Source organism: Labrys sp. WJW, assembly GCF_001676615.1.
Taxonomy (GTDB): domain Bacteria; phylum Pseudomonadota; class Alphaproteobacteria; order Rhizobiales; family Labraceae; genus Labrys; species Labrys sedimenti.
The window spans coordinates 1-57671 of record NZ_LYXZ01000009.1 but is presented as its reverse complement, the minus strand read 5'-3'; the positions used below and the strand labels follow the sequence as shown (position 1 = coordinate 57671).

Here is a 57671-nt window from a genome sequence, read left to right as displayed (position 1 = left end):
CTCCAGGTCACGGGTTTCGGTCGCGGGAACGGTCTGGGGGGTAGCGGCTGTTTCGGCCATGTGGCTGAACTCCTGACTTGATCTTCTGGCTTGATCTACTGGCGGGAGTCGCCGTCAGTTCTCTTCAGGCTTGGCCTGCTCGCTATTGTCCTTGAGCAGCCGCATGAGTTCGGGGTCCTTCAACAGGGCCTTGATCTGATCCTCGGCCGCAACCTTGCCGTCCATGTAGCGCTGCAGATTGGCGAGCTGCTCGCGCGCCTTCAACAGCTTGGCCAGCGCCGGTATGTTGCGGACGACCTGGGCCGGGTTGAAGTCACTCATCTTTTCGAAGCTGAGCTTGACCGACATCTTCTCGTCGCCCTTGGCGTCACCGAGCCGGTTGGTCACCTTGAAGCTGGTACCGGGCTTGATGGCCTTCATGCGGTCGTCGAAATTGTCCATGTCGATGTCGAGATATTTGCGCTCGGCGATCGGCGCCTTCTGGACCTCCGATGCATTGCCGGACAGGTCCGACATCACCGCCATGACAAAGGGAATCTCGACGAGTTTTTCCGCATTGTAGGGGTCTTCATACTGGATCTGGACGCGCGGCGGGCGGTTGCGCTTGATGAACTTCTGTCCGCTGTCACCCATGACTTTGCCTCTTTCCTCGACACTGCGCTGGGAGTTCCCGCCCGCCGAAGGAGACCGGCAGAAGAGGTCCAACCATCGCACTTGAATTCATTGAGGTTGGTGAGCGCCGGCCCAGCGGGCGGTGTCATCCCCCTTGCGAAACCAATCTTGCGCCAAACCCCCTCCCCCGTAATCCCCTATTTGGGGGGCCGGCACCGAGCCCCCTCCGTCGAATACTGTGATCGATGGCACATACCGGCTCTCTCAAGGTAAAACCGGCCATGCTGCGGGAATTTCGGGTAACGAGACTGGCCCAATTGTCAGTCTAGACAGGCCAAGTGATTCCGGCGTGACACCGTGCAGGGAACACACCTGCAAGAGGCCTCGATCCACCCGGCACCGGCCCGATGCAATCGCGAGCCGGCAATCTTGTGACGAAGACTTCCCCCTGCTCGCCTCCTTGTGAATGTTACGACGATCAGAGAAGCGTGCGGCGATGACTGAGCCTGTTGGGAACGTATCTTCTCTTAACTCAGTATAGAACGCAAGATTGATTCCAAGCCCAAGATGAGCTCTAAAAAGGAGTATGCAATCGGGTCGATATACGGAAGAAAAGTCCGACAAGTGTGCGCCGCCCCAGGGCCGCCGCTTCCAGGCGTTCTCCCCGCGCGAAGAAGGTTTCGATATCCTCGAGCTTCGGGCCGTTCCGCCGGATTTTTGGCGCGCTTTAGCGCGGCATGTTGATGACACCCATGCTCGAGGCTTCAAAGACGGCTTCGGCACGCGAGTTCACTTCGAGCTTCTGGTAGATGTTCTTGACATAGGTCGCCACGGTGCTGCGGCCAATCTTGAGTATGTCGCCGATCTCTACGAAGGTGAAACCGCGCGCCAGGAGCTTGAGCACTTCGAGCTCGCGCTTCGACAGCAATTCGAGGCCCTTCTTGTCCGCCTCCTGCTCGCGCGGCTGGAACTCCTTGAGCAATTGACGGGCAATGACCGGGCTGATCGGTGAACCACCGCGCCGTACCTCGCGGATACTCTCGGCAAAGCTGTCGAAACGCTCATCCTTCAAAAGATAGCCGCGAGCGCCGGCCTTGATGCTCTCCAACACCTTGTCCTGGTCAGCAAAAATCGTGATGACCATGATATCGACATCGGCATATTTCTGGGCCGCATAGCGGATGAGGCCGATGCCGGAGCCATCCGGCAGCCCGAGATCGCACAGCAACACGTCGAACCCGCCCTTGTCGATCAGGGTTTTGCCGGTGGCGGTGTTCGGCGCGCTGGCCGTGACCAAGATATCCGGCGCCGCTTCCAGCGCCGTGGTGATGCGTTCGAGGGCCGCCGGATCGTCCTCGACGACGGCAACCCGGACGATGGGTTGGGGTGCTTGCGCGGAGGGTGCATCCGTCATGGTGTGAGATCCTCCAGTTCGGCGTTGTCTTCGCGACAGAACGGCGATCAACGCTACAAGGCGCACTCGCAACCCGCCCGCCCGATGCTGCCGGAACCGTTTGTTTGCCTGATCCTCGCGAGCTTGCCAATCCCTGCCCTTGGCGTCAATCGCGCCGTCACGGGCCGCCCGATCCGGCGCGCATTGGATAGACCGGCCGCAGCGGCCGAAACGAGACCCCACCTCCTCGCCAGAGCTCCCCGCCCCGACCCCCTGTTTGAAGGATGTGCCATGAACCGCCTCGGCCTATGATCGGCCTGCACGATTGCCGCGGCGTGACAAAACCGCTGCAGTCGGACAGAGTACGCAACCAGCTCGCGCGTTCGCTCCTCATTGACGCGGAACAGGAAGTGGCTGATGGGACAACCTGCTTCACGTCTGGGCGACATGCATGTCTGCCCGCTGGTGAATGTGCTGGTGCCACATGTCGGTGGTCCAATCGTGATGGCGTCGATGAACGTCTTCACCGGCGGCCAGCCACAAGCACGGGTCGGTGATCTCTGCATCTGTGTCGGCCCACCCGACGTGATCGCGCTGGGTTCGACCACCGTGCTGGTCAACGGCCAGTTGGCGGCGCGCATCGGCGACCTCACCGCTCATGGCGGCACGATTGTGGGCATGTGGCCGACAGTGCTCATCGGCGGGTAGCCATCTCGCCCCCGGGCGTTCCCCGCATCCACTTCACGGCTGTTTGCCAAGGCAATTAAGGCCACACTCGAGGTCGGCCCGACGGCGACACCCGGTCTGCCCGGCAATCGCCCGAAATGCCGCTATACGCCGGGGCTGACCGGCAACATCGTTAATTGGGACTATGTCTGGGAGCCGCTCAAACCGCGCAGCGTCGCCAAGGGTCCAAATTAGATTGCCTGGAAGGATTGCGGGCCGGATCCGCGCAATGATTGCAACGCCTTGGCCCCGATCATCCATCATGGACGGCTACAGGAAACGCAACAGATGAATATTCTTGGCGCGCACCCAACGGATCATGCCGAAATTCACATAGGTCCCGAGACTGAAATAATTGCCCGTGGGTGAAACTTGCCCAAATACCTTTTCCGCCCATTCGTCCACGGGAAAAACCATGGCTGCTTTCGCATGGAAGGGACTCCATGGATCGAGATCTACCACCTTGATGGTGTTCTCGTTCGCGGTTTTATCCTCCAGAAGCGGAACCTGGACGGCTTGCCGGCCGTTCATATTGTACCAGTAGATCTGGCTTGGTGGATCAAGGACGACAAAATCAACATTGGTATTGGCCGGCAATTCGACACTCGTCTCAACCACATCGTCAAAGCCGCCAAGAATACTGAACTCCACCTGTTGGAATTTCGCCTTGTTGGAATCGCCAAGGAAGAATCGCCCTACCGCAACAGGTCTAAAGGGGCACTTGGCGGCGGTGATGACGGATTTCTGAAGCGGCGCAATCCAGACTTCCTGCGAAAAGGCGCGTTCACTTGGCCCGACGCCCCGCGATAGTGTCGGCACGCTCAATGCATCGCGCAGCGCTTCGTCGCGAGTGGTTCCTTTTCCCCAGGCCAAGTGATCGAACACAGCGCCCGGCTTGATGAGGCTCTCATCGGAAACCTGATACTGACTATAGTAAAACAACAGCAGGATACCCATCCGCGGATTCGAGGCGCGTTCGCCGGCTATGGTTTGCCGGACCTGGTCCAGTGCTTGCGTGACCTTCTCCTTCTGGATGTAGTCGTTGACCAGGTTGAGGACGAAATTGACCCCTTCGAAGGCCAACTGGATCCCCGCTATCGTTGCCATGCCCTTCGGGGATGGTCCTACGAATTCCGGGACGGTATTGTCAGCTATCCCGATCGAATAACTGCCGCCGGAGCCTCCCCCCGATCCTCCCGACGGCGGCACCGGCTTGCCGTCGGCGCCAATGGTGCGTGGATTCAGTCCGAGTAATTTCCGGCCTACAGCCACGTCCTCAACGCCGCTGCGGTCGCCAATGCTGCACTCCGGCGCCAGTCTGACACCGAGAGCGGGTGCAGCATTCTGCACCTTCCTATCGAAGGTCCACAAACGCGCGTTGACGGCCTTGGCCTGTGCCACGACGAACACGTCGCCCGGCTTCGTGGTATCGTCCTTGCGTGAGAAATCCTTCAGCTGCGGCCGATTGGGAGCAGGAGCATATTGGATGTTGTCGGCATAGACGTCGCCCCGGTCCTTGATGCTGCCTGACGGAGCGATGGTGATCCGTGCATCCTTGAGCAGCCAATCATACTCACCGCCTTGTTTTTGAGTTTGTGCCCGTGTCACCAACTCGTCATAAGCAGCGCGTGAAATATAGACTGGCGTGCCGGCGTTTAGGTATTTCTTCAAACCCTCAGCAGCCGGCTGATTATTTCTTGCGATCGATGTAAGTACGTTCTTATCCAGCATGATGGGATCGGCCATAAGGGCTCCAATTTGCTTTCAACGTTACTTAATTTTACAATATTTTTAACACTTCGATGTCGCCGCGTGCCGGATCCAAATATTTTCGGAAAAGAAAATATTATGAATAAGCATCATCAGTAATTCGACCGATTCTTTTTATCGACTCAAGGAGCGTAGGTAAGTGCTCAAAAGCACTTTTCAGAACATTTCGCTGAAACGCGTACCGCGTTTCGAAAAAAGACACGACAACAATGATTTTTGGCGTCAAGTTCGATATTGTGAGCGAACACGATGCGACAGAAAGATCGGTATCCTCTTTAGAAAAGTGAAACATGCCGGGCTTTTACATGCAAAAGCATCACGTCTCTTCTCAGGAGATGCTGTAGAGCTTCTTAGCTGCCGCTGTCTCCGGAGAAGAAGGGGCGCGCGCCCCAGGATATGCCCGTCAATCTGCTTTTTGTGCGCCGTCACTGGTCGCGCAGCTTGAGATAGCCCACCGCCGTGGTGACGTCGCGGGCATTGGCGATCTCCTTGAGGAAAGGCGCGATGAAATCATCTGCCGCAAAGTCGGACTGGGCATTGATGCTGATCAGCGGTCGCGACGAGGCCACCGCGAACACCAGCATGGGGAAGAAGGCCGGCCGAGCCTCATCCTCAACCTTGGCCGGCGCAAACAGGCTGAGCTCGGCCTTGATTTCCCCAGCCGTCATGGTGATTAATTCGGGATACTGGCGACTGATGTTCTGGATCCCGCCCTTATGGTCCATCACGAACAGATAGATGTTACGTTCGCCCGCCCCAGTGACGGTAACTGTGAGTAAATCGCCTAAAGCTTCCGTTTTCGGGTCGCCGCCCCGAATTTCCGCTTTGCTCAACACCATCTTCAACGGCGGTGCGCCCGCAACCGACATCCGGCGCAGCGCCCCCACGAAGCCGCATTGCTGATCGGAGACCGCATCGAGTTTCACCGTCGGCGCAAACCCGGCCTTGAGCTTGAAGGCATCGGCGAAGCTCTGGTCCGTCGCAGCCGTGCCGAGGGCCGTGACGGTTGCGGAACTGGCCGTTACATCGTCCGCCGTCGCAGAAAAGCAGCTATCCGCCCCAAAGCCGGAGACGAAATCCCTGAGCGCTGCCGGCGTCGGTGATGTAACCGCCGCCAATTTGGTGCCTTCTATCGCGGCTTTCGCCTTTGCAGCCAGATCATCCGGACAATCAGCGCCGCATTGATCGAGGAACCGCTTGAGTGCGGTGGCATTCTTGCCGGCAGCCGTGAGCTGCGCCGTGAGGCGGTCATGCTGCACGGCCAATTCTTTCGCGGCATCGATACGGGTGCGGGCCTGCTGGGCGAGATCGCCGGGGCAGTCCGCACCGCACTGGTCGAGGAAACTCTGCAGGGCGGTTCTGTCCTGCCCGGCATTTGCAAGCTGGTTTGCCAAGTCCGTACGGCGCTTGGCCTGCACCTCCTGGGCGTTGATGCTGGCCCTCGCCTGGCGGGCGAGATCATCGGGGCAATCCGCGCCGCACTGATCGAGGAAGCTCTTCAGCCCCGCCACGTCCTGGCCAGCGCTCGCAAGCTGGTTTGCCAGGTCCGTACGGCGCTTGGCCTGCACCTCCTGGGCGTTGATGCTGCCCCTCGCCTGGCGGGCGAGATCATCGGGGCAGTCCACGCCGCACTGCTCGAGGAAGCTCTTCAGCGCCGCCGCGTCCTGGCCGGCACTCGCAAGCTGATTTGCCAAGTCCGTACGGTGCTTGGCCTGTGCCTCCTGGGCGTTGATGCTGTCTCTCGCCTGGCGGGCGAGATCGTCGGGGCAGTCCGCCCCGCACTGGTCGAGGAAACTCTTCAGTGCGGCCACGTCCTGGCCGGCACCCGCAAGTTGCTTGCTCAGGCGCTCACGGCGCTCGGCCGCCTGTCTGGCCAGGGTCTCCTGGCTGTTACCGTCCGGCGGCTTGTTATCGGGCTGCCTGTCCACGGGCACGTTGCTGCCCGAGAACAGGCTGCCATTCGTGTAGATCCAGCCCCCCGCCACACCAAGACCGATAACTGCGACGGCAGTGACGGCAAAAGCCGCATTGCGCAGCACGTGCGAGGGTTTTTGCGAGGAAGCTTCCGACGATCTGGCGGCAATGGCCTTGGGCTTTTCGGCTTTCGGCTTCTCGGTCTTCGCCTTGGGTGCCGCCGGACCGTCCGGCCAGTCGCGAATGGCCGCCATGTCCTCCGGCCGCCCCGCCGGATCGGGTGCCAGCATCGCCGCGAGCACGGCGTGAAACTGCCGGGGGACACTGTCGAGATCGGGCAGGACGCGGCGCTTCTCGATAATGTCGAGCTGGGAGCCGGTCATGTCGAGCGGCCGGCCGCGCATGGCGGCGACCATCACCAGGGCCAGGCTGTAGATGTCCGATTTGGGCGTGACCTCGCCGCCATAAAGGCCGAGCTGCTCGGGGGAGACGAAGTTGTATTTTCCGGCAAAACTGCCGCCCAGCAGGGTTTCGCCGCCGACATTGGCAGACCGCGCAATGCCGAAATCAATGATCTTGGCATTCTGGACCAGGCCGCCAGGCAGGATGACGTTGTCGGGCGACATGTCGCGGTGAATGACGCCGGCCAAATGCGCCCGATGCAAGCCGTCCGCCAGCCGGCGCAGCAAGGGCATGAATTCGGCAGCAGTGAGCGGCGCGTTCTTCACATGGGCCGCGAGCGAAGGACCATCCACATATTCCATCGCCAGATAGGGCCGCGACAGCACCGGATCGATCGAGAACACGTAATAGCGGACGATGGCCTCATGATAGAGATGGTTGAGGATGCGCGCTTCCTTGCGGAACAGGCCGAGGATGGTCTCGTCCTCGGCATATTCCGGCAGCACGATCTTGATCGCTACCGGATCGCCGGTCTGGATGTTGTGGCCCTTATAAACCTCTCCCATGCCGCCGACGCCAAGAAGGGCATCGATGCGATAGGTCTGATTGAGTTCGGCGCCGATGCTCACGGCCGAGCCGCGGATCGCGATCCGGGTTCGCTCATCGTTCAAGGACGGTTCCATCGGCGCCATTATCGCATCACAAGCGTTGTCGCGCCTCTGTCGACGACATTGACGATGACAACAGAGATGTTGTCCTTGCCGCCGCGCGCCAAGGCAAGTTTGAGAAGTTCGTGGCTCGCCTGGGTCGCGCTCAACCTGCTGCTCACGGCAAGGATTTCCTCATCCTTGACGTGTCCAGTCAGGCCGTCGCTGCACAGGACGAAACGGTCTCCTGACTTTATCACACCGGTGGCCTGTTCGAGTTCGAAATCATCGATGGCGCCGACAGCGCGGGTCACCACGTTGCGGCGTGGCCAGCTCGCCGCCTCTTCCTGGCTGATGATGCCGCGGTCCACCAGGTCCTGCACTTCGGTATGGTCATGCGAGAGCTGCTCGATGCGCCCATCGCGCACCAGATAGCAGCGGGAGTCACCAGCCCACAGGCAGCAGTAATTGCCGTCGTGAGTCAACAGCGCCACGACCGTTGAGCCGACGATGCGATCGGGGTGGCCCTGCGAACGGGACAGCAGTTCGGCATTGACGGCGTCGATGCCGCGCCGGAACGCAAAGGACAGCTCCGTCAGCGACGCTGCCTTGCCCACATCCCGCGCGGCATCGGTGATCATCGCGCTGGCAAGATTACCGTCGCGATGGCCACCCATCCCATCCGCCACCACCCAGACGCCACGCTCGCCATCACCGAAGATGCTGTCCTCGTTGAAGCGGCGTACATGGCCAGGGTGAGTCAGCGCAGCCGTTTCAAATTTCAGATGGTGACCGGATGCCCAAGGGTCCATCAAACAGCCTCCCCCGTCATCAGGAATGAAAAGAACTGGGCGCCGGGCTTGCCCTCGGCTACCAGGAGCCTGGCTGGGTGCCCTCCTTGGCCGCCATGCGTCCACCAATAGCTGCGGCCGCCGTTGCGTGCATCTCCATCCGTCATGTCGAGCGAGCGGAAGGCGTCGGCAATCGGCAGATCCTCGCCGGGCCAGAACAGCAGACCACCGTCGCGCTGCGGCGGCGGCAGGCGCGATGCCAGGGGTGGAAACGGGATTTGCGCCAGCAGATGCGATGGCTCGCGTTCGAACTGATCGTCGAGCATATGGAGCAGGAACTGCTCACAGCCCTCATGCCACTGGTCGAGCCCGCGGGAGGGTGGGGGTTCCAGATAGGCATCGGCCGACTCGCAGGCGCATATCGTCAGCGGGAAATAGCGCCCTACCCCGTCGACGGAGGCCATCAGCGCACCGGTGACCGGCGTGCCGAAGACCCGCCTGCCGCACCAGAAGCGCCAGATCGGAAAGCTGAGATAGATCTCCTGCCAGCGCTCGGCGAGCGCATGCCGGCTGGCGGCGACGGCGGCCTGCAGCCACTCCTCCCACTGGTCGAGGAAGGGACGCGGCATGTTGTAGGACACGAAATCGCGCTTGGAGGGCAATTTCCCGAACATGCCGCACATTGTCATCATGACGACAGCCCCAAAATCGTTTTCCAGAGGAGTTGGCAGACTTTCGACTAGGAAAACGCATCAAAACAAAGAGTTAGAGATCCGACGGACAGGCGAATTTGAGTTGCGACAGGATGGTGAAGGGGTTGTCGAGCGTGTCGAAGGTCAATTGATAGGTGACCTCGCGGCCGCCGACCACGAAACGGGCCGTCGCCTTGTTGCCGGATTGGCGCATATCACCCTTCTGCAGCAGGCGATACAGCGCCCAGCCGCCGGTGAAGCGCAGCGCGGGCGAGGTGCCGTCGCTCTCGGGCATGGTGATCGAGGCGGTACCGTCGGGAGAGCGGCCCGGCCATTCGAAGTCCCCGCGCGAGACCACGCCGAACGGACTGTCGAGCTTGGTGCCGTTGACCTCGAAGCTCACCGAGGCCGTCTTCTGGCTCATCGACTGCGTCACCAATGCGAATTTCACATTGGGCGAGGTCCCGCGCCCGCTGAAGAAGGCTTCCTTGATACGCGCCGCATTCTGGAACTGGCGCAGCGTCTCGGGCGAAAGCGCCTGGCTGAACTTCGAGTTCTGCTTCCAGCCCCAGCTTGCGCCGGAAGTATCCACCAGTCCAGCCAGCTTTTCGCGGAAGAAGGTGTCGAACACCCCGTTCGGCCCGAACAGGCGGCCGAATTCGCCGATCGGCACCTCCTGCTTGCTGCCGGGCGAGAAGGGATATTTGTTGCCGACGATGTTGAGGCATTCGCGGGTCACCGAGCCCTTCAGGGCATCCTTGAGGTTATCGACCTTGTCGCCGATGATCTTCTGCTCGAATTCCGCCATGGCGTCGCGGAACACGATGTCGAAGGGGGTCTCCAGCCGCGACGAGCTGGTGGCGATGGAGCCGAGAAAGGTCTGCATGTTCTGCCGCGCCTGCGCGGCGCGTTCGAAGTCCTGCTCGTCGATCAGGCTCTGGTAGAGGCCCTTGAGTTGCTCGACGAGGAGGTCGATCTGGCTCTTGTCGCCGTTCTTGCGGACAAGATCGTGGTAACGGCGGAAATGTTCCTGGATGATGGCGCCCGGCACGAAGGGCGCCTCGACATTGCCGCCTCGGCCGGCGGCCTTCTTGGCGGCGTCGAGGCCGATCGCCGCCATGTCGTCGAGCTTGCTGCCGGCAGCTCTGGTGACAGCCTTGGTGGCGGCCTTCACCGCAGCATCCTTGAGCTTGCCGCCGACATCGCCTTCGGCTCCCTGCCGTGCTTCCGTCAGCCTGGTCTGCGCCGAAATCGACTCAAACAGGAGCTTGATCGGCGAAGCGGCGCCAGTGGCGGCCCGCAACGTGGCATAGCTTGGCTTGTCGGCAGCGAAGCTGTTGAGCTTGAGCTTCCCGAGCGCGGCCGTCCACGCCTTGATGAACTCCTGATCGTAGATGCGATAGAGATCGGGGCCCAGATTGGCATATTGCTCGTCGATGGCCTGCGTGCTGCCCGCCTCGCCCAGGACCCAGCGCTCGTTCTGCAAAAGCGTGATCACCGACTTCATCTTGTCGAGGAACAGGGCGTAGAAGCCGTCATAGGTGAACAGCGACTGGACGCCGACGCTCTCAATGGGCGAACCGTCATTGGTGCCGAAGACAACGGCAGCATCGGGTCCGGCATTGCCCGCCACAGTCCAATCCCTGACGCTCTGGTCATGGGCGGTCGACTTGATGATGGCGAAGGCGCGTTCGGCCAGCGACAGCCGCGTCAAGGCCACCTGGCTCGCCTTGACGAGATCGCCATTGAGGGCGATCGGACGCGGCGTGCCCTCGATGTTGAGCATGGCATCGAGATGCTGGCTGAGGCTGTCGCGCACCGCCTTGTTGGGCTCGCCCGGATAGAGGCTCTCCCAATCGCCCCGCATCCAGCCCTCGATCAGGGCGGTGTCCACCGGAATGGCGGGATCGCCGCCCAGCATCATATAGACCTTGAGCGGTTCGTAGAGCTGCTCGGGCTGGTCCTGCAGGTCGGCCAGCCGCTTTTCGAGATGGAAGAGGATGCGCGGACGCAAAAGCCGGTCCAGTCCATCGCGATAGGCCGCGACGCTTGCGGTGCCGATGCGCTTGTGCTGGCCCAGCCCCAGTGTGTCCTTGATCTGCGGTTCGCTGTCGAGCCGATCATAGCCCCAGGGAAAGTCGCGCAGCTTGTCGAGCGGGCCGGCGATCTTGAGGAAATCGGCATCGTTGACCGGATCCTCCTTGAGCAAGCCCGCCGTGTCGTTCGTATAGGCGGCGGTGGCGGCATCCGTGCGGTCGATCAGGGCCTTGTTGCCATAATAGCTGGTCAGCCAACCGCCGAGCGCAGCCAGCGTCACGCCGGCGACGAGCACATAGCCCGAGGTCTGCAGCAGGATCTTTCGGCGCACTGCGGCGGCATTGGTGGAAACCCAGCCCGCTTCGCCGAAGACGACCTTGGTGAGCAGGTGCTCGAGGAAGAAGCTCTTGGCTTTTCCCGAATAAGCGAAGCTGGCACCGGCCTGCAGGCCGAGATCGCGCGACAGCGAACCCAGCAACTGGTCGATCGGCGTGCCTTCCTGGGTGCCGGAGGTGAAATAGAAGCCACGCAGCGCGGCGCTGGTCTGGTAGCGCGTCGGCTCGAAGATCTGGTTGAGGAAGCGGGTTACGGTTGGCTTGAGCGCCGCAAGCTGGGACGGCAGGCCGGTAAGCCTCACGCGCGAAATCGGGTCCGGCTCCTCCTGCAGGCGATCGGGCAGTTCGGAGCTCAACCGCGACACCAGAAGATCGATCTCTGGCCCGACGTCGCCGACCCGGTTCTCCTTCTTGTTTTTGGTCTGGAAGGTCGCGCCCCAGACCGCCTTGCGTTCCTCGGGGTCGAGATTGCCGAAATACTCCATGAAGCCGGCGATGAGGTCGGCCTTGGTGAAGACGACATAGACCGGAAAATCGACCTGCAGGCGGTTGTTGAGTTCGGCCAGGCGCTTGCGGATGGCGACGGCATGGGCGCCGAGTTCGGCCTCCTTCATCGACAGGAGATCGCCGATCGAGATGGCCACGAGCACGCCGTTGATGGGCTGGCGCTCGCGATGGCGCTTCAAGAGGTCGAGGAAGGAGAGCCAGCTCTTGCGGTCGGCTTCGGTGTCGGAATCCTGCGTGGTGTAGCGCCCGGCGGTGTCGATGAAGACCGCCTCTTCGGTGAACCACCAATCGCAATAGCGCGTGCCGCCGCTGCCCGCGATCGGGCCGGTATGGGCGGCCAGCGGGAATTTCAGGCCGCAATTCATCAGGGCCGTGGTCTTGCCGGCACCGGGGGGCCCAACAATGAGATACCAGGGCAGTTCGTAGAGGAAGTCGCCCTTGGTGCGGCGCGAGCCCTTGAGCGTGAGCAGGGCGTCCCGCATCTTCTCGGCCAGCACGCCGGCATCGGAACCGTCATCCTCCGGCTCCTGCACCGCGATGTTCTCGGCGAGCGCCCGGGCCGATTGTCCGTGCTTGTAGATGCGGTAGGCCAGCCAGCAGAAGTAAACGGCCAGCAACAGGCCGATCAGCGCCAGCCGCAGCCAGGGACTGTCGAAGGGCTCGATGCCGCCGACGGCAACCAGCGGCAACACGAGCCAGATTACCGCGCACAGCGCGATGACGGCCAGGAAGCTGACGATGAAGATGATCCAGCGCTTCATCACATATCCTCGCGCGGGATGAACACTTCGACGCGCCGGTTCTTTGACCGGCCCTCGGCCGTATTGCTGAGATCGATCGGCGCTGTATCAGCTTGCCCCGACGTCGTCAGGCGCTTGGGATCGGCGATGCCGCCGACCAAGATCTTCTCGACCGCCTGTGCCCGCTGCTCGGAAAGCTGCTGGTTGTCCTTGTAGCGCAGGGTAGCGCGTACCGGCGTGTTATCCGTATGCCCGACGATGCGGATCTGGCCGGGCTCCTTGTCGAGTGCCGCGGCGATATGGCCGATGACGGGCACGGCATCCGGGCGCAGGGTAGTGCTGCCCTTGTCGAACAGGGAATCGTTGAGGAGGCGTACCACGATGTCCTTGCCGGAATAGTCAGCCGAGGCCTTCTTGGCGGCGATGTCGTCCTTCAGGCGCTCGCGGATGCGCTCGAGCTGGGTGGTGACCTTGATCGGCGGAGGCGGGGGCGGCGGCGCCGGAACGGTACGATAGATATGGATGTCGCCATTCGGATGCAGGGCCAGCAGGCCGGCACTCGCCGTATCGGACATGCCGCCGAGCAGCCAGCGGAACACCAGGAAGCTGAGAAGGAGCAGGCCGGCTGCGACGGAGGTGATCGCCCACAAGGGCACGGTCCGGCGCACATAGGCGGCGGCAATGTCCTGCCCCCGCCAATGCGGCGAGATATGGTCCGTCACCCGCGCCTCGCGGGCGCGCAGGGTTTCGTAGAGGTCGCGTCGGATCTGCTGATGCGGAACGTCACCGCCGGCGACCCGGTATTTGCCTTCGAAGCCGAGCGACATGCAGGCATGCATCAGGCCGAGCAGGTTGTGATTGATTTGCGGGTGCTGACGCAGCTTGGCCAGCTCGTCGAAAAAGCCGACGCCGCTGTCGCGTACCTGGAAATAGCGGCTCAGCATGCTGTATTGCGTCCACAGATTGCGGTCCGAGCTCGGCAGGTTCTGCACGATGTCGTCGGCGGTGGCGCAGACCGCATATTTGGCGGTGCGCACCTGGGGCTCCGGAATGCCGCGCGCATTGAGTTCGGCCTCGAAGGTCTCGATACCCTGCGCCACCGTGCTCATCATCGGCGCGACCTGGGGAACCTGCCGGGCGATGCGGATATTGGCGAGCACCAGCAGCAGGGGCATGGCGGCTTCGAGGATGGGATTGGACCCGCCGGTCCTGTCGCTGACGCCGAGCGCTTCGAGGTCCACCGTGGCCGGGCCGAGCGGCAGGGCCGGCTGAGCCCGCGGCGTCTCGGCTAGGGATTGGTAGGGTTGCCCCTGAGAGGGCTGCGGCGTTGCGGCCCCTGCCGCCACGCGGGGCCCACCCCAGATATCCTGCGCTGCCGCAGGGGTCCCGCTGGGATAAGGCACACCCTGGCCGTCACGCCGGCCGCCCGGATTGGGCTTGATCACCGTCTTTTCGGAGTCGGGGTTAGACCCGAACGGGCCCTTGCCGTTCGTCATGTGCCCACATCCTATTTCACGTCTTCCTTGACGACCCACAGATTGAGCTCAAGCCCAGGCCAGTCGCCGGAAAAATGCATGCCGATGCCGCTCGCCGTGCTGAATTCCGGCCAGAGCGGCGACATGCGGTCGAGCGCGAAATAGACGTGGCTGGTGATCGCCCGGATCTGCGCCGGCGGCGTCGGCAGATGAATGAGCCCGATGCCGGGAAGGTGGGCGTGCACGATCTCGTTCATCCGCGTATTGGGACCGACCTTGAACAGAGCCGGGAACTGCGTCTGCAACTCGGTGAGCGAACGCTGCGCCGCCACTTCGAGCACGAAGGTCGAGGCCCGGAACAGATTGCGGTCGGTCACGGTCGCCAGGAAGGCGTTGGTGGCCTTCTCCACGATCTCGAGCCGGATGGCGCGGCTGATGTCGACGCTGAGGAAACGCTGAATGTCGGCCAGCACCGGCGCGAAGGTGGTGCCGGGATTGTCATGGTCATAGGCCGGATAGTCGTTGGCGCGCCGCTCGCGCGTAGAATAGGTCGCCAACTCCCCGGCCAGACGCAGCAATTCCACATAGAGCCGCTCGGGATGGGTATATTTCGAGCGGCGCATGTGCCGAAGCGCCGGAATCTCGCGGTTGAGCATCTGCAGCACGAAATAGTCGACGCTCTGCATGCCACCGCTGGAGCGCGGGTCCGAGGCAAAGCGCGCCAGTTCGTCGAGCTTGGTCTCGACCCAGCCGATCACGCGGTCGAGCCAGCCAGTAACCGCGGCATGAGCCGCGACCACCAGCACGGGCGGGGCAAAGCGCTCGTCGAAGACGATGGTCTTGTCGTTGACCTCGATGATCCGGGCACAGAGCATGCAGACGAAGCCCGGCTTCGGCGTCCGGCGGATCTCATAGCTGAAGCGCGGCACGGCGACGTCGATCTCTTCCTCGATCTGCAGGGCGGAGGAGGCGTCGATCAGCGTCTCCGATTGCACGACATAGCGGCTGCCGCTTTCGCTCTCCGGCTCGTCGACCTCGCGACTGTTGGGCTGGGCCATGGGCATGCATAGCCAGACGAACAGCCCGGCGGCATTTTCGGGCACCATGGCGGGCGGCGGCGGCGGGCAGTCGCCGGGGAAGCGAAACGGCGTGCCGTCCGACAGGATGCCTGCAGCACGGCGCAGGCCGAACTTGCTTTGCTGCGCCAGGTCGCGATCGATCTCGATTTCGCTGAAGCCCCAGGGATAGGGCGTGATCTGGCTGGTGCGGCCCTCGAGCAGATGTTCGAGATAGCGATCGCCCTGCTGCAAGTGATGCGGCCGGAGGAACAGACCTTCCGACCAAGCGACTTTGCTATACCAGGACATCGATCAGCCGCCCGAAGGATTTGGTTGTGTGATTGTCAGGCTCGGCAATGCTGTCGCAAGGCCTCGCCAAAAAACGTTCGGCCGTTGCGCGAGCAAATTCTCTCGGCTTCTTGCGAACTGTGCCATATGACCTGAGGAAGTCAAGCGATCCACCGGCTTACATCGACCCTACCACTGTAGTCTAGAACAAGCGCCCGGCTCTCGCCTCCCCCATTGTGAGGTAGACAGAAAGAGGTGCGGCAGATACGAAATTTGTATTCGCGTGCTACAATCGATCGGTGCTCTCGAAGCTGTTCCCTCAATGTCTGCGGATGCGAAGGCTGAGGCGTTTTGCGATGTATTGGAAATACCAAGCATCGCCAGGACGCCTCGAAACAAGAAATCAGAGAAAAAGGGCGTTTTGGCCAGAACGCGCTTCGCCCTGGGCTTTGCCACGGTGCCGTTTGGCTTGGCTCTGGGCCATGTCGACCAGGCCGAAGCGGCTTTTCGAGTGTGCAACCAGTCGGTCACTCTGTACAATGTCGCGATCGGCGCCGAAATAGACAAGAAATTCGCCACCGAAGGCTGGTGGACATTACCAGGCAATACTTGCGTCACGCCGATCAAGGAAGATCTGTCCGACCTCAAGCTGAGATATGTTTATATCTACGCGACGACCGCGACAGGCGACAGCGCATTCGAGGGAAACTGGGACATGTGCGTCGACACCAAGCGCTTCAAGATCGAAAAGGTACAGGACCAGCCCTGGGACTGCTGGGTGCGTGGTTTCGTACAGGCCAAGTTCAAGGAGGTCGACACCGGCGATACCGGCTCGTGGACGGTCTTCATCCGCCCCGACGACAAACCCTGAGCGTGGCACGCCCCCGCCATGGACGACAAGACAGTCATAGCCGGGCAAGCATCCTCCGATCCAGCGGATCCCTCCCGGCCGGCCGCGGCGACGCCGCAGACCGAACCGGCCGGGGAAGATACCAATGCCACCATCATCGTGCCGGCCAAACCTGCCGCACGGAGCGCGAAGAAGGCTGCCAAGCCTGCCGCCGGCAACGCTGGCCCTGCCGGTAGCGCACCCAAGGTCACGGATACCGCCAAGTCAGGTCCATCTGCCGCCCGCCCCGCGGGCGTGCTGGTTTATCTCACCATGACCGCCGCCCTCCTGTTTCTCGGCCTCGGCTCGGCCGTGACCACCATCTATCTGCTTGCTCCCGACCAAGCCCGCCAACAGGTCACGGTGACGGACAGCGATCTACAGGCCAGCCTGGTTCCAGTGCAAGGCGAGGACAATGAAGCCGAAGACGAAGCCCTGATCCGGGCGGCAATCAAGCCGCGCATCATCGATCTCAGCGGAGATCCGGTGATCGTGCCCCAACTCGCCGACGCTCCACGCCAGTTGATCAAGCTGGCGAGCGATACGCAGCGCAAGGCGGCTGGTAGCCTCGGCATCAAGAACGAGGTGTTCCGGCTCAAGGACGTGCTGGACCTGCCCACCCCGCAATCGCAAGTCGCGGTGCTGGGTTCGCAGGAGGACATCGCCATCGCCCAGGAGGCGCCCGCCAGTAGCGGCGCGGCGGACAGCGAAGCCGGCGCCGATGCCAGCACCGGTTCCTCCTCGATTGCGGCTTCGAGCACGAGCACGGGCGACCGTGTCGCGGATTTTGCTCAAAAGGCCAAGACTCGGATCCGCCTCGCCGACGCGCTCAACAATCTCGGCCTGGATACCCAGCGGGCCGGTGCGGCCGGCGATGCCTTCAACACCTTCTATAACCGCCCCATGCTCGAGGCCGACGACCGCTATGTGGTGCGCGCGGTTGCCCTGGACGGCGATCCCAACCGCATGCAGCCGGTGCAGGTGTCAGTCTATGCCAAGACCGAGCTCGTCGGCTCCATCGCCCTCAACGATGTCGGCACCTATGTGCGTTCCGAAGATCCCTGGTATCGGCGCGATCCCTTCGCGGCGCCGCTGGCGCCGGTGCAGGTCGATCCGGAGAACCAGCCGCGTCTGCTCGATGCGATCTATCTCACGGCGCTACGCAACCGGCTGCCGTCGCCGGTGATCGGCGAAGCGATCATGCTGCTGTCGCGAGCCCAGGACCTGGAACAGAAGGTGCAGCCGGGCGATACGATTTCGCTGATCTACTCGCCTGCCCCCCGGGATTCCAAGCAGGGCCTCGGTCGCATCGTCTTCGTCAGCATCGGACGCACCACCGGCAATCTCGATTGCTATGTGATGCAACCGCAAGTCGGCGCCCCCTTCGAATGCGTGTCGTCGGCGGGGCAAGGCAGCCTGCCCGACGGCGGCGGCATGGTCACACCGGTCAACGGCGTGATCGTCGCCAGGTTCGGCCCGCAGGGCTCCGACAATTCGGCCGCGTCCATGAATTACGGCGTCGATTGGACGGCCCCGGTGGGTTCGCCCGTGGTCGCCGCCTATCCGGGCAAAGTCACCGCAATCGGCGAGGAAAGCGGCTTCGGCACGGTGGTGCGTCTCTCCCATGACGACGGCAAGACTTCGATGTATGGCTATCTCGCGCGAGCGGCGACCGGGCTTGCCGTCGGCGCCAGCGTCCAGGCCGGCGAGGCCATCGGCTATGTCGGCACACCGGCCTCCAGCCGCGAGCCGCGCCTGCATTTCGAGGTTCGCAACAATGGCGTACCGGTCGATCCGGTCGCCGACAGCCAGGTGAGCGCCGCCACCACCGCCAGCGCCACCGTTGCCACCAGCACCGCCGGTGGCGCCAACGGCGCTGTCGACCAGTTCGTCGGCCGCATCATCACCATCGAAAGCGGCAACAAGTGCAATGCCGCCAATCCACTCTCCACTGCGGTCGGGCTTGGCCAGTTCATCGAATCGACTTGGATGACCACCATCCGCCTGCATCGCCCGGATCTTCTGGTCGGCCGCAGCCGCCAGGAAGTGCTGGCGATGCGCACCAATTGCGACCTCGCGCGGGCGATGACGACAGCCCATACCCGCGACAATGCCGCGGTGATCCGGCAGGCAGGCCATGCCGTCACGCCTGGCAATCTCTATCTGGCGCATTTCCTTGGCTCGGGTGGGGCGGTGAAGGCGCTCCGAGGCCCGCAGAACAGCCTGATCTCCGACGTGTTCGGCGCCGCCCATGTGCGGGCCAACCCCTTCGAGCAGGGCAAGACGCTGAGCTTCCTGATCGCCTGGGCGGCCAAGAAGATGGGTGCGGCGGTCGCGGGCACTTCGACACCATCGCAGGATACGGGCACCAGCACGGTCACCAACGAACCGCTGGCGAAATTCGCCAGCGATCCCGCCTTCGCCGCACTCAAGAGCTCCGTGTTGTCGCTGCTACAGTGATGCGGGGTGCCGACTCGTCCCGATGCAGGCCTGCCTCACGAATGCCGGTTGCGATTCGAGGCGCTCAGCTTGTCATATTGCTCGGCATAGAGCTCCAGGAAGGCGCCCAGCATGCCATGTTCACGCCGGCCGACCCTGGCCGCCCAGCGTTCGGCATAGAGTTCCCAATAATTCCCCTTGCCGGAAAACAGGGATTTCTTGGCATCCGCCGCGGTCTTGATGGCATCGGGCGACAATTCGTCGAAGAGTTCGGTCAGGGCCGCCTGCATCGAGGCCAGGAACGCGACCTGATGCATCTTGAGGTCGCCGAAGGCGTTCTCCAGTGCGGCCTTGCCGTCGAGATAGCCCCGCGTCCGCGGCCCGAGCATGACCCGCAGGGCCTCCTCCGGGGTGGGCATGAACTTCAGCGGGTTGTTGTCCTCGGCGCTGATCATCGTGCGATTGCCGGCGCGCGACAGCGCCTTGGCCTCGGCCCGTGCCCGCAGCAAGGCCATCACATGCAGGCAGGCGATATTGAGGAGCCGCCCGGCATCCTCTGCCAGGTCGCCGGCATCGACCCCGCCAAGGATGTTGTCGGGAATGCCGGCGCCGGCGGCAAAGCGGCGAATGAATTCGGCCGCTCCGACGTCGCCTGAAGACGGAGCCTGGACGTTATTCGCTACGGCTGGCTTGGGGGCCTCCACCGGATCCCTGGGTTTGACCACGACCGGCGCCGCCTCTTCCGTCGCCGGTTCGGCCTTGGCGGGCTCGACCGGCCGGGGATCCTCGCTTTCCCACAGCGCTGCGGCCGGTGTCGGCGTCGGAATGGCCGGCATCGGCAGGGAAGGTCTAGGCTTGCGGATCGGCTCCGGCTCCTCGAGGGGCGGCGGCACATAGGCGGCCTGGTGCAGGAAATCCGGCCCGCGGTCGGCCTCGCTCAGCGGCGGCAATAACTGGCTCGCATCGATGGGCGGTGGCGCCTCGTGCGGGCTGTCCCAGATATCCGCGCTTGCCAGGGACGGGTTCGGGCTCGAACTCGGCGGCGGCGGAGCCGGCTGCACCGGCGCCTGCGGCAGTTTGATCGATACCGCCAGCACATAGTCGCCCACAGCCAGCCTGTCGCCGTCGGCGAGGCGATAGGGGCTTTGCAGGCGCTTGCTGGCACCGTTGAGAAAGGTACCGTTGGTCGAGGTATCGGTCAGCCAATAGGCACCGTCATAGAAGCGCACTTCGCAATGCTTGCCGGAGATCACCCGGTTGCGGTCGGGCAAGGTCCAGTCGAGATGCTGGTCGCGCCCGAAATCGAAACCGCGCCTGTCGATCGCAAACTCCAATGGCCCGCCATCGGGCAGGCGATCAAAGTTTTCGATCCTGAGTGTCAGCATGGCGGTTGCAAAGTCCTGTCACGTCGTGAGGCAAACGATAAATAAAGCGTTTTGCGGAAGAATTGATAGGCCCTCCGATCGAGAAAACGCGCCAAAACAGAGGCTTAGAGCTTAATAGGTTTCCGGGAAATCGCGCCTTGCCACGGTCAGGAACCGCCGCGGCGCAGCAGCGCCACGGCATCGCCGACCAGATCCTCCATGCCGCCAGCCTGCTTGGCCATGGGCAGGCCGGCAACCAGCAACGTCAAGCCGACATTCACGGCGTGGCCGGTCAGATGCGGGGGCGGCGGGACCGGTTGTTCGGGATTGGGCGACAGGCTGCCTCCGCTCCAGCCCGCCGCCAGGGCAGCCCAGGCGAAAGCGCCCTTGTCGGGATCGTCCATGCCGGCATCGAGGGCCGCGCGGCGCGTGAACTCAATGGGTTTCTTCAGCCAGTCCTCGACCAGGCGGAGCAGGTTGGTCTCCGCCGCGCTCGGCGGTTGCTGGCGCTGGCGCAGCGCCAAGCTCAGCCATTGCACGGCTTCGCGGCGTGGCAGCACGAAGGCGCAGAACGCCATGGCCTTGCGCGCGCCGCCCTGTGCCAGCAAGGCTTCGATGAACGCGAAAGGCTCAAGGTCGAGATTATATCCGGAAAACTCGCCATCGAGATTCGGGAAGGCGTCGATCACCTGCCTGGCCGTCGAGAACCGAAGATGCTTCATCTCGTCTCCTGCGACCGTTCGAATACAGACTCTTGGCTTGCGGTCACGCCTCGGTATCGCATCACTTCGTGCTGCGATGCGTGCTCAGCCGCACCTTGCGAACAAGTTGTGGCCGGGATGACACGAGTGAGCCAACAAGACGGCACCATTCTCAGCGCTAACTCATTGTTTAAACGTATTTTTGCAATTTCCGGCGCTTTCGTCCAACCAAAAATGCTCCGCCGGGTCGCAATCGATTCCTGAAAATCCATCGCGATCCTGCGGATCTCCGGCGGCGCGTGCCGGTTGGACGGCGGCGATACGCCCTATCGCGTTTTTCCGGAGTCGATAAGAAGCGCAAAGACTTGCAGTTACTCCCTCCACCACCAAGGTCGCGTAACCCCGGTGAGCAGTTACAGACGCTTCAGCCAATCCTTTGGATTGGCTTGGAAACAGGGAGTTGGAGCAAAGAAGCGTTCACATTCGAACGCGTTTTGCTCGAGAGCGTTTTGCGATTTGGTGGAATCACCAAGAATCGCAAAGACGCGTCGAACCAAAGAGTTAGAGTAATGCAGCGTTTCCGTCTAAACGCGTTTTGCTCTAGTTGATCAGAACCAGCGCCCCCTGGACCATCAAGGGTGCTGCAGCCGAAACTTGGCCGATTGCGTTCGACTTCAGATTCATCAAGGCATCGGCCTCCAGGGTGATCATGGTCGATTTGAGCTTGATGCCAACCGGGGTCATGGTGAGGGTGCTGTTCCCCACGGTGAACTCGATCTTCTGATTGGCCTTCACCGTCCAGGTCGACATGATGGTTTCGTCGCGGCTGTTGCCGATCTTCACCTCGACATTCTGGCCGATCTCGCGCCGCTCGTCGTTTTCGACCTTGCCTTCGAGGTCGTGCTGGGCGTGAAAACGGATCAACTCGCTTCCGGCCGTATCGTCCATGATCAGTTCGTTGTAGCCTGATCCGTTCAGCGTCTGCGACTTGGTGCCCGAGACGGCGTTGAGCTTTTCCTTCACATAGGGCGCGACATTCTCGGCATTGTAGACGCTGCCCGTCACCAAAGGCTGGTCCGGGTCACCCTCGATATAATTGACCACGACCTCCATGCCGATGCGCGGGATCTTGACGTCGCCCCAGCCGTTTCCGGCCCAGTTCTGGGCGATCCGCACATAGCGGGACTGGCTCTTGTCGCGGTCCCAGAAGAACTGCACCTCGATGCGGCATTGGTCGTCCACGTCGCTGACCACCAGAGCAGTCTGCGGGCCGTGAATGACGGGCTTGGTCGTCACGGCCGGCGCCCGGAACGCGATGTCGAGCGGCTGGAACTCGTAGCTGCCGGAATAGCCCTCCTCGCCGGACGCGCCGGTCGAGCGATAGGCCTGGGCGCGGAAGAGATGATGGGCCCGCACGATCAGATATTTGGTGCCCTTGCTGGCCGGGGGATTGCCATCGAGCGTCATGGTGAAGCCGGGGCAGCAGGTGACGGCGTCGCCGCCGGCCATCACGCGCTTGTCGATGGCCTGCTCCGCCTCGAGCCGGACATTGGCCAGCGTGGTGCCATCGCCCTTCTCCGTATAGCGGCCGGGATAGTCGTAGAGTTCGAGGTCGCCATGCTGGTACCTGGCGCTGGCTGCCTTTTCCGCCATGAGGTCGGTACTGGGTTTGTGGTAGTCGTAGTCGTCGAGCGTGACCTTGCCGGAACGCAAGCGCCGGCCCTCGGCCCATTCGTTCAGCCTGTCCTTGGTCATGATGTTGTCGAGGCCGACAGCCGCGAATTCGAGGGCCGCACCGCCGAGCTTGGGCTCATGAGCCGCGCTCGCATCCGCCATGACGAGCTTGTGGTCGGATTCGCTATGCTCGAAATAATAATAGATCCCGTATTCCTCCATCAGCCTTGAGATGAAGGCAAAGTCGCTTTCGCGATACTGCACGCAATATTCGAGCTGCGGATAGCTTTCCGACAAACGTTGCTCGAACTGAATGAAGCCACGATTGTTCAGGACCTGGCTGATGATCTCGGGTACGGTCATGTGGCTGTAGATCTTGCAATTGGTGGTCCTGGTCAGCAGCCACAGCCAGGGGCGGAGCACCAGGCGGTAATAGCGCAGATCCTGGTCCCTGCCGATCCATTGCGTCTCCACCAGCACGCCGTTGAAGCTGCGCTTGACGCCTTCGTGGTGGGACTGGATTTCCAGGCGGCACTTGGTGCCGAGGATCTTGTCGAAATCGACCTCATTGTCATCGCTGACGACCTCGAGGCGATATTCGAAAAGCTCGCTCAGCCCCTCCGATCCTTCAAAACGGGTGACGACGAGCTTGTCCTTGCCAAGGCTACTCGTGAAAGAGCCCATTCGTGTGTCTTGACCGAATATTTGTGCCACAGCCTGCCCTCGCTCTACCACGTCGGCCAATGAAGGCTAGCTCTGTTCAAGTTCAACGTCTACGCCATAGGCGCTTTGACGCCTCCCACATTTTGGGGGTACCAGTCATAGTTCCCGCATCTGGGACTGGCGGGTTTCGACATTCTTGCTATTCTTGTCAGAGGGTCGGTCGCCCTCATGATTTAGACGCCTCTCACTCAGTTGATGGGCAACTTAGCCGGTCGACCCTGGAGCAAAACGCTTTGGGCGTATCGTCAGTTGCGGTTTGAGGACGGTGCGATGAGCCCGGTTGCGGAAGATCTGAGGCGGTTGGGACATCTGCTCGCCACCGATACTTTGGCCGTCGTCGCGGCAATTGCCCTGATGAGCTGGTTGCTGCGCCGGCGGGAAAGCGTCCTGGCCTGGCTCTGCTGTGCGGGCGTCGCCTGGTGTGCATTCAACCTCGCGGGCCTGCCCCAGGTTGAAACACCGCCCTTCGGCTTTGCGATCGGCCGGGCCGCCCTGCTCTATCCCCTGCTCTTCACCACCCTCGGCCTGGCAGCGAGCCTGGTTGGTGCAAGCCTTCCTCGTGGCCTGGTGGTCGCGATGGCGCTGGCCTGTTTCGGCCTCGGCGTCGCGGCGATCCCGTTTCACGACCTGGCAGCCACACGGATCGCCGGTCTTGCAAGCCTGGGCGCAGCGCTGCTCCTGCTGGGCTTCCTTGCAATGAGGGCGGAAACGCAGATCGCTACGCCTGAAAAACTGGCGCTGGTAGTCCTCAACGCGCTCGGTCTCGCAGCGGTCGGCATCGATCTTTATGCCGGAACGATCTGGCCCGGCAAAGGTGTGTCGTTCGCACCCTATGCCGGCGTGGTCCTCCTCGGTTTCAGTGGCTTCGTCATCCTGCGGCACATCCTGGCCAATGCCGAGGCGCGAGAAAGGCTCAACCAGGCGCTCGGCCAACGTATCGAGACCACCAAGGCCAATCTGCTGGCGAGCGAAAGCGCGAGGCATGCCCTCGAAATTGCCCATGCGGTGAAGCTGGAGCGGGAACGCCTGATGCGGGAAATCCATGACGGCATCGGTTCGAGCCTCGTGGCGGCACTGGCTTCGGCCGAACGCCAGGGCAAGGAGAGCACGACGGCAGTCGTGGCCCTCAAGGGCGCGCTGACCGATCTTCGCGTCGCGGTCGACTCGCTCGAGCCGGTGGAAGGCAATGTCGCCACCCTTCTCGCCAGCCTGCGCTATCGCTACGAACCCGAACTGCGAAAATCGGGTATTGGCGTCAAATGGATGGTCGAGGACGTACCCGAACTCGACTGGCTCGACGCGCCGAGCGCCCTGCATGTGCTGCGGATCCTGCAGGAATCGGTCAGCAATACCATGGGCCACAGCAAGGCCACCCAGCTTACCTTCAAATGCAAGATGGCGCTGCTGCAGGGGCGGCCCGGCCTTCGCGTCGAGATTGCCGACAATGGCAGCGGCTTCAATATGGAAGCTCCGGCCACAGGCCGCGGCCGGCGGAACATGCTCCAACGTGCTGAGGCCCTCGGAGCCACGCTGGAGGTGCTCAGCAAACGGGGCGAAGGCACCGCTACCATCCTTTGGCTGCCGCTGGTCCGCAAGCAGGGGCTGAATCTGGAGGAGGGCCAGGCCGCGGAGCGGTAGAGGAGGCGCTCGGACGCCGCAAATAAAGGACTGACCAATCAAAAATAATTGTGACGGGCGGCCATGGTCATCGGCAATGATCGGCGCAGCATTTTCGCCGCCTCCCCTATATGGGGGGTTGCGGGTAGAGACGCAGAACAGCATGATTTCCAAAGACGTTTTGTCACCTGAATGAGCCGCGGCAAATCGCAAAGACGCACCGGACAAGAAAGTGGGAGTAGAAGTGCGGTTCGGAAAAATCGCCCTTTGCTCCAGTGGGACCCCAGCAGGTAGGCCAAGATGGCAGTCTATGCCGGCATCGAGACGGAAATTTCAGCCGACGCACCCTGTGGGCCGGATCCTGATGCCGACTCCGACGCCCAGAATTTCCTGACCGTCGCCGAAGGCCAATTGCCGGCGAGCTATCGCAGTTTCAACAAGAAGTCGTTCGAATCCAAGCAGACACTTGCAGATCTGCGTGTCCATCTCGATAAATCGCGCGATCTGCGCTATCTCGTCCTGGCGGCCAAGTATCATATTCTGTCGGATGATCTGCCCGGTTTCGTCGACGCCGTCGCAGCGACCAATGCCTTGCTCCTTGCGCAGTGGGATCATTGCCACCCGACCGAGGCGGCCGGCGGCGCGGAACTGAGGTCCGCCTTCCTCAAATCGCTCGACGACTTGCCGACGGTGGTTTTGCCGCTGCAGAGCGCCACGCTGATCAATGACAAGCGCCTCGGTGCGTTGTCCATGCGCTCGGTCCTGGTGGGGGAAGGGAAATTACCCCCGCGCGAGGGAGAGACCGCCGTCGAGGCCTCGGGCGTCAGGGATGCCTTCCTGCGTTTCGAGCCGCTGCAGCAATTGGTGGACCTGACGGCTCATCTCGAGACCATCCTCGCCAACCTCGACAGCCTGCGCCAGCTTTTCATCGACAAGGCCGGACACGAGGCCGCACCGCAATTCGAGCAATTGCCCGATCTGGTGCGCGCCATTCGCACCTATGTCGGCGGCATCGTCACGACGCGGGAGCCGGGCCTGGCACCGGCGCAACCGGTTGAAGCCGAGAGCACACGGGAGGTGGCCGAGACTGCCTCTGCACCCGCTCCCCTCGCGCCTTCGGACGTCGCCTCGGTGAAGGAGGCTTCCAATGCGCTGGCGGCGATCCTGGCCTATTATGCCGGCAAGGAGCCGTCGAGCCCGGCAAGGCTGCTTCTCAAACAGGCGCATCTGCTCGTCGGCAAGTCCTTTGTCGAAGTCATGAAGATATTGGCGCCCGGCCTGGTCGAGAAAGCGAAGATCCAGATCGGCGGCACCATGCCCTTTGCCTTGAACTTCGCCCAGCTTTCGGCGCTGGCGGTCGAGGAAGGCAAGCCCGACGAGACCGAAGCGGAGGCCCGCACCTATTCCGTGGCGACGCGCAGCGAGGCCTCGGCCCTGATGCGCCAGATCGAGATCTTCTACAACAATATCGAGCCCTCGAGCCCGATCCCCATGCTGATCGAGAAGGCGCGGGCCCTGGTGGCCAAGGACTTCAATGCCCTTCTCGTGGAAATCTCGCGCAAAGATGAGAAGAAGGATGACAAGTCCTGATTCAACCAGGGCGAGTATCGGGGTGAAATAATACCGGGAGGCATTATCGATGCCCCTGGTCCCTTCTGGCAATTTTGGGCAAATCTTGGATTTGACGCCGGAAATTACCAAGTGCCCAAGCCGAGATTGCGCCAGCATTTTCGAAGCTTGGTATCATGAGGCATTCGAGGAGTTAAGTAAGATATTCTTATTTGCTCTTCTAAGCTTTCGGACTAAGCCGATATCACTATTTCGAGAGTGGCAGGCAATTGTTTCGAAAGCTGATATCATTGGATCAGATATAGTACAGGAGGCGTCGGTGAAGATGCTGACCTCACATCAGGAGCGGGACATGCGTCATTGCCTTGACTGGAGAACCGGGCTGTCGGCCGCCGCCCTCGCCGCGGTCATGCTCGCCCTGCCGGCGAGCGTCAAGGCGGCGGAACGGCGCGTGGCCTTCGTGGTCGGAAACAGCCATTACACGGTCGTTCCCCAGCTCAACAATCCGGACAAGGATGCGCAGGCCGTCGCGGCCGCCCTGAAACGCGAAGGTTTCGAAGTGGTGTCGGCGCTCGATCTCGACCGCAACGAGTTCGACAAGGCCCTGCAGCGCTTCATCCGTTCGCTGCCGGGCGCCGAACTCAGCGTGTTCTATTATTCCGGCCACGGCATCCAGGTGGGCGGCGACAATCGCATCATCCCCATCGATGCCAAGCTGAAGGATCCAGCCGATCTGGAGGTGGAGACGATCAACGTCAAGACGATCTTCGCCTATATGCAGCAGAACTCCAAGACACAGCTCATCTATCTGGATTCATGCCGGAACAATCCATTCCAGTCCCGTTCGTTCCTGGTCGGGCCCGAAAAGCAGATGGCGGTCGCCGGCGTCGGCCTCGCGCCCCAGACCAGTCCGCCGAGCAGCCTCATTGCCTATTCGACCCAGCCCGGCGCGGTGGCGGAGGACGGCACCGGCGACAAGTCGCCGTTCACGGCTTCCATGGTGAAATACTCCTTCACGCTGGGCGTCGACGTGCAGCGCGCGCTCGACAAGGTGACCGACGATGTGTGGGCGGCAACCAACAAGCGCCAGCGCCCGTGGTCGGTCGGTACCTTGACCCAGCCGGTCTACCTGGCCAAGCCGGTCATTCGCATTGCCGCGGCGGCACCCGTCCAGCTTGCCAAGAATACCACCGTGAAGATCGGCCCGGCGCCCAAGCAGGGATCGGACAACTTCGCCGATCAGCAGGCCCCGATACAGGTCGCCGCGTTGCTCGGTGAAACCTTCAACAAGCCGCGCCGCGTTCCAATCGGCGTCGGCCAGGTCGCTATGCTGGATGACCTGCCGCTGGTGCGCGCCGCGACCGGCGCGCAGATCCAGATCGCCGCGGCTCCGAGCTTCGGCACGATGTATCTCAACGGAGCGCCACTGGCCGAGGGCGACATCGTCGACCAGAACGCCGTCCGGTCCATCACTTTCGAACCCTCGATCGGCTCGGAAGGCAAGGTGCAGAGCGTGCAGCTCAAGGTCGAGCAGCCTGGGGGCGAGGGCCAGGTCGTCTCCGGCAAGATCGAATCCTTCGTGCCGATTTGCGACGACAAGGCGGGCGAGCCCCTCGACCCGCAGGGCGTCACTCTCGGCAAGCTGCCAAACGAGATCGATGCCAAGCCGGCCATCGCCGCCTGCAGCGAGGCCGTCGCCAAATTCCCTACCGTTGCGCGCTATAAATACGAACTCGGCCGCGCCAAGCTCGCCGACAAGGACGTCGCGGGCGCCATCGAACTCTTCAACGCGGCCGCCGATGCAAGCTATACACGCGCCTACTACGAACTCGGCTACCTGGCCGAACGCGGTCTCGGCCGCTCGCAGGACCTGGTCGAAGCCAACCGGCTGTTCAAAATGGGTGCCGAGCGTGGTGATCCCTATGCCATGCTCGCCTATGGTCGCAATCTTACCCTCGGACGCGGGGTGCCCAAATCCGTGGACGAGGGCGTCAAGCTGCTCAATCGGGCCGTGGAACTCGGGCACACCTATGCCATGAATACTGTGGGTGCCATGTATTATTATGGTCAGAACCTGCCAGCCGATCCGAAGCGCGGCATCAAGTTCTACGAAGCGGCGCTGGCGCGGCACGACATCTATGCCATGCGCAATATGGGCATTGCCTATCTCGACGGCAAAGGCGTGGCGCGCAAGCCCACCATGGCGATGGAGCTGTTCAAGCAAGCCTCCGAGGGCGGACATCCCAGCGCGCCCACCAATATCGGCGCCATGTATTTCAAGGGCAACGGCGTTAAGAAAGACCTGGCAAGCGCCATAAGCTGGTATGAGATCGGCGCCGAACGCGGCGATTTCTACGCGGCGTCCAATCTGGGCTGGATCTATTCCAAGGGCCCGGCGGCGCAGCGCGACCTGGAGAAGGCCGCCTGGTATTCGAGCCTCGCCATCGCACTCGATGCCTATGGCGAGCACAAGGACGAGGGAAAGAACCTCAGCGCCTTGCCGCTGGCCGAGAAGAAGAAGGTCATCGACAAGCTCAATGCCGAATTGGGCAGCGATGCGGTAACTCCGACATCGGATGTCGACGACACGATCGTGCTGGCTGCCCGCAAGGCCTGGCAGAAGCGGAACCCCCGTCTCGACCTGTTCTGAGGCAGGGCCGCCATACCGGCAGAGCGCGGCCTTTCTCCATGGCATCGAACCTGGCTTTTCGCCAGGTTCGATGCTGCCGCCAGCATTACGCGCCGCGCCCGAGCAGTTGCGTGGACCTTTGATAGTCCGCCAACATCATCATCTTCACATCGATGCGGTCATAGTCGACCATGAAGTAGCCGCTGTCGGTACGGATGACCGCGTCGGGATGGGTCTCCAGAAGGTCCTGGGCCATGACGCCGACATAGACCGGGCCACCCCAGACATAGCGGAAGCGATAGATCGTCAAACCGCTGGGAGACTGGCCGATAGCACGGATGTCGGTCTTGAGCCGGCGATCGGACCAGCCACCGCCGCCTCCCGAACCACCGCCGCCGCCATTTCCGCCGCCGCCATTTCCACCGCCACCGCCGCCGCCACTGCCTGCGGGCATCCTGTCACGCGTATCGTCGCCGGCATCCGGCTCCATGATCACGCGTCTGCGACGGGGCATCGTCGTATGGTGAGGTCGGGTGGGCCTGATCCTCCGGCGCGGCGGCTCCGGTTCGTCAACATAGATGGGTTCGTTGGGGTAACCTGACGCGCAGCCGGCAAGCACAACGGCCAGCCCGCTTCCCAAGACCCCAAACAGCAGGCCCCGCCGAACTTCAAATTTGCTCGTCATCGGTATCTCCTAAAATCTGGCGGGCACACACCGCGCCGATATGGATCATAGCAAGCGGGGCGGATTCAGGCGTGACAGCCCGCACAGAGGAGCGCGCCGAATAGGATGACGCCGCCCCTTGAACTGACCGAATGGTCAACAAAACAAACGCCGAGACGACGGTCCCGGCGCAAATATAGAACAAAACTTGTTCTTGACATAGGCGTACTCGATCTTTGCAAAGCACTCGCATGACTTAAGGCATCAACGCCGGCCGCGTACCGGGTTCATCAAACACGGCTTCAATCCCAAGGCGTTGGCTTCGCTCCGATCATGGTCGAAGCCGATTGCCTTTCGTGAGCGCGTGATCTCCAAGCAGGACTCGCCTCGCCCGCGTTTTATTCCCGGATCTGGTCAAGCGGATCATGCGGCGATCGACCGCGTTCGCTCTTGGGCTCAACAGTCTCCGGGCTGCCATGCAGCCGTGAAGGTGACACGCGCAAGATCAAGCCCTTTTCTCTCGGCTGCACGGACATCACCCTGAAACGTCCTGCGATTTGGATGCGTTGCTTCAAATCGCAAAGACGCGTCGGAGCAGATCGTCGATCACGCCGGAACGCGCATCGCCCTAGGAAGGACGTCCCTGCAGGATGCCGATCGCCTTGTTGAGCTGGGTATCGTCCTTCTCGTTGGCGGGCACATAGGCCGAGGAGCCGCCTTCTTCAGCCTTGTCGGCATCCGGATTGGCCAGATGGCCCTTGAGGCCGGATTCGCCCTTGGTCTCATCGGCGCCCTTGAGATCGTCGGGCACGTTCTCCTGCACCACGATCTCAGGCTCGATGCCCTTGGCCTGGATCGAGCGCCCGGACGGGGTGTAGTAGCGCGCCGTGGTCAGTCTCAGCGCGCCGTCGCCCTGCAACGGGATGATGGTCTGCACCGAGCCCTTGCCGAAGGAACGCGTGCCGACGATGGTGGCGCGCTTGTGGTCCTGCAGGGCACCGGCGACGATCTCCGAGGCCGAGGCCGAACCGCCATTGACCAGCACGACGATCGGTTTGCCTCCCGTGAGATCGGGCCCTTCTGCAGCAAAACGCTGTACATCGTCGACGTTCCGGCCCCGTGTCGAAACGACCTCCCCGCGCCCCAGGAACGCGCCGGAGACCGAAACGGCCTGGTCGAGCAAGCCGCCCGGATTGTTTCTAAGATCGATCACATAGCCCTTGAGCTTGTCCTGCCCGATCTTCTTGCCCAGCCTGTCGATACTCTTCTTCAAGCCGTCGAAAGTCTGCTCGGTGAATTGGGTGATGCGGATATAGCCGATGTCTCCGGCAAGCTCTTCATCCCTCACCGAGGCAACCTTGACGATGTCACGCACGAGCTTGACATCGAAGGGCACGCCCTTGCCCGCCCGCAGGATCCTCAACGTGATCGGTGTGTTGACCGGCCCGCGCATCTTGTCGACGGCTTGCTGCATGCTCAGTCCCTGCACCGCCTCGCCATCCAGCGCAGTGATCACGTCACCTGCCAATATGCCAGCCTTGGAGGCCGGCGAATCGTCGATCGGCGATACGATCTTGAGGACGTTGTCCTCCATGGTGACCTCGATGCCGAGCCCGCCGAACTCACCCTTGGTCTGCACCTGCATGTCCTGGAAGCTCTTGGCGTCCATGTAGCTCGAATGGGGATCGAGCGAGGTCAGCATGCCATTGATGGCCCCCTCAACGAGCTTGCCGTCATCGGGCTGCTCGACATAGTCGGAGCGTACCCGCTCGAACACCTCGCCGAACAGGTTGAGTTGCTTGTAGCTGTCGGCCAATGCGGCCTGGGCTCGGCCGACGAGAAGAAAATGGGGCTGCGTCAGGGCAACCGTGCCGAGCACGCCGAGCGCGGCTCCCGTGGATATGAGGGCGAGATTACGCATCAGGGTCTCATCTGTTGGCGGCCAAGTTCGAGTTCGAACGTACTCGATGCGCCTCCCATTCCCTCTTCCAAATCGCCCCAGGGAAGGCCCACAACACTGATACCGCGATTATGGCTGCATTTTGTTGATCATTCTTCGCCGTTCAGATCGTGCCCACCCTTCAATGACTACGGAGCCGGCGTCTCCATGACAGACGGTGTCATGGTTGTAGCTTTTTCCCTCGAAAAGCATTTTGATCGATCCTCGAGGTCTCGGCGAGGTTCAAGGCAGTGTCGCGTATCCGGAAGGGCGTTTCGAAGCAAAGGCATGGCAACATTCCGAGCCGGATATGCACGGCTATCCTGACCCTCCTCATGGCCCTGTCGTCGGTACCGCCAGCCGCTCCCGCTTCAGCCGGCCAACAAAGGCATGACGCACGGGAGGCCCTCACGCCCTGCGTGGCGCTGACGTTCGATGACGGGCCAGACATGACGTTGACCCCTCTCCTTCTCGACATTCTGGCCCGCGAGAAGGTCCATGCCACCTTCTTCGTGGTCGGCAAAAGGCTGGCTTATTCACCCGGCCTGGTACGGCGTGAGTTTCTCGAAGGCCATGAGATTGGCAACCACACTTTCGACCATCGGGCGCTCACCGCTTTGACGGATGGCGAAGCCATCGCCGAAGTGGAATTGACGGATGAGGCCGTCATCGCGGAAACCGGCCAGAGGCCCGATGTCTTTCGTCCTCCCTGGGGCAGGATCGACGCCCGCATCAAGACTGCGTTGCGGGGTGCAGGACTCTGGCGCCGAATGGCTCTTTGGGACTTCGATTCCTTCGACTGGCTCGATGACGAAGCACCTCTGACCAGGCTGATCGGTGCCGGGGCCCCCGCGGGGGCCGTGATCCTGATGCATGACATCCACGCCAGCACCATAGAGGCAGTGCCGGACATCATCCACACCCTCAAGCTGCGAGGCTTCCGGTTCGCCACGGTCGGGCAGTTGCAGGCTTGCCGGCAGGGGATGGAACCCGGCGCCGTATCGACGGCTCCTCGTGCCTTGCCCGCGCCCTCCCCCGACGCGCCATATGGCAGCCTGGCCCATGCCCTGGATGCCATCACCCCCCTGGAGGAATACATCGCTCACCGGCTCGGCTCCTGACGGCATGCTTGCGGGTGAGGAGGCCCAGCTGGAGCAGCGAGGCTCGGGTCTGGCCGCATCGGCGCATTGCGCAAAAACCATGCAGGTCAAGTTGGAGTACCGCTGAGGGCGGGCGGAATGCGCAGGCTGAGGCCGACAGCAAGGCGGGAACCAGATCAGCCGTACCGCGTCCTAGGAACAGGCACTTCGTCCCAGTCCTGGAGTGAGGTCCATGTTCAGGCTGCTTCTCGCCCTCACATTTACACTCGTCTTCGGTACGACACAGGCCGCCAGACTCGACCTCGCTAGAGTCGACCAGGCGCAATTCAGCCAAAGCGCGCCGAAGAATATCGATCCGATGCTGATCAAGGCGCAGATCCTTCTCGATCGCGCCCGCTTCTCGCCCGGCCTGATCGATGGCCACCCTTCGGAGAGCTTTACCAGGGCCGTCGCTGCCTTCCAGGCGGCGAACGGACTGACATCCGACGGCACGCTCACGCGAGAGACCTGGGACAAGCTCACGGCGACCTCCGTCATCCCCGCGCTGACGACCTATGAAGTGACGCGCAAGGACGTGCGCGGACGCTTCACCCGGCGAATTCCTACGCGCATGGAAAGGATGGCTCGTCTCAAGCGGCTCGGCTATCGCAACCTGCGGGAGCAATTGGCGGAGCGTTTCCATGTCAGCCAGCCATTGCTGACGATGCTCAACCCCGGCTCCCGTTTCAAAAAGATCGGCGCAAGCCTGACGGTGCCCTATGTCGGCCGAACCGAGCCGCCTCCCGTCGCGGCAAGCATCGAGGTCGACAAGGCCTCCCGCCAGGTCCGTGTGCTCGATCCCTCAGGCAAGGCCCTTGCGGTCTATCCGGCCTCGATCGGCAACGAGGAGAAGCCGGCCCCGAGCGGCACGACGGAGGTCAGGCACGTGGTGCACAATCCCACCTATTACTACGATCCGAAATTCGCCTTCAAAGGGATCAAGACCAAACGCCCCTTCACCATTGCTGCCGGGCCGAACAATCCGGTGGGATCGGTCTGGATCGATCTTTCCATCGAAAGCTACGGCATCCACGGCACACCCGACCCCGGCAAGATCGGCACGACCTTCTCGCATGGCTGCATCCGCTTGACCAACTGGGATGCCGAAGACCTCGCCTCCATGGTCAAGCCGGGCACGAAGGTCGACTTCAAGGGCGATGCGGCGCCCGGCGAGAACGAGCGTCCCCAATGAGGGCCCGCTCGTCCCGCGCCACGCCTCTACCGGCTGAAGCCTGCGGCTTTGCGTTCGCCCAGATCTTGCCCGACTCTCGGAACCGGATGCTTTCGGCTCAGCGCTGCCAGCGCACAACCATCTGCCGCCGGCTCAGTGCTGTTTCCGGCCTAGCCCTAATCCGGCGCCATCTGGCAGTTGGGACCGACCCATTTGTTGATCGACGTGTCGAGTTCGTTTTCCATCATGGCAGCATTGCATACCGGGTAGCGATCGTCGCCGCGCCGAGCCATGCTGCGCTCCCTGTATTGGCGAACCAGCGTATCGTGATCGGGTGGCCGTTGGCGTTTCTGCCGCAATGACAGCTGCATCACGCAATTGGCAAATGAATCCGTCCCCTCCGTAAAGCCGAAGCCGGCGCACTGGGCTTTGTTGTCCGACATCGGATCGGCGTTTCCTTTGTCGATCACGCAGACCAATAAAGAGACGACAAGCGCGGTAACCCATGAAAAAGCCAATGAACGCATTGCACGGTACCCTTTTCACTCACAATCCTTTTGCGAGCGATAGATTAGTGCCCCACCGGAGCGGCATTTTGCAATCGTTCGTGAGGCAGCCGCCCTGCCTATCATGCCTCGTCCAGGTGGGACGGCGGGAGCAATGCGCCCTGCAAATATCTGAATAGAGGCTGAGCCTTTTGTTACGTCCCGCGAGACCGGGACAGCGAACCAGGCGGGGCCTTCCGCCTGCCCTTTCGTAACAATCGGTATTCCTTTGTGAACAACGGCCCGCAATCCGAGCGGAACCTCGCCATGCTGGCGGGGTTCGGGGCCCGATTCCCACGACGGGAACAATCCGATGCGAACAGGAGGTCGACAATGACCGCAAGATCAATGCTTTTCGTCACGAGCTTGGCTCTTTGCATCGCTGCACCTTCGGCAGTATTCGCCCAGGGTGTATTGCCCGGAGCGAAGGAAGGGGCCGAACAGGGCAACGACGCCGCGGGGCCGGTCGGCGGCGTCGTCGGTGGGGCGGTGGGCGCCGTCACCGGCGGGATCAACGGCTTGATTGGTATTAAGGAGAGGCCTCGGTTCAAGAAATACGTGATCGAGCAGCATCCCCGCGTATTCACGTATGATCAACCGGTCGCGGTTGGCACGGTCCTGCCCTCCGAAGGCGTTGAATATTACGAAGTGCCCGCAGAGTATGGGCCTATCAGCTATCGATACGCGTATGTGAATGACGAGGTCGTCCTTGTCGATCCAGGGACGCGGCGGATCGTGCAGATCGTGCAATAAACAGGTTACCGAGAGCGGGGCCGTGCCTCGTCATGGCTCTGCTTGTCCGTCCTCCTCACGGTCACCCAAATCTTTCTGAGCAAGTTCTCGGAAGGCATCCGGAACGGATCGCTTTCGATCCAGCGCCGCCGTAGCGTACCCTACCGCGTCGCGCCCGAAGCGTTGGCGAATGAGATCCATGGCGCGATCGGCCGACTCGCGCGCTGCTCCGCCGGGCCGCCTTTTCTCGCCGGGAAGGGTGAGCGGAAGATCGAGCTGGGTCTCCCGCTCTTTGTGCAAATGGGAAACGGAAACCGCAACGAGCGTGATGATGGTTTCTCGCGGGTGGTCGGCAAGCGCGGTGCGCACCAGCCTGATGGCAATCTCCGCCAGTGCAATCGTCGCTGCGACCGGCGCCTCGAGCGTTATCGACCGCGTGATGGCGCGCATGTCGGCGAACCGGACGCGCACGGTCACGGTCCAGCCGGCCAAGGCCTTGGCACGAAGACGCGAGGCGACGCGATCGGCAAGCTGAAGCACGGCCGGCACGAACACGCGTGCGATGGCGGGCTGCCGCCCCAGTGCGGATTGCGCGCCGGCGGATCGGGCCCGGTGCTGCGTGCGGATCTGGCGGGGATCCCGGTTCCAGGCGAGCGAGCGGAGCTTTTCGCCAGCTGCGCGGCCCAGAAGCCGCTCGATCGAATGGCCCGGCGTCTTGGCGAGTTGGCCGATGGTGAGAATGCCGCGATCCTTGAGCCTGGCTTCGGTCACCGGCCCGACACCCCACATCAGGCCGACAGGGAGGTCATGAAGGAAGTCGAGCTCACGCGCGGGATCGACGACAACGAGGCCGTCCGGCTTTGCAACCTGGGAAGCGATCTTGGCCAGGTGCTTTGTCCGTGCGACGCCGATGGAGATCGGCAGGCCCAACTCCGTGCGCACGCGCCCTCGAATGGTGGCAGCGATATCGGCCGGTGTCCCGAAAAGATGGGTGCAGCCGGCGACATCGGCGAAAGCTTCATCGATCGAAATGCGCTCCACCAGTGGCGTGAAGTCCCCCAGTATGGCGATCGCCGCGTCGCCAAGGCGCTGATATTCGTCGAAGTGGCCGCCGACGAAAACGAGTTGCGGACAAAGCTCGCGTGCCTTGCGGCCCGACATGCCGCCACGCACCCCGAACGCCCTGGCCTCGTAGCTCGCCGCCAGCACCACCCCGCCGCCGACGGCGATCGGCCTTCCGCGCAGATTGGGATCGAGGAGTTGCTCGACGGAGGCATAGAAGGCATCGAGGTCGGCATGGAGGATGGTGGCAGGGGTTTCCATGATCTGAAATCCCACATCAGATGTTTCCTATTTGTTCTGGCCAACAGGGCGCTGTCAAGGTCCCGGAAGCGGCTGGCAGCCCCGGCGCCCCCGAATGGTACACCAGCGAGGCCGAAAAGCTCGATGGAGTCCGCGAGCAGTCTCGTATCCATCGGGATGGGCGCCGTGTTCATTCCCCCGCAATCGAGGGCCACCGCTGCAAAACCACCGCTATGATACGCGCAACACTGCCTATATAACTACGCTGTCGGCTGAAATGCCGACCGATTATTTCGTTTGAGTTTCTGGATATTGCATCTTGAAGAGCACTGCCCTCGCCCGCCTGTTGCAGGGGATCACGAAGCCTTCTCACGACAAGCGTCCCTCGATCGAGACCTTTGCGGATATCGACACGGATCGGCTCGCTGCCGAGCTCAACCTTGCCGGCCGGGGGAGAGAACGTGGCGGCAACGAGGAGCCTGCGACGTCGTCCGAGACGATGGACTCTGTCGAGACCCAGATCATCGAGCGCATCGAGGCCGCCAAGAAGGCCGCTCATGCCACCATCGAGGACGAGTTGCGCACCTATGCCGAACGCCTGGCGGCTCTCGATTTCGAGGACAGGTTCACGCAGATCCAGCATACCGCCCCGGCTGCCGTCGGCGATTTCAAACTGGAGGCCCGCGCGGGGCGCGACGACCTCTATGCGCTGCGCCGCAACCTGCGCGACCTCGACGCCGAGCAGCAGACCTTCCGGCGCAAGCACAAGATCGACCGCACCGCCCGTGTCCACGGTGGCGCAACGACCTTCCTGAAAATCGCCCTTCTCATCGTGATGTTCGTGGTGGAAGCATTTGCGAACGGCAACTTCCTGGCCAAGGGCAGCGAACAGGGCCTGCTCGGCGGCGTAACCGAAGCCATCTCCTTTGCCGCCCTCAATATCTTCGGCACCTTCATCATCGGCCATTTCGGTGTCAAGCAGATTGCCCACAACAGCGTGTTCCGCAAAGGCCTGGGGGTGCTGGCCTTCTGCTTCTACGTGGCCTTCGCTCTCGGCCTCAATCTCGCTTTGGCCCACTATCGCGACGTATCCGCCCAGTTCCTGGAGGGAGGCGGCGAGCGCGTCATGCAGGTCATGGCCACCAGCCCTTTGCAGTTGCGCGACCTCAATTCCTGGCTGTTTTTCGGGCTCGGCCTGATGTTTTCGGTGGTTGCGCTGATCGACAGCTTGACCTTTTCGGACGCTTATCCCGGCTATGCAGAAGTCCAGCACCGGCTCGAAGCGGCCAGGGACGCCTATCGCGACCGCAGGGCGGAACTCGATGAAAACCTGAAAGACGTCCGAGACGAATATCAGGACAGGATGCAGGATATCAGCAGCGATCTATCCCTGCGGCGGGGCGAGTATGAAGCCATCATCGCCAATCGCGCGCGCATGCTGAAGCTTTTCAGCCAACATCAGGAGCATCTGGAACGAGCCGCAAACGTGCTGATCAGCGTCTATCGCGAGGCGAATGCCAAGACCCGCAAGACGCCGCCTCCGGCCCGTTTCGCAAGCGCCTTCTCGCTCTCCAAGGTGAGCGTGGAGGCCAACACCGAGGGTGAATGGAGCCTGCGCGACCTGCGATCCCGCATCGAACAGATCCAGGCGATGCTGACGGCCGAGGTGAAGGAGATCCATACCGCCTACCAGACCACCATGGACGAATATCAGCAGCTCGACGACGTCGTTCCCGAGCCGGGGATGGGTGATGGCCCGAAACAGGCGTAGGCGCTCGCGCGCCACGAGCGGTTTGTCGCATTACATCCTGGGTGGCCTCCTGCTGCTGGCGGCTGCAGCGGTGGCAACCGGTTTTGCCTATCTCAAGCTGACGACACAGGCTCCGCCGAAACTCGCCGCCGATTTGTGTCCCGTCGATGGGCCGACCTCCATGACCATCGTCCTGCTCGATGCCTCGGACGCCTTGCCGCCGATCGGCCGCCAGCAATTGATGACGGAGCTCACCGATCTGGCCGAGGCGACGCCCGACTACGGCCTGTTCGAACTGCGCATCCTGGAGCCCGGTGCGTCAGGCGGGGCCGTGAAGTTCCGGGCCTGCAATCCGGGAGACGGTTCGAGCGTGGACGCCCTCACCGGCAACAAGGAGCTTGCCAGGCGGAAATGGATGCAGGGGTTCAAGCAACCACTCGAACGGGCTCTGGCCGCGGATCTGGCCGGCATTCCCTCCGACAGTTCTCCGATCATGGCGACCATCCAGGCAATTGCCGTCGAAAGATTCACCGGCGCCAAGTCGGACAGCGTTCCCAAGAAGCTGGTGGTCGTCTCCGACATGATCGAGAACGGACGAGACTACAGCCAGTATCGCGGCGACCTCTCCTTCGCCCGCTTCAGGAAGTCGATCGCCTACAAACAATTCAGGACCGATCTTCACGGCGCCGACCTGGGCATCAAATATGTACAGCGCCAGAAGCCACCGATCGACAGCGTTGCGCATATCCGGTTCTGGCAGGAGTGGATCGCCGACAATAACGGCAGGTTCGACGGCGCCGACCGGTTGCAGGGAGTGAACTGACGATGGTCCAGGACAAGGCCTGGTCGACGACCGACAGCGCCATCAGTGCCAGCCTCTTCAGCCTGTTCGTTCTGGCGGGCAGCGCCTACATCATTGCCGCCAAACTACTGCACTATCCGGCCTTCCTGGTGACGTCAGTGCCGGTGGCGGTGATGGTGGTCTATGCGCTTGTCATCGTCTTGCTGCGGCGCTTCCGCCTGCGCTTGGACCAGGCCGGCGACAATATCTACTATATGGGCTTCCTCTTCACCCTCACCAGCCTTGGCGTGTCGCTCTATCAGTTTCAGGCCGAGGGTGCGGTGGAGGAAATCGTCCGCAATTTCGGCGTCGCCATCGCCTCGACCATCGCCGGTGTCGCCCTTCGCGTGCTGTTCGGCCAGATGCGGCAGGATCCCTATGAGGTCGAGCTGGCCTCGCGCCTGGAACTGTCGGAAGCCACCCGGCGGGTTCGCCGGGAGCTGGACACCATCGTGATCGAAATCGCGAATTTCCGCCGCTCTTCCCAGCAGATGATCACCGAGGGATTTGGGGAAGCCCGCGAGGGTGTGCGGGATGCGACCAGCAGGGCGCTCGGCGACTTCGAGGATTTGACCCGGAAGGCCGCCGGGCCGATCGAGGCCAGTGCCGATGCCAGCGCCACGATCCTGAAGGCATTTGCCAAATCCGCATTCGAGAGTGTCGAGGCGGCCAATACAAAGTTCGCCGCGGAAACGGCGAAACTGTCGGAAGGCACGGACAGGCTCGCGGCGACCTTGGAAGCGGTGTCGGACCATCTCAAGAGCCTGCAGGTGCCCGCCAACGTCATCGAAGAAAAGCTGCAGCCCTCGGTCGGTGAACTGACGCAGGCCGTCTCCCAGTTGAGCAACAGCGTGGCAACCTTCATCGAACACAACTCGCCGATGACACCGACCCAGCTTCTCGACACGGAAGCCAAGCGCAATGCCCGCATCGACAATCTGGCTGAGGCGATTGCCAGTCTGACCAGGCAGATGGAAGGGGCGGCCGCCGCCAAGCAGAGCAGGCCGCTGCGATATATCAGGCGCCTCTTGCGCAAATCGGCGGCGGCCGATGCGTAGAACAACCTCCATCGGCTCGGATGGGGCGGCCTATCGGCGTGGCATCGTGCTCGGCCTAACCATGGCGGAGATCATGCTGCTGCTGGTTTTCTGCCTGCTGATCGCCCTGACGGTCATGTTCAGCCGAGAACAGGAGCGTGCCAACCTTCTTGCCGCCCGCCTGAAGCAGGCCGAAGCGGCGCTCGCAAAGGAGCAGCAGACGTCGAAGGATCTCGCCGCTCTCCTCGACGAGTTCAAACGCGCCGGAGCAATTCCCCAACAAGTCGACGATAGTTGGCGCAAACTGGTCGAAGCGCGCGATCTCGTCGACAGATTGCAGAAGAGCGGTGTCGATCCGGATCAGCTGAAACAATATGCCTCGAAACTCAAGGACATCCTGCCCACGCTGACCACCGACGTCACAGGAACCGATCTGGCAACGGCATGGCGCCAGATTGCCGAAGCGAAAAGCCGAATGACAACCATCGAACTCGGGAATTTGTCGGTGTCCGAGGTGGCCGACCTCATCGTCAAGGGCGCCAAGACACAGCAAGCCGAGCGAGAGGGGCGCGGCGAGCACGACTGGCCACCGATCATCAATTTGAGCGAAGCCAGTGGCTACAATTTTGCGATCGGCCGGGCCGACCTCACGCCGGATTTCGACAAGAAGCTCAAGACGAACGTGGTCGAGCGGGTGGCGAAGATCGTCGCCGAATATGATGTCGATGTCGTCGAGGTGATCGGCCACACGGATGAACAGGCCGTCAACAACCGCGCTTCCAATCTGGATGGCAAGCTCATCCCTGCCCTGGCAGGCAAGGTGCAGATCGATGGTCTCACCCCCGCGGACAATGCGGGTCTGGGCATGGCCCGGGCCGTGTCCGTCGCCAGGGTCCTCGAAAATGACCCTCGTCTCAAGGGCGTGACGGTTCTTCCTCTCTCCGGAGGCCAGATGATCCTGCCGGGTGACAAGGTGACCGATGGATCCGTCAGGGGCGACGTCAAGGAACGGCGCCGGATCGAGATCAGGGTGCGAAGGTCCGAAGGCAAGGCGGCGAGCGGCCTCCGGCCTGAATCGGGGACACAACCCTGACCCGACGCGCCAGGCGTCTCACATGGAGAATAGGGCGCGCGTCAAGGCATGGTCGGCATCGACGAGCCCATCCAGGATATTGAAATGGTGGCGGTCCGGCTCCTCGACGACATCCGTCTCGATGCCGAGACCTCGCCAGATATTACCGAGGAGCGCATTCTGGCGAAGGAACTCGGAGGTCTCCCGGGCACCCGCCCAGCAGATCAGCCGACTGCCGGGCAAAGGCTCGAGCAGGGCCGGGCTCTCGCTTTTGGCTTCGTTCGTATCGATCTTCAGCGTCGCATTGCGCGCAATATTCATCAACGGCCGAAGGTCGTGCAGGCCCGAAACAGAGAGTGTTCCGGCGATCCGGTCCTGGACTTCATCGGGAAGCGGCGTCGTTTGGCTGATCATGCGCGTCACCAGCTGGCCGCCGGCGGAATGGCCGATCAACCGGATCGGGCCCGGCACGATGCTCGCAGCCGCCACGATGGCCTGGCCGATCGACTTCGTGATGTCGGCGATGCGCACCTCCGGAGCAAGCGGGTAGCTGGGTATCGCCACTGCATAGCCATGCGCCAGCGCCCCCTGCGCGAGATGCGACCAGAAGCTCTTGTCGAGCGCCATCCAAAATCCGCCATGGACGAAGACGACCAGACCGGCCGGGCTCCCCTTGGGATAGAACAGGTCGAAGCGCTGGCGAAGATCGTCGCCATAGGCGAGCTCCAGCCGCGCCCGGTCATCGGCGACGAGCGCCTCGCGGGCAATCCGGGCGGGCTCGACCCAGGCATTCGGCCACGCCGCGCTCCCGGGGATGTTCGCTGCGTTGTCGTAAGCCCAGGTCCAGTCGACCACCCGATATCGCATCTTACTCTCTCTTTCAGGCCTGCCGCTCGCAAAGCGGGGCTCGCCTCACCCCGCTCCCGCTTTCCGGAAAGCCCTGGTCTCAGTTATTGGCCTCTGGAGGCAGAAAATCGACGTCGTGTTCCGCGGAAGCACGTATGACGGCTTCGACATCGGACATGTTGTGCAAGGTCTTGAACAGGTCGCGCAGCCGGCCGGCGGGCGACACCCAGAAAAGCGCGCGAGCCGGCTTGTCCGTCTTGTTGAAATAGCCATGCGGGATGCCGCGCGGCATGCGCACCAGGTCGCCGGGCTTGGCCGTCTGCCACTTTCCGTCGAGTTTCAGCTCCAGCTGACCTTCCAGCAGAAAGATGAATTCATCCTGCGTCGGATGGATGTGGACAGGCACGAACTGGCCGGGCTCGGAATTCGCCTCGAAGGCGAAGGTCGACCCGCAATCGGCCTTCGGGAAATAGCGTTGGCCAAGAATGTTCCATTCGACCTGCTCATAGCCCTCGCCGTGCCGCGTGATACCGCCATCCAGTTCCGTGGTCATCGCGATCCCTCCCCTTTGTCTGGTTTCAATATTCATTCACAAGAAAAGGCATGCGCCGCCCTCGGGCGGCGCATGCACCGGGATCATAACCTCGTCTGCGTATCCTGAAATGGGTCTTTTCCGCGGAAAGCCCGTTCTCCCGTCCAATCCGTAGCCGGCCTGCGAAATGGGAGACGGCCTTCGTCATCATCGACCGTTCAGGGGCGGCCATGAACCCAGAATCTCTATTTCGAAGCGAGTTCCGAACGTCCCGTCTTCCTGCGCCACGGCATGAATCGGGATCTGGCGGAACAGAGCCACCGTGGCTATCAGCCTCGCCGCCGCATCTGCCATCTCGAGGGCCGACCGTCCTCGATCTGTCCCAGCCCGTATAGAATGTCCGCCACAGTGGTCTTCAGCTTGGCGGACAACTTCACCGCAACGTCGGGAGGGATCGCTTCCCGGCCCGCCGCCCATGCCTCCAGCTGGGTAAGATCCACGCCCACCCGCCTTGCAAGCCATGAAGGGTCCATACCGGCCTGGTTCATCGCCTGAGCCAGGCCATTGGGATATTCAGCGGCCATCTTGATTCACAAGTCTGCAGGGAAACCTATTGCTGTCGTCCCGGTCACCTTGGGCGGTGAATATGACAGAAAGAAGCCCGCTATGGACGCTCCGGGCTTCTACGAGAAGTACTCCCCGATTTATGCCCGCGAGTGCTAGAGGTTTCTGGGGCTCCGATCCCCCAATTGTTGGACCGCCCGACTGAGGCAGCCCTGCCCAATCCGTCCAGGATCAACGTCATCCTGTCGAGCCACTTTCTGGGGTGCCGATGCCACCGGTAGGCTGGATGGAGGTGTTGCGAGACCTCCATCCAATCGGAGCCAGCATGATCGCTGGCTCATGTCCTACCGGTGCTATCCACGGCGGTCCCGCCCGGCCAAACCAGTTCCTTTAGCCTTAGGCATAAGGCCCCCTGAGCCCGAGCTTTTCAGTCAGCGCCGTGTAGCGGTTGGTGTCCCGCACGAGAGCGGCGCCATAGCGCTGCAACAGGGTGGCGCGACGGTCCGGATCGGTGGTCGATGACAGTGCTCCCCAGATCGCGGCGAGGGATTCCACGGCCTCGCGCGCCTGGCGCAGGATTGTTTCATCGGCGACAGCGCGAGCAAGCGTGCCACCTGTCACGGCACCTATGCCATTGACGGTGCGGGCGCCGGCATTGCGGTAGCCCGGCGGCAGATCGCCCTTCAGATTGGTGACGACACCGTATTGGATGACGTCGAAGATCTGGTCGACGGCCTGCCTGGCCCCCTCCACCCGCGAGGGATGGTCGGTGTCGGCGGCGGCATGCGGCAAAAGTTCGAGCTTGCCGGGATGCCGGCTTTCGAGCGCGCGATAGGGCACCATCGGGCCCGACAGCGTGCCGTCGGCCGCATTGCGGAAGAGATCGGCGTCGATGCAGGCATAGGAGACCTTGCCTTGGGCAAACGCCGCATCGAGGGCGTCGGCGTCGACCACTTCGCCACGGTCATAGTTGATGAGCACGGCGCCATCGGCGAGGCGGTTGAGGATATCGCTGCCGATCAGCGACTGGTTGGCGAAGCGTCCGCTCTTGGCATCGACCGGGCCGAGACCGGTATGCACGGTGAGGACATGAGCCCCCTCCGCCGCAGCTTCGGCGGTCGGAGCGTATTCGAAGCCTTCCGACTCGATCCAATCCTTGTGCCGCTCGCGGGCATGGATGGCCACCTGCATGCCAAAGGCGCTGGCGAGCTTGGCGAGCTCGCGGCCGATATTGCCATAGCCGATCACCGCGATGCGCCGCCCTTCCAGCTTTTCGGTCGGGAAGTCGCGCAAATGCTTGCCGGTATCGAACTCGCCGGCGACGACGCGCCGATGCAGTTCGTCGACCTTGAGGTCGGGCGCCACCTTGAGCAGGGCCTTGAAGGCCATCTGGGCCGTCGCCCGGCTGTTGAAGCTCGGCGTGTTCATCAGGGGCGCTTCGCCGCCGACGCCACTGCCGCCACCCCAGGAGACCGAACCCATATTGCCGGTGCCGGCGCCGATGCGCACGCCGCCGAGCGGAAACACCGAATTCTTCGGCAGGAAGGTGGCCGCGGCAATCACCGCATCATATTGGCCCTTGTCGGTCTGCGGCAGGAGCTCTGCCTCGGTGCTGAGATTGGGCTGGTAGAAGAAGTGGATGCGCCCCTTCTCCAACGCGCCTTCGTCCCGGATCGGCCCGAGATGGAAGACGCCGCCCTTCGCTTCGATGTGGCGGCGGACTTCCTGGTGATCGGGCTCTCCCTCACCGTCGAAGCGCATGCCGATGAGATCGGCCACCAATACCTTGTAGGTCCGGTTCGGATCGTCGCGCCTGACACGCTCGCCACCGCCATCGGCACTGGCCGGGAAGGTCTCGCCAAGCTTGGCGAGCTCTTCTTCGAGCACCACGATCTTGGCACGCAGATAGGCGTATTCGAGATTGTCGAGCAAGGCATCGATGTCCTCCACCGGCCGGATGCCGCCGATCCAGGCGCGATAATCGCCGGGCGTGCCGGGGAAGGCGTTGACATAGCGGGCAACGTCGAGACCGCGCTCATGCTCGCCATTGGGATGGGTGATGCCTTCATAGGCAAGAATTTGCTTGGAACGGGCGATGATACGGGCATGGATGGCGGCGTCGGTGATGTCGGCATCCCTGATGCGCAGCAGCGTCACCGCGGCACCGCGCCGCTCGGGATCGGCGACGCCGAGCTCGAACAGGGGATGGCTGGCCACCCACTGGTTCACGGCGGCGCGGTTACGCACCGAGCGCTTGTAGAGGTCCTGAACCGACCCGAGGCGCTTTTCCGAGCGCAGCAGGCCGAAAGTGGTCTCGGCAAAGGCAAGGGTGGAGTAGGTGTTGATCACGCCACCCAGCATCTTGTCCTGCGCCGGGTCATAGATCGGCCCGACATTGACGGTCCTCTCGCCGGTGAGAGGGCGCTTGGGATCGACCGGCGCCACGATCTTGAGCTGGCGCGGGATTGCCCAGGACGGCGACTTCTGGTTCCTCTCGACGAGATCCAGCGCCTGCGGCGTGAAGGAGACGACGAAGTAGCCCGAGATACCGCCGATCGCCTTCTGGAACGGCATAAACAGGCAGCATTTGGCAATGACGCTCTTCACCGCCTCCTCGCCCCAGGGCATGGCGCCGAGCATCGAGGTGGCGTCGAGCACGGCATGGTGTTCGGCCGGATTGCGGTCGAGCCATTCGAGCAGATTGGCGATGTCCTGGGCGGTATAGGTCGTGGCGCCGGTGGTCTCATGCCCAACCCCGATGAAGAGCTTGACGCCCATCCTTTCGAGCGCGTCGGCGCTGGGAATGGCGCCCTCTTCCTCGGCAAAGTGGATGCGGGACTCATCGCCATTGCGGGCGTAGCGGTGCATCTCGATGAGCTGCGCCCCCCAGGACTGGCGGAAGAAGCCGCCGGCCTTGGCGGCTTCGGATTCCGGCCGGAGCGTGTCGACATAGACATGCTGGCTGGGATCGCTGGCGGTCACCAGGTGGAGGGCGCAGACCGTGAAACCGCTATGGCCACCGCCGAGCCCCACCGCCATCTTGTTCGCCTTGGGGAACTCGAAATAGCGATGGATCTCCCGCATCATGTCGGTCAGGAACTTGTCGGCGGGATAGCCCCGATGCATGCTCCGCCCGACCTCGGCCGTGGTGAAGGGGCCGAGATCGCCACCCCGGTCGTCGAGCTTCCGGTAGTTCTTTTCGAGCCAGCTATCGAATTCGAAGCGCAGGAGGCGGGCATCGACCTCGTCCAGTGTGCCGTCGGTGATCGGCCCAACGCCGAAGAAGGGATTGGAGGTGCGCGCCGGCGGCCCCGAACGCGTCAGTTCGAGAGTCTTGTCGCGTTGTGCCTTTAGCGTCTGGGCATTCGCCATCGGTCGGCGTCTCCTGTTCGAGTGGAAAAGGCTTCTTGGTGCCCGATAATAGCCGGCGCTCGCTGCCGTAAATATCGCGAGCCCGACTCAACATTCACCTTGTTGCGCATTTCGGAGCGGGGGCGCGGCGGGCTGGAGAAGCCAGGCGCCGCTCCCCAGCCGGGCCGCATTGCCGATCCTCCGCTCCCAAAGCAACGGAGCAAAGCGCAGCCGTTCAACCGCCACGAGCGCCCGGGCATGGGCGACGATGAATTGGATGGAGCACCCACCCGCTGCTCCGAAGCGGGGTCGACCCGAGCCGCGTCAGCTTGACAGCGAGCGCGTCGGCTATGCCCGGGCAAGCCGAAGAAGACTTTGTACGAGCAATGGTCTCGCAAGCATCCGCGTACAGCCTTATAATCCAGTCTTGAACAAGCATTGACCGACCAGATCCGCTCCTCTAGCGTTTGAGATCACCTGCGACGGCAGCGCCACTCGAATGGCAAGTTTGCTGGCTAAGAGCAGGGTGCCGCATTCTCGTGTTGATGGAGTCTTGCGCAATAATGACAAGCGATCGACCAATCCATATTGGGGTGCTGTTCTCGAAAACGGGTTGGACCGCGGCAACCGAGCGCAGCATGCTGTCCGCGACCAAATTCGCCATCGACGAGATCAATGAGGCAGGGGGCATAAACGGGCGCGAGCTCGTTGCGATCTATGGCGATCCCGAGGGAAAGCCATCAGCATATCAGGATATGGCCCGCGAACTTTTGTCGGAAAGGAAGGCAAGCATTATCCTTGGATGCTATACTTCCAGCCAACGCAAGGCCGTCTTGAGTGTCCTGGACCGGGAGCATGGGTTATTGTGCTACCCGGCGCAATATGAAGGCTTCGAATATTCAAGGAACATCGTTTATTTTGGCGCAGTTCCCAATCAGAATAGTTTCTTCCTAGGATCCTATCTTCTGGAGAACTTCACGCCGAGACTGTACATTGTCGGTTCGGATTATGTGTGGCCGCGTGAATCCGGGAGGATCATGGCTGATCTGATCGGCTCCCGCGATGGCGAGATCGTTGGCCAGCGCTACCTTCCAGAAGAAGCGTCGATTGAAGAATTCGACGCCCTGATCAAGGACATGAAAAGCCGCAAACCGGATATCGTGTTCAACAATTTCGTCGGCAATTCGAATGTGAAATTCTACAAGGCCTATGCCGACAACGGCCTCGACGCCTATCAGATGCCGGTGGCAAGCTTGACGACCAGCGAAACCGACATCCGGGAAATCGGCATCGGTGCAGCATCCGGCCATATTACTGCGGCCACTTATTTCCAGTCGCAAACCAACTTAGCAAACAGGTCGTGTCTCGAGCGGTACCAGGCCGTGCATGGCGAACAGCCAAATGCGAACATGGGCTGGGAGGCCGCCTACACCCAGGCCCATGTGGTCGCGCAGGCGATGCGGCAGTGCGATTCCGACAACGTCAATCTCGTGCGCGCGCAAATCCTCGGTTCGACCTTCGACGCGCCGCAGGGTGTGATCGCCATCGACCCGTTGAATTCCCACGCGCATGTCTGGCCCAAGATTGGAGTCGTGCGAGAGGACGGGCAGTTCGACATCGTGGCCGAGACCAGCCACGCCGTCCCCCCCGACCCGTATCGGGCCGCCTATTTCCTGGATGACGAGGACACGCCATTGCAGCCTCCCGACCTGCCGAAAACGCTTCGCGCCGACTCTTTCGGCACTCAGGAGTGATCCAGTAATGCCTGAGAAGCCCCATGCGCTTCGACAGGCAGGCCGCTCGCGACAAACGGATGCCGGTGAGAGGATCTGATCATGCGGGGTTCCCATTCCTCCAGTGGCAAGGACAGGGATCAGATGGTTTCGGTCAAGGACCTGCGATCCTTGCGTGTCCTGCTCGTCCAGCCGAAGAACAGCGAAGGCGCGGCTCTACGGTCTCACCTGATGCGGATCGGCTGTCATGTGGAAGAAATCTGGCCCCCGCCGAGCACTTTCGAAAACATCGATATCGTTTTCGCAATGTTCGACCAGATCATAGAACACAAGCTGACGTTTGAATGGCAGGCCGACGATCCCCCTGCGGTCCTGATCGGGGTGATCGACTATGAAAATCCCCTCGCGATCGACAGACTGCTGCGAATTCGAGCGAATGCCGTCATCGGACTACCCATCCGACCCTTCGGGATTCTCACCAATCTCCTGGTGACAGTGAATAATTTCCGGCGCGAAAAGCGGCTTTGCGCAAACCTGCACCGCATGCAGGCCAAGCTCGAAACCTGCCGCACGATCGAACGCGCCAAGCTCGCGATGATGCTTACAAACAGCCGTTCGGAGCAGGAAGCCTATGGCATGCTGCGCCAGTTGGCGATGAGACGGCGAACCACGGTGGAGGTCGTTTCCGGGGAAATCCTGAGCGCCCTCGATTGGAGCGACGACGAGGACCTGCCGGCATCCCCCAGGGAATGGTGCGATCCTGAACCTCCATGAAGAATGCGGGCACAGCCCGACCGGCTCTGGCGAGATCTATCGAAGATGCCCCCGTGGCGACGCCCGAGCGAGGGCGGTCATGCAAGCCGGGCTGCACCGAAGGCGCAGCCCGCAATGGTGTTCTACGTTGCCGAACTGCGCCTGGAGTCGAGCATGACCGGCTCGCAGTTCCCGACATAGGTTCTCGCCTCCGCCCGGGCTGCCACCAGGAATTCGCGGCGGTCGGACGCACATGCCAGGCAAATCGGTTCATGACGGAATGAAGGGTCGCGATCCATTTCGTGGGCAATATAGGCCTGGGAACAATGACTGCAACGGATCCTTGCAGTCCAGGGATCGTCGACCTCGCGTCTGGGGTCGTGCGGCCGCTCCACGATATACCAATTCGCGCGCGCGATCCCCAGAGACGCCGCATAGATGACGACGGCTATCGCCAGAGTGATCGGCGGTGCCCAGATGCCGCCAAAGCTGCCGCCGAATACCAGGAGCAGGCAGCCGACCACCGATGCCACCACCCAGGCCCCGAGTCCGCCCGGGTTGACCAGCGGAACCCGGCCGGGACGAAACTCCAGCATGTCGGCCTTGATCCCGCGCAGATAGCACCAGCCGACATGGGTCATGGCGACGCCAACCCAGGCGACGATGATCACGCCCTGGAACTGCAGCGTCTGCAGCAGGTAGCCGAAGACATTGGTGAGCATCACCAGGAAGATCACGACGGACATGATCGCCACCCACACGGTGCGGGGCAAAGAGATCTTGAATGCCCGCGCAAAGAAGTTCTGCATGTTGGTGGATGAAAGATAGAAGTTGATCGTGTTGATCCTGGTCTGGCTGACCCAGACCAGAAGCACACCGAAAGGCCCCATCAGCGCCACGATGCCAATGATCGCCGACGTCTCCGACAACGGCCCCACGATCGGAATGGTCTCGGCGATGAAGATCCCGACTGCGCCGTTGATCAGCAGTGTGACGACATAGAAGGGAATGCCGAAGCTCGTATTGCCGTTGGCAATCGCATCCTCCTTGCGGCCGAAGCGGGCTACGTCCCACGTCATCATCACCACGACCCACACGCCCATATAGACCGTGAAGGCGAACCACCAGCCAGGAACACCCATGTCGGCGCTCTTTGCTGGAAGATGAGTCAGCCAGTTGTTAGAATATCCATGTGTAACGATCGCCCAGATGACGCAGGCGATGAGGCCAAGGACATAGAGAGGAAGCAAAACCCCATTGATCCGGTCCAGCCAGGTGCGGACGCCGCGCATGACCAGAGGGGCGCTGTAGCAGCAGACGATGAAATACCACAGGCTCATCGGTCCGCCGAAATAGTCCTGAAGTGCGATCGCGACGATGGTGCCCTCGGCAATGGCGTAATAGGTGATCGTCACCCCGAACAGCAGCGCGGCGAACGTTGCGCCGACCTGCCCGAAAACCGCCCGGGAAAACAGCGCCACATTCGTACCGCTTCGTGCCGCAAAGCGGGCGGCGACATTGCACAGAACGCCGTAGACCACCGTCGATAGCGCAATGCCGATCAGCGTATCGACCGTGCCGACCGACAATGCGACCGTGCTGCCGACGACGACCCAGAACATGGCGCTCATCAGGCCGAACCAAGCCATCGCAAGCGAAAATCGCGAGCTTCGCCAGGTCGGCGGCACGATATGCAAAGAGAAATCCTCGGCGGCCGCCTGGCGCAAGACTCCAGGCTCGTCCTGGTAGATGATGTCAGGTTTTGGAACGCTACTGGCTTTGTCCATGATGTCCCCTCTGTGGTCGCGGTCGCACCAATGACGGCTGGGGAACCAGGGATCAGTGGCCGGTCCGCAGGATGTGAAATTCCAGCCGTCTCTTGTCGCGGCTGGCTGTTTCCCTACACGCGAGAACTACCTTCAGCAGGTGCATGCGCGGGCCTGCTCGCGCAGAAGGCGAAGCGATGGAAGCCCGTATCATCGAAGATGTGCGCGTTGCCCTGAACACGATGGCGTTGGCGTTCCCAGCCAACCCAGCGCGACTGCAGACCGCCCCAAGGAGCGGCACTAAAGCGTTTTGCGATCTGGTGGTGTCACCAAGAACCGCAAAGACGCGTCGAACCAAAGAGTGAGAGCAATGCAGCGTTTGGGTCTAAACGCGCTTTGCTCCGGTGCGAAGGCGGAGCGTTCCGTGCTCCGCCTCCCCTCCGCGGTCGCCTCAGGCGGCTCGGGTTCTTTGGGTTGCTTCCTGGCCCAGGACCGCCAGCGTCTTGCCCCAATAGGGCACAACCCTGCGCTTGAACATCTGGCGAAACTGATTGGTCGTATTCGGCAGGAGCGTGCCATCACCCCAATCGAGGATGACGCCATATTGCCGGACGCAATCCATCTCGTTGAGCTTGCCGGCACGATAATCCGCGGCGATCGTCTCGGCGTCCGCATCGAGCCAGCCCAGGCGAGCCGCGGCGATATGCTGGCGTTCCCGCTCGGTTGCCTCGTCATCGACCTCATACTGAGCCAGGTCGCGATCGATCACCCGGATGACAACGCCGTAGTCGATCCTTGCCCGCTCAACGCTGACATATTCATCGGCGACGTCCTCGCAGACGAGTTGCGGATCGCGCAGCAAGGGGTCGCCGACGCCACCGCCGCCTGCGGATGGTCGCGTGAACACGTCGTCCAGCTCAACCGGCAGGTTGGAGAAGATGGACCCGAGATAGCGCTCCTTCTCCGTCCCCTTGTTGAGCCACACACCGTGGGGGATCGAGGGCAGGCCGCCCCACATGCCCCATGTGACCGAGCGCTCGCGATCGCAGCAATAGGACACCACGATACGCTCGCCTTCGAAGACGGAGCCGCCCTTCTCGGCGCCGAGCCCGCCTCGGGACTCACCGGGACCGGCCGAGTCCTGCACGAAATCATGGCATTTCGTCAGCACGGGAGCGAGGCGCTCCTGGCCCTCGAGGGGCTGGATGCCATATTGCGCACCGAACACCGGGGCCGTGGCATTGAAGCCGTCTCGGCCGTTGCGACCGCCCCAGCCACCTGCCATCCAGTCATACCACATGAAATAGGGACGCCCTTTGATCCTGGTGTCACGCCCGCCGACCAGCAGATATTCGAGATTGAAGGCGCAGCCCATAGTTCGCTCGGGCAGGATTTCGGCCCAAAGGCCGAACACCGAGTTCATGAGCTTTTCGAACGGGCCCGAACAGAAGCCGGCGCAAGGGCTCGGCCAATCCGCGTTGACGACGGTCCCCGGCTCTCCCACGTTCACGGTTACCGCCCGGTAGAGGCCGGAGTTCAGCGGCAGATCCGGGAACTGATATTTGGTTCCCGCCACGATGCCCGCAAACGAGCCGCCATAGGCCGCATTCAGGAAGGTGGAAATCTGCGGATGCGATCCCGACAGATCGTAATGGGCATGATTGCCGTCGATCGTGAACTTGATCTTGATCGGGATCAGGCCCTCCTCGAGCTTGGGATCCTGATCGATATAGTCCTCGGCGTACCAGGTACCATCAGGCAATTCGGCAAGGCGCGCACGCATGAGCACTTCGACCCAGTCCTGCACCTCCTGGAACGCGGTCTTGATCGTCTCGGCGCCATACTTGTCGCAAAGCCGGACGATCTCACGCTCGGCCACGGCGGTCGCCTCGGCCTGGGCTTGCATGTCACCGATGACGTCGCCGGGATTGCGCGTATTGGCGGCGATCATGCGGGCCACGTCTTCGAGCCAGACGCCCTTGCTCCAGACGCGCACCGGCGTGATGCGCAGCCCTTCGCCCATGTGGTCGAGCGCGGTGATGTTGAAGGATCCCGGTGCTGCGCCGCCCATGTCCGCCCAGTGACCATTGGCCTGCGAGTATCCGATCAACTCGCCCTTGTAGAACATCGGGCGCAGGATCCGCGTGTCGTTGAAGTGACTGCCACCGCGGAAGGGGTCGTTGATGATGAAGACGTCGCCGGGATGGATGTCGTCGCCGAACGCCTCGATCACCGCCTTGCAGGTATAATGGAGTGTTCCCACATGCGCGGCGATGTCGCCTGTTCCCTGCATCACCAGGTTGCCCTGGGGATCGCTCAGCCCCGACGAGAAGTCGCGGCAGTAGATCACGAACGAATAGCAGGTTCTCAGCAGCTGCTCGGCCATCTGGTCGACGATGTTGACGAAGGCGTTGCGCAGAACCTCGAATGTGATCGGGTCGAGTGTGGTCTTGAACACCGTCTTCCGATCCGCAGGGAGGGGCGGATGCTGGATGCCCTTGTCGGACAGCCCTGCATATTTGTCGGAGTTGCTCATGCTGTTCTTCCTCTCCATGTTCCTATGCCTGGCATCGCTTATGCGGCGTCGAGCTTGATCTGGATGTTGAGCCACTCGTCGATATGGGCGACGCAGTCCGGCGGGATGACGGTGGTCGAGTCGAGCTGGTCGATGACGGCGGGTCCCTTGATCGTGACCCCGGCCGCCAGATGATCGCGGTCATAGAGGTTGGTGGTCATCGCCTCGGCCTGTCCGTGGAACCAGACCTGCCTCGTTCCCTTGGGCGTCGCCTGGGCATCCTTGTCGATCTTGACTTTCGGGAAGGAGGGTTTGGGGGTGACGCCGATGGCGCGAACGGTCAGACGATAGATTTCGACCGGAAAGTCCTCACGCCGGAAGTTGTGCGCCTTCTGATATTCGTTGTGGAAGATCGCGATCGCCTCTTTCATCGATTTGATCTGGCCGGAAACCGGCACCGCCAGCGAACGCCACTGGCCGCGATAGCGCATGTCGACGAGACGCTGGAACGTCATGTCCTTCTCGTCGACGCCGTCGGTTTCCAGCCGCTGGCGCCCTTCGGCTTCGATCTCCCTGAACGCTGCCTCGATGTCGGCCGGATCGGCCTCGACGGCGTCCTTGAAGAACATCCGGGTCACGTCGTGCTGGACATCGACGAGCATGCAGCCGACTGCGGAGGTCACGCCGGGGTTTGGCGGCACCACCACGACCGGAATGTTGAGCTCGCGCGCGATGTCGACGCCGTGCAGGGGGCCGGCACCTCCAAAAGCCACCAGCGCGAAATCACGCGGATCGTGGCCCCGGGCAATGGAGATCAGGCGAACTGCATCGGCCATATTGGCGTTTGCGACCCGCAGCGTGGCGAGCGAGGCCTCGATCACATTGAGCCCGAGCGGCTCGGCGATTTTGGTCATCGCCACCAGGGCGGCATCACGATCGAGCTTCATCGTGCCACCGGCCAGTTCGGTACCAACGCGTCCCAGAATGATGTTCGCATCGGTGTTGGTCGGTTCGGTGCCCCCGGCCTTGTAGCAGGCGGGACCGGGCACGGAGCCGGCCGATTGCGGGCCGTTACGCAGCGACCCGGCCTTGTCGAGCCAGGAGAGCGAGCCGCCACCTGCGCCAATGGTGAGAACCTCGACCGAGGGGAAGCAGATCGGGTGGCCCCAGTCGACCTCCCACTTGTCGGTCATCCGCAGATGGCCGTCGGCTGCGAGCGAAATATCGGCCGATGTTCCACCCATATCCAGGCCTATTGCATTCTTGTAGCCGCACAGGCCGGCGAAATGCCTGCTCGCGATCGCCCCTGCCGCGATGCCTGAAGCCGCGAGCCGCGCCGCGTATTTTTCCGCCGTCGCCGGCGTTATCACGCCGCCGCCGGAATGCAGGAGCAGCACGTCGGCCTCATACCCGGCCTCGGTGGTTCTGCGGTCGATATCGCGCGCATAGGGCCGGATGATCGGCGCCAGGATCGTATTGGCGACCGTCGTGGAAAACCGGTCGTCCTCGAAGATCTCCGGATGGGTTTCGTGCGAGGTCGTGATTGCGACATCCGGCCCGAGCTCTTCGGCAAGAATTTCGGCCATTCGCAGTTCGTGAGCGCCGTTGACATAGGCGTTGATGAAGCACACTGCGACAGCGGTCACTTTCCGCTTGTGCAGGATGCGCGCTACTTCGCGAGCCTCGGCCTCGTTGAACGGCTCGATGACCTCGCCGCGATAGTTGATGCGTTCGGTAACGGCGAAACGATCGCGCCGGCGAACATAGGGCGGAGTGCCTTCCTTGTAGGCATCCCAGGGGTCTTCTCTGGTACCGCGCCCGATTTCGAGAACATCGCGGAAACCCTTGGTCGTCACCATTGCCGCGGGCTTGAAATTGCGGGTTATCAGCGCATTGGTGGCGATCGTCGTGCCGTGGGTAAACAGTTCCACGTCATGCCAATCGATCCGGGCCGCGGCAGCGCCATTCATGACGGCATCGATCGGATTGGATGTGCTTGGGACTTTTGCAACGGTCTGGTTGCCGTTGGAGTCCAGAATGAAAACGTCGGTGAATGTTCCTCCAACGTCTATGGCAACTCGAACACGTGACCCATTAGACGCATAGCTGCTCAGTCTTCCGTCTATATTCATAGGCGGACTCCTCCAGATTTACGTTGGACAGTGTGATCCGGACAGCACAACGCATGTCGTGCCGTACGATTATCTTTTATGTTTGGGGGGATGGTCACGCACAGTACCTACTGCGCGCTGCGCAACGTGCCGTGACCGCGTTCTCTGTTGAACGTAACTGGTAGCATACGCACAAAATACTGAATTCGCCAAACGTTTTTTTACGGATCTCTGGCTTGGGCCGAAGACTCCCCGTTTGCGAAGATAAGTGGGGCCGGAAGAGGCAATGAGCCTGAAAAAAGCTCTGCCCCGACGTCCGTAAACGTCCTGCCTCGGAATGAGCCTCCAAGCCCCCCGCGGGACACTTCAGACCTCACTCTCCCGGCCGGCCTCCGAGAATGGGCTCGCCTTTGGGATTCTGGTCGGTCGACGCGAGGATTGTTACAAAGGCGGGGCAAACCCGCCGTCTCACGAGGCTCTCAGCAGGTAGCCGAAATCGCCTTTGCGGGCGACGATGTCCGCCAAGGAATAGCGATCGAGTGTCGCCAGGAACGATTGCAGCGCTTCGTCCAGCACGCTTGTGAGACCGCAGGCTGGCGCGATGATGCAGGAACCGCAGCCGACCAGGTCAAAATCGTCCTCGGTATGACGGACGAGAGCGCCGACATTGATGTCGGCGGCGGACCTGGCCAGGCGTATGCCGCCATGGCGGCCGCGCACGCTTTCCAGATAGCCCGCATTCACCAGATCGTTGACGACTTTCATCAGATGGTTCTGCGAGATGGCATAGGCGCGCGCCATGTCGCCGATCGAGCATAGCGTGTCCGGCTTCCTGGCAAGGTACAGCAGCACGCGCATGGCGTAGTCGGTGTAGCGCGTCAGTCGCACCGATTTGCTCCAAAAAATATGCATCATTGTTGCATGTTTTATTTCGCCGGTATAGATGCATCCAGAATACATGTTTTGCCTCGATCAAACCCTGTCCCGAAAGCATCCAAATTACAGGAGATGTCATGCCGCAGCCGCTCAGTGCGCAAACCATCGCGCTCGTCAAAGCCACAGTTCCCGCCCTCGAGGCCCACGGGCTCGATATCGTGCGCGAAATGTATTCGCGCATGTTCAGGAACCCTGACATTCGAGATCTGTTCAATCAGTCCCATCATGGCGATGCGGCATCACAGCCGCGCGCGCTGACCGGTGCCATCCTTGCCTATGCCAGCAACATCGACAATTTGAGCGCGCTCGTGCCTGCAGTCGAGCGAATCGCTCAAAAGCATGTCGGGCTCCAGATCCTGCCCGAGCACTACCCCCATGTCGCCGATGCCCTGCTGGGTGCGATCAAGGCCGTGCTGGGGGATGCCGCGACCGACGAAATCCTCGCCGCATGGGGAGAGGCCTACTGGTTCCTTGCCCACATCCTGATTGCACGCGAGGAACGCATCTATGCCGAGCAGAAGGAAGCCATCGGCGGCTGGAACGGCTGGCGCGACTTTCGCGTGGAGAACGTGGTGCGCGAAAGCAGCGTCATCAAATCCTTCGTGCTGCGGCCAGCCGATGGCAAGGGCGTCATGCACCACATACCGGGGCAATATCTCACCTTCTGGTTCGAAATCCCCGGCCACCCGCCGATCAAGCGCAATTATTCGATCTCGGCTGCACCGAATGGGCAGACCTATCGCATATCGGTGAAGCGCGAGCCCCACGGCCTTGCGTCGGGATGGCTCCACGACCACGCCCCCGCGGGAACGATCCTCAAGGTGGCGGCGCCGGCGGGCGAGTTCTTTCTTGCCGACCGTCCGGAACGCCCTGTGGTCCTCCTGTCCGGCGGCGTAGGCCTCACGCCGATGGTGGCGATGCTGGAGGCGCTGGTCGCCGCCGGCAGCAACGTTCCTGTCCACTACATCCACGGGACGCATAATCGCCAGACCCATGCGATGCGCGAGCATGTCCGGGCGCTTGCCTCCCAAGGCAAGGCGGTGCGCGTCACCGATTTTCACCAGACGCCGCTCGCCGATGAAACCGCCGGACGCGACTATGATCGCGCCGGCCTCATCACGGATAGCTGGCTGATCGCCAATACCCCGGCCAGCGAGGCAGACTACTATATTTGCGGACCAAGGCCCTTTCTGCGTGCGGCGGTTTCGGCACTGTCGCTCGCAGGCGTGCGATCCGACCGTATCCACTACGAGTTCTTCGGCCCGGCGGACGAATTGCTCGCGGCCTGAGGACTTCCCTGCGGACGGGCCCCTTCGGTCGATATCGGCAAGGACATTCAACCGCCCCAATAGCGGCGGGCCGGCCGGCAATCAATTCAGG

General features: G+C 62.1%; 41 protein-coding genes (1 of these 41 running past the window's edge). 16 read left to right on the top strand and 25 right to left on the bottom strand.

Annotation, left to right across the window (positions count from 1 at the left end; genetic code table 11):
* The 3 genes from tssC to BA190_RS06240 form a co-directional block, all read right to left on the bottom strand.
* On the bottom strand, positions 1 to 60 hold the 5' end (the start) of the coding sequence (gene tssC / locus BA190_RS06250) for a type VI secretion system contractile sheath large subunit (RefSeq protein WP_068284314.1). It extends 1434 nt beyond the left edge of the window; 60 of the gene's 1494 nt are visible here — the first part of the coding sequence; it begins with the start codon at positions 58 to 60; its stop codon lies beyond the left edge, outside the window.
* A 54-nt stretch (positions 61 to 114) separates the two neighbouring features.
* Positions 115 to 633, bottom strand: coding sequence for a type VI secretion system contractile sheath small subunit (gene tssB, locus BA190_RS06245; protein ID WP_068284311.1), 519 nt, complete (start codon positions 631 to 633; stop codon positions 115 to 117).
* A 706-nt stretch (positions 634 to 1339) separates the two neighbouring features.
* Positions 1340 to 2026: a response regulator transcription factor gene (locus tag BA190_RS06240; protein ID WP_068284307.1), complete on the bottom strand. Its 687-nt coding sequence runs from the start codon at positions 2024 to 2026 to the stop codon at positions 1340 to 1342.
* Between the two features lie 396 nt (positions 2027 to 2422).
* On the opposite strand from BA190_RS06240, the gene BA190_RS06235 reads away from it, so the two are divergent.
* A complete protein-coding gene (locus tag BA190_RS06235; protein ID WP_068284305.1) occupies positions 2423 to 2713 on the top strand; it encodes a PAAR domain-containing protein in 291 nt (96 codons plus the stop codon).
* A gap of 288 nt (positions 2714 to 3001) precedes the next feature.
* Here the strand turns inward: BA190_RS06235 and BA190_RS06230 are convergent, their stop codons facing one another.
* From BA190_RS06230 to tssK, 7 genes are all read right to left on the bottom strand, one after another.
* On the bottom strand, positions 3002 to 4477 hold the full coding sequence (locus tag BA190_RS06230; RefSeq protein WP_068284302.1) for a PIN domain-containing protein: 1476 nt from the start codon (positions 4475 to 4477) through the stop codon (positions 3002 to 3004).
* A gap of 449 nt (positions 4478 to 4926) precedes the next feature.
* A complete protein-coding gene (locus tag BA190_RS06225) occupies positions 4927 to 7488 on the bottom strand; it encodes a serine/threonine-protein kinase (protein WP_245314586.1) in 2562 nt (853 codons plus the stop codon).
* Between the two features lie 20 nt (positions 7489 to 7508).
* Positions 7509 to 8276: a PP2C family serine/threonine-protein phosphatase gene (locus tag BA190_RS06220; protein WP_068284298.1), complete on the bottom strand. Its 768-nt coding sequence runs from the start codon at positions 8274 to 8276 to the stop codon at positions 7509 to 7511.
* A complete protein-coding gene (tagF, locus tag BA190_RS06215; RefSeq protein WP_082979502.1) occupies positions 8276 to 8947 on the bottom strand; it encodes a type VI secretion system-associated protein TagF in 672 nt (223 codons plus the stop codon). Before tagF ends, BA190_RS06220 begins: the two co-directional genes overlap by 1 nt.
* 73 nt (positions 8948 to 9020) lie before the next feature.
* Positions 9021 to 12587, bottom strand: a complete 3567-nt coding sequence (gene tssM, locus BA190_RS06210; RefSeq protein WP_068284294.1) for a type VI secretion system membrane subunit TssM — start codon at positions 12585 to 12587, stop codon at positions 9021 to 9023.
* Positions 12587 to 14062, bottom strand: a complete 1476-nt coding sequence (icmH, locus tag BA190_RS06205) for a type IVB secretion system protein IcmH/DotU (RefSeq protein ID WP_068284291.1) — start codon at positions 14060 to 14062, stop codon at positions 12587 to 12589. Before icmH ends, tssM begins: the two co-directional genes overlap by 1 nt.
* Before the next feature lie 11 nt (positions 14063 to 14073).
* On the bottom strand, positions 14074 to 15408 hold the full coding sequence (tssK, locus tag BA190_RS06200; protein WP_068284289.1) for a type VI secretion system baseplate subunit TssK: 1335 nt from the start codon (positions 15406 to 15408) through the stop codon (positions 14074 to 14076).
* A gap of 301 nt (positions 15409 to 15709) precedes the next feature.
* Between tssK and BA190_RS06195 the strand changes: the two genes are divergently transcribed.
* The gene (locus tag BA190_RS06195; protein WP_082979501.1) at positions 15710 to 16258 is read left to right on the top strand and encodes a DUF1036 domain-containing protein; all 549 of its coding nucleotides are present in this window, start codon (positions 15710 to 15712) and stop codon (positions 16256 to 16258) included.
* Between the two features lie 18 nt (positions 16259 to 16276).
* The gene (locus BA190_RS06190; protein WP_068284286.1) at positions 16277 to 18736 is read left to right on the top strand and encodes a M23 family metallopeptidase; all 2460 of its coding nucleotides are present in this window, start codon (positions 16277 to 16279) and stop codon (positions 18734 to 18736) included.
* Positions 18737 to 18771: 35 nt separating this feature from the next.
* Here BA190_RS06190 and tagH read toward each other — a convergent pair whose 3' ends face one another.
* From tagH to BA190_RS06175, 3 genes are all read right to left on the bottom strand, one after another.
* Positions 18772 to 20100 (bottom strand): type VI secretion system-associated FHA domain protein TagH, encoded by a 1329-nt coding sequence (gene tagH / locus BA190_RS06185; protein ID WP_068284283.1) that lies wholly within the window; start codon positions 20098 to 20100, stop codon positions 18772 to 18774.
* A 146-nt stretch (positions 20101 to 20246) separates the two neighbouring features.
* Entirely contained in the window at positions 20247 to 20801 is a 555-nt protein-coding gene (locus BA190_RS06180) for a hypothetical protein (protein ID WP_068284281.1), read from the bottom strand.
* Between the two features lie 579 nt (positions 20802 to 21380).
* Complete coding sequence (locus BA190_RS06175) at positions 21381 to 23138, bottom strand: type VI secretion system Vgr family protein (protein ID WP_068284278.1); 1758 nt, start codon at positions 23136 to 23138, stop codon at positions 21381 to 21383.
* A 309-nt stretch (positions 23139 to 23447) separates the two neighbouring features.
* Here BA190_RS06175 and BA190_RS06170 point away from each other — a divergent pair, with 309 nt between their 5' ends.
* The 3 genes from BA190_RS06170 (at position 23448) to BA190_RS06160 (ending at position 29013) form a co-directional block, all read left to right on the top strand.
* The gene (locus BA190_RS06170) at positions 23448 to 24815 is read left to right on the top strand and encodes a sensor histidine kinase (RefSeq protein WP_068284275.1); all 1368 of its coding nucleotides are present in this window, start codon (positions 23448 to 23450) and stop codon (positions 24813 to 24815) included.
* A gap of 279 nt (positions 24816 to 25094) precedes the next feature.
* Positions 25095 to 26384 (top strand): ImpA family type VI secretion system protein, encoded by a 1290-nt coding sequence (locus BA190_RS06165; protein WP_068284272.1) that lies wholly within the window; start codon positions 25095 to 25097, stop codon positions 26382 to 26384.
* A 304-nt stretch (positions 26385 to 26688) separates the two neighbouring features.
* Positions 26689 to 29013 carry a caspase family protein gene (locus tag BA190_RS06160; RefSeq protein WP_162275058.1) on the top strand — a complete coding sequence of 775 codons (2325 nt, stop codon included), beginning with the start codon at positions 26689 to 26691 and terminating at the stop codon, positions 29011 to 29013.
* A gap of 85 nt (positions 29014 to 29098) precedes the next feature.
* Here the strand turns inward: BA190_RS06160 and BA190_RS36415 are convergent, their stop codons facing one another.
* Together BA190_RS36415 and BA190_RS06150 are read right to left on the bottom strand one after the other, a co-directional pair.
* Positions 29099 to 29506, bottom strand: coding sequence for a tail fiber domain-containing protein (locus BA190_RS36415; RefSeq protein WP_162275056.1), 408 nt, complete (start codon positions 29504 to 29506; stop codon positions 29099 to 29101).
* A gap of 778 nt (positions 29507 to 30284) precedes the next feature.
* Complete coding sequence (locus BA190_RS06150) at positions 30285 to 31577, bottom strand: S41 family peptidase (protein WP_068284263.1); 1293 nt, start codon at positions 31575 to 31577, stop codon at positions 30285 to 30287.
* Positions 31578 to 31930: 353 nt separating this feature from the next.
* Here BA190_RS06150 and BA190_RS06145 point away from each other — a divergent pair, with 353 nt between their 5' ends.
* Positions 31931 to 32716: a polysaccharide deacetylase family protein gene (locus BA190_RS06145; RefSeq protein ID WP_082979497.1), complete on the top strand. Its 786-nt coding sequence runs from the start codon at positions 31931 to 31933 to the stop codon at positions 32714 to 32716.
* A 211-nt stretch (positions 32717 to 32927) separates the two neighbouring features.
* Positions 32928 to 33926: a L,D-transpeptidase gene (locus BA190_RS06140; RefSeq protein ID WP_068284257.1), complete on the top strand. Its 999-nt coding sequence runs from the start codon at positions 32928 to 32930 to the stop codon at positions 33924 to 33926.
* Positions 33927 to 34081: 155 nt separating this feature from the next.
* Here BA190_RS06140 and BA190_RS06135 read toward each other — a convergent pair whose 3' ends face one another.
* On the bottom strand, positions 34082 to 34432 hold the full coding sequence (locus BA190_RS06135) for a hypothetical protein (RefSeq protein ID WP_156771379.1): 351 nt from the start codon (positions 34430 to 34432) through the stop codon (positions 34082 to 34084).
* A gap of 351 nt (positions 34433 to 34783) precedes the next feature.
* Between BA190_RS06135 and BA190_RS06130 the strand changes: the two genes are divergently transcribed.
* Complete coding sequence (locus BA190_RS06130; protein WP_068284251.1) at positions 34784 to 35203, top strand: DUF1236 domain-containing protein; 420 nt, start codon at positions 34784 to 34786, stop codon at positions 35201 to 35203.
* A 30-nt stretch (positions 35204 to 35233) separates the two neighbouring features.
* Here BA190_RS06130 and dinB read toward each other — a convergent pair whose 3' ends face one another.
* Positions 35234 to 36505: a DNA polymerase IV gene (gene dinB, locus BA190_RS06125; RefSeq protein ID WP_068284431.1), complete on the bottom strand. Its 1272-nt coding sequence runs from the start codon at positions 36503 to 36505 to the stop codon at positions 35234 to 35236.
* 298 nt (positions 36506 to 36803) lie between these two features.
* Here dinB and BA190_RS06120 point away from each other — a divergent pair, with 298 nt between their 5' ends.
* From BA190_RS06120 to BA190_RS06105, 4 genes are read left to right on the top strand one after another with little or no spacing between them, the layout of a single operon-like run.
* Positions 36804 to 38255, top strand: coding sequence for a hypothetical protein (locus BA190_RS06120; RefSeq protein WP_068284248.1), 1452 nt, complete (start codon positions 36804 to 36806; stop codon positions 38253 to 38255).
* Entirely contained in the window at positions 38236 to 39057 is an 822-nt protein-coding gene (locus tag BA190_RS06115) for a hypothetical protein (RefSeq protein WP_156771378.1), read from the top strand. Before BA190_RS06120 ends, BA190_RS06115 begins: the two co-directional genes overlap by 20 nt.
* Positions 39058 to 39059: 2 nt before the next feature.
* Entirely contained in the window at positions 39060 to 40133 is a 1074-nt protein-coding gene (locus tag BA190_RS06110) for a hypothetical protein (RefSeq protein WP_068284243.1), read from the top strand.
* Complete coding sequence (locus tag BA190_RS06105; RefSeq protein WP_068284240.1) at positions 40126 to 41205, top strand: OmpA family protein; 1080 nt, start codon at positions 40126 to 40128, stop codon at positions 41203 to 41205. Before BA190_RS06110 ends, BA190_RS06105 begins: the two co-directional genes overlap by 8 nt.
* An 18-nt stretch (positions 41206 to 41223) precedes the next feature.
* Here BA190_RS06105 and BA190_RS06100 read toward each other — a convergent pair whose 3' ends face one another.
* From BA190_RS06100 to BA190_RS06085, 4 genes are all read right to left on the bottom strand, one after another.
* On the bottom strand, positions 41224 to 42051 hold the full coding sequence (locus BA190_RS06100) for an alpha/beta hydrolase (protein ID WP_068284237.1): 828 nt from the start codon (positions 42049 to 42051) through the stop codon (positions 41224 to 41226).
* A gap of 79 nt (positions 42052 to 42130) precedes the next feature.
* Positions 42131 to 42583 carry a cupin domain-containing protein gene (locus BA190_RS06095; RefSeq protein WP_068284234.1) on the bottom strand — a complete coding sequence of 151 codons (453 nt, stop codon included), beginning with the start codon at positions 42581 to 42583 and terminating at the stop codon, positions 42131 to 42133.
* A 308-nt stretch (positions 42584 to 42891) separates the two neighbouring features.
* Entirely contained in the window at positions 42892 to 43146 is a 255-nt protein-coding gene (locus BA190_RS06090; RefSeq protein ID WP_068284231.1) for a helix-turn-helix transcriptional regulator, read from the bottom strand.
* Between the two features lie 376 nt (positions 43147 to 43522).
* Complete coding sequence (locus tag BA190_RS06085) at positions 43523 to 46498, bottom strand: NAD(P)-dependent oxidoreductase (RefSeq protein WP_068284228.1); 2976 nt, start codon at positions 46496 to 46498, stop codon at positions 43523 to 43525.
* A 542-nt stretch (positions 46499 to 47040) separates the two neighbouring features.
* Here BA190_RS06085 and BA190_RS06080 point away from each other — a divergent pair.
* Together BA190_RS06080 and BA190_RS06075 are read left to right on the top strand one after the other, a co-directional pair.
* Positions 47041 to 48231: a transporter substrate-binding domain-containing protein gene (locus BA190_RS06080; RefSeq protein ID WP_068284225.1), complete on the top strand. Its 1191-nt coding sequence runs from the start codon at positions 47041 to 47043 to the stop codon at positions 48229 to 48231.
* 123 nt (positions 48232 to 48354) lie between these two features.
* On the top strand, positions 48355 to 48984 hold the full coding sequence (locus BA190_RS06075) for an ANTAR domain-containing response regulator (RefSeq protein ID WP_162275057.1): 630 nt from the start codon (positions 48355 to 48357) through the stop codon (positions 48982 to 48984).
* A gap of 122 nt (positions 48985 to 49106) precedes the next feature.
* Here BA190_RS06075 and BA190_RS06070 read toward each other — a convergent pair whose 3' ends face one another.
* The 4 genes from BA190_RS06070 to BA190_RS06055 all read right to left on the bottom strand — a co-directional run bounded on the left by BA190_RS06070 (position 49107) and on the right by BA190_RS06055 (position 56243).
* Positions 49107 to 50750 (bottom strand): cytosine permease, encoded by a 1644-nt coding sequence (locus BA190_RS06070; RefSeq protein ID WP_068284220.1) that lies wholly within the window; start codon positions 50748 to 50750, stop codon positions 49107 to 49109.
* A 430-nt stretch (positions 50751 to 51180) separates the two neighbouring features.
* On the bottom strand, positions 51181 to 53265 hold the full coding sequence (locus BA190_RS06065; protein WP_082979495.1) for a hydantoinase B/oxoprolinase family protein: 2085 nt from the start codon (positions 53263 to 53265) through the stop codon (positions 51181 to 51183).
* Positions 53266 to 53303: 38 nt separating this feature from the next.
* Positions 53304 to 55376: a hydantoinase/oxoprolinase family protein gene (locus BA190_RS06060; RefSeq protein ID WP_082979494.1), complete on the bottom strand. Its 2073-nt coding sequence runs from the start codon at positions 55374 to 55376 to the stop codon at positions 53304 to 53306.
* Between the two features lie 447 nt (positions 55377 to 55823).
* Positions 55824 to 56243: an Rrf2 family transcriptional regulator gene (locus BA190_RS06055; protein ID WP_068284425.1), complete on the bottom strand. Its 420-nt coding sequence runs from the start codon at positions 56241 to 56243 to the stop codon at positions 55824 to 55826.
* A 125-nt stretch (positions 56244 to 56368) separates the two neighbouring features.
* Between BA190_RS06055 and hmpA the strand changes: the two genes are divergently transcribed.
* Positions 56369 to 57580 carry an NO-inducible flavohemoprotein gene (gene hmpA, locus BA190_RS06050; protein ID WP_068284217.1) on the top strand — a complete coding sequence of 404 codons (1212 nt, stop codon included), beginning with the start codon at positions 56369 to 56371 and terminating at the stop codon, positions 57578 to 57580.
* Positions 57581 to 57671 lie beyond the last annotated feature (91 nt).

Coding starts and splice junctions, on each gene's coding strand:
- tssB (WP_068284311.1), bottom strand. CDS start 633: ATGGGTGACAGCGGACAGAAGTTCATCAAGCGCAACCGCCCGCCGCGC.
- BA190_RS06240 (WP_068284307.1), bottom strand. CDS start 2,026: ATGACGGATGCACCCTCCGCGCAAGCACCCCAACCCATCGTCCGGGTT.
- BA190_RS06235 (WP_068284305.1), top strand. CDS start 2,423: ATGGGACAACCTGCTTCACGTCTGGGCGACATGCATGTCTGCCCGCTG.
- BA190_RS06230 (WP_068284302.1), bottom strand. CDS start 4,477: ATGGCCGATCCCATCATGCTGGATAAGAACGTACTTACATCGATCGCA.
- BA190_RS06220 (WP_068284298.1), bottom strand. CDS start 8,276: ATGGACCCTTGGGCATCCGGTCACCATCTGAAATTTGAAACGGCTGCG.
- tagF (WP_082979502.1), bottom strand. CDS start 8,947: ATGATGACAATGTGCGGCATGTTCGGGAAATTGCCCTCCAAGCGCGAT.
- tssM (WP_068284294.1), bottom strand. CDS start 12,587: ATGAAGCGCTGGATCATCTTCATCGTCAGCTTCCTGGCCGTCATCGCG.
- icmH (WP_068284291.1), bottom strand. CDS start 14,062: ATGACGAACGGCAAGGGCCCGTTCGGGTCTAACCCCGACTCCGAAAAG.
- tssK (WP_068284289.1), bottom strand. CDS start 15,408: ATGTCCTGGTATAGCAAAGTCGCTTGGTCGGAAGGTCTGTTCCTCCGG.
- BA190_RS06195 (WP_082979501.1), top strand. CDS start 15,710: ATGTCTGCGGATGCGAAGGCTGAGGCGTTTTGCGATGTATTGGAAATA.
- BA190_RS06190 (WP_068284286.1), top strand. CDS start 16,277: ATGGACGACAAGACAGTCATAGCCGGGCAAGCATCCTCCGATCCAGCG.
- tagH (WP_068284283.1), bottom strand. CDS start 20,100: ATGCTGACACTCAGGATCGAAAACTTTGATCGCCTGCCCGATGGCGGG.
- BA190_RS06180 (WP_068284281.1), bottom strand. CDS start 20,801: ATGAAGCATCTTCGGTTCTCGACGGCCAGGCAGGTGATCGACGCCTTC.
- BA190_RS06175 (WP_068284278.1), bottom strand. CDS start 23,138: ATGGGCTCTTTCACGAGTAGCCTTGGCAAGGACAAGCTCGTCGTCACC.
- BA190_RS06170 (WP_068284275.1), top strand. CDS start 23,448: ATGAGCCCGGTTGCGGAAGATCTGAGGCGGTTGGGACATCTGCTCGCC.
- BA190_RS06165 (WP_068284272.1), top strand. CDS start 25,095: ATGGCAGTCTATGCCGGCATCGAGACGGAAATTTCAGCCGACGCACCC.
- BA190_RS06160 (WP_162275058.1), top strand. CDS start 26,689: ATGCTGACCTCACATCAGGAGCGGGACATGCGTCATTGCCTTGACTGG.
- BA190_RS36415 (WP_162275056.1), bottom strand. CDS start 29,506: ATGCCCCGTCGCAGACGCGTGATCATGGAGCCGGATGCCGGCGACGAT.
- BA190_RS06150 (WP_068284263.1), bottom strand. CDS start 31,577: ATGCGTAATCTCGCCCTCATATCCACGGGAGCCGCGCTCGGCGTGCTC.
- BA190_RS06145 (WP_082979497.1), top strand. CDS start 31,931: ATGGCCCTGTCGTCGGTACCGCCAGCCGCTCCCGCTTCAGCCGGCCAA.
- BA190_RS06140 (WP_068284257.1), top strand. CDS start 32,928: ATGTTCAGGCTGCTTCTCGCCCTCACATTTACACTCGTCTTCGGTACG.
- BA190_RS06135 (WP_156771379.1), bottom strand. CDS start 34,432: ATGCGTTCATTGGCTTTTTCATGGGTTACCGCGCTTGTCGTCTCTTTA.
- BA190_RS06130 (WP_068284251.1), top strand. CDS start 34,784: ATGACCGCAAGATCAATGCTTTTCGTCACGAGCTTGGCTCTTTGCATC.
- dinB (WP_068284431.1), bottom strand. CDS start 36,505: ATGGAAACCCCTGCCACCATCCTCCATGCCGACCTCGATGCCTTCTAT.
- BA190_RS06115 (WP_156771378.1), top strand. CDS start 38,236: ATGGCCCGAAACAGGCGTAGGCGCTCGCGCGCCACGAGCGGTTTGTCG.
- BA190_RS06110 (WP_068284243.1), top strand. CDS start 39,060: ATGGTCCAGGACAAGGCCTGGTCGACGACCGACAGCGCCATCAGTGCC.
- BA190_RS06105 (WP_068284240.1), top strand. CDS start 40,126: ATGCGTAGAACAACCTCCATCGGCTCGGATGGGGCGGCCTATCGGCGT.
- BA190_RS06100 (WP_068284237.1), bottom strand. CDS start 42,051: ATGCGATATCGGGTGGTCGACTGGACCTGGGCTTACGACAACGCAGCG.
- BA190_RS06095 (WP_068284234.1), bottom strand. CDS start 42,583: ATGACCACGGAACTGGATGGCGGTATCACGCGGCACGGCGAGGGCTAT.
- BA190_RS06090 (WP_068284231.1), bottom strand. CDS start 43,146: ATGGCCGCTGAATATCCCAATGGCCTGGCTCAGGCGATGAACCAGGCC.
- BA190_RS06085 (WP_068284228.1), bottom strand. CDS start 46,498: ATGGCGAATGCCCAGACGCTAAAGGCACAACGCGACAAGACTCTCGAA.
- BA190_RS06080 (WP_068284225.1), top strand. CDS start 47,041: ATGACAAGCGATCGACCAATCCATATTGGGGTGCTGTTCTCGAAAACG.
- BA190_RS06075 (WP_162275057.1), top strand. CDS start 48,355: ATGGTTTCGGTCAAGGACCTGCGATCCTTGCGTGTCCTGCTCGTCCAG.
- BA190_RS06070 (WP_068284220.1), bottom strand. CDS start 50,750: ATGGACAAAGCCAGTAGCGTTCCAAAACCTGACATCATCTACCAGGAC.
- BA190_RS06065 (WP_082979495.1), bottom strand. CDS start 53,265: ATGAGCAACTCCGACAAATATGCAGGGCTGTCCGACAAGGGCATCCAG.
- BA190_RS06060 (WP_082979494.1), bottom strand. CDS start 55,376: ATGAATATAGACGGAAGACTGAGCAGCTATGCGTCTAATGGGTCACGT.
- hmpA (WP_068284217.1), top strand. CDS start 56,369: ATGCCGCAGCCGCTCAGTGCGCAAACCATCGCGCTCGTCAAAGCCACA.